The organism is Kitasatospora humi (genome assembly GCF_020907985.1).
GTDB classification, from domain to species: Bacteria; Actinomycetota; Actinomycetes; order Streptomycetales; family Streptomycetaceae; genus Kitasatospora; species Kitasatospora humi.
The window spans coordinates 286,592-343,666 of record NZ_JAJJPA010000003.1 but is presented as its reverse complement, the minus strand read 5'-3'; the positions used below and the strand labels follow the sequence as shown (position 1 = coordinate 343,666).

47 protein-coding genes (1 of these 47 running past the window's edge) are annotated in these 57,075 nt (G+C 72.8%); 20 read left to right on the top strand and 27 right to left on the bottom strand.

Annotated elements, in window-relative coordinates; translation table 11 throughout:
• Window positions 1-47: 47 nt before the first annotated feature.
• Both LN042_RS05635 and LN042_RS05630 read left to right on the top strand, forming a co-directional pair.
• Complete coding sequence (locus LN042_RS05635; protein WP_230048976.1) at window positions 48-590, top strand: AAA family ATPase; 543 nt, start codon at window positions 48-50, stop codon at window positions 588-590.
• Window positions 591-717: 127 nt separating this feature from the next.
• Window positions 718-1,146 (top strand): GNAT family N-acetyltransferase, encoded by a 429-nt coding sequence (locus tag LN042_RS05630; protein ID WP_230048975.1) that lies wholly within the window; start codon window positions 718-720, stop codon window positions 1,144-1,146.
• On the opposite strand, the gene LN042_RS05625 is transcribed toward LN042_RS05630, so the two are convergent.
• Window positions 1,127-1,978 carry a helix-turn-helix transcriptional regulator gene (locus LN042_RS05625; RefSeq protein WP_230048973.1) on the bottom strand — a complete coding sequence of 284 codons (852 nt, stop codon included), beginning with the start codon at window positions 1,976-1,978 and terminating at the stop codon, window positions 1,127-1,129. The genes LN042_RS05630 and LN042_RS05625 overlap by 20 nt on opposite strands.
• A 143-nt stretch (window positions 1,979-2,121) precedes the next feature.
• Here LN042_RS05625 and LN042_RS05620 point away from each other — a divergent pair, with 143 nt between their 5' ends.
• The 3 genes from LN042_RS05620 to LN042_RS05610 all read left to right on the top strand — a co-directional run bounded on the left by LN042_RS05620 (window position 2,122) and on the right by LN042_RS05610 (window position 4,425).
• Window positions 2,122-2,949, top strand: a complete 828-nt coding sequence (locus LN042_RS05620) for an alpha/beta fold hydrolase (protein ID WP_230048971.1) — start codon at window positions 2,122-2,124, stop codon at window positions 2,947-2,949.
• Between the two features lie 470 nt (window positions 2,950-3,419).
• Window positions 3,420-3,704 carry a hypothetical protein gene (locus LN042_RS05615; RefSeq protein ID WP_230048969.1) on the top strand — a complete coding sequence of 95 codons (285 nt, stop codon included), beginning with the start codon at window positions 3,420-3,422 and terminating at the stop codon, window positions 3,702-3,704.
• A 139-nt stretch (window positions 3,705-3,843) separates the two neighbouring features.
• Window positions 3,844-4,425: an HdeD family acid-resistance protein gene (locus LN042_RS05610; RefSeq protein WP_230048968.1), complete on the top strand. Its 582-nt coding sequence runs from the start codon at window positions 3,844-3,846 to the stop codon at window positions 4,423-4,425.
• 93 nt (window positions 4,426-4,518) lie between these two features.
• On the opposite strand, the gene LN042_RS05605 is transcribed toward LN042_RS05610, so the two are convergent.
• Together LN042_RS05605 and LN042_RS05600 are read right to left on the bottom strand one after the other, a co-directional pair.
• A complete protein-coding gene (locus tag LN042_RS05605) occupies window positions 4,519-5,154 on the bottom strand; it encodes a TetR/AcrR family transcriptional regulator (RefSeq protein ID WP_230048966.1) in 636 nt (211 codons plus the stop codon).
• Complete coding sequence (locus LN042_RS05600) at window positions 5,151-6,653, bottom strand: MFS transporter (RefSeq protein ID WP_230048964.1); 1,503 nt, start codon at window positions 6,651-6,653, stop codon at window positions 5,151-5,153. The genes LN042_RS05605 and LN042_RS05600 overlap by 4 nt, the downstream gene beginning before the upstream one ends.
• A gap of 294 nt (window positions 6,654-6,947) precedes the next feature.
• Here LN042_RS05600 and LN042_RS05595 point away from each other — a divergent pair, with 294 nt between their 5' ends.
• The 3 genes from LN042_RS05595 (at window position 6,948) to LN042_RS05585 (ending at window position 9,086) form a co-directional block, all read left to right on the top strand.
• Window positions 6,948-7,841 (top strand): DedA family protein, encoded by an 894-nt coding sequence (locus LN042_RS05595; RefSeq protein WP_230048962.1) that lies wholly within the window; start codon window positions 6,948-6,950, stop codon window positions 7,839-7,841.
• 91 nt (window positions 7,842-7,932) lie between these two features.
• Window positions 7,933-8,898: a DUF5954 family protein gene (locus LN042_RS05590; protein WP_230048960.1), complete on the top strand. Its 966-nt coding sequence runs from the start codon at window positions 7,933-7,935 to the stop codon at window positions 8,896-8,898.
• Between the two features lie 2 nt (window positions 8,899-8,900).
• On the top strand, window positions 8,901-9,086 hold the full coding sequence (locus LN042_RS05585) for a hypothetical protein (RefSeq protein WP_230048959.1): 186 nt from the start codon (window positions 8,901-8,903) through the stop codon (window positions 9,084-9,086).
• A 403-nt stretch (window positions 9,087-9,489) separates the two neighbouring features.
• Here LN042_RS05585 and LN042_RS05580 read toward each other — a convergent pair whose 3' ends face one another.
• Complete coding sequence (locus LN042_RS05580; protein ID WP_230048958.1) at window positions 9,490-10,290, bottom strand: SDR family NAD(P)-dependent oxidoreductase; 801 nt, start codon at window positions 10,288-10,290, stop codon at window positions 9,490-9,492.
• 349 nt (window positions 10,291-10,639) lie between these two features.
• Between LN042_RS05580 and LN042_RS05575 the strand changes: the two genes are divergently transcribed.
• The 3 genes from LN042_RS05575 (at window position 10,640) to LN042_RS05565 (ending at window position 14,658) form a co-directional block, all read left to right on the top strand.
• Entirely contained in the window at window positions 10,640-11,608 is a 969-nt protein-coding gene (locus tag LN042_RS05575; protein WP_230048957.1) for a DUF1259 domain-containing protein, read from the top strand.
• Between the two features lie 168 nt (window positions 11,609-11,776).
• Window positions 11,777-12,856, top strand: coding sequence for an aminopeptidase P family protein (locus tag LN042_RS05570; RefSeq protein ID WP_230049042.1), 1,080 nt, complete (start codon window positions 11,777-11,779; stop codon window positions 12,854-12,856).
• A gap of 170 nt (window positions 12,857-13,026) precedes the next feature.
• Window positions 13,027-14,658, top strand: a complete 1,632-nt coding sequence (locus LN042_RS05565) for a CDP-glycerol glycerophosphotransferase family protein (protein ID WP_230048956.1) — start codon at window positions 13,027-13,029, stop codon at window positions 14,656-14,658.
• Between the two features lie 97 nt (window positions 14,659-14,755).
• Here LN042_RS05565 and LN042_RS05560 read toward each other — a convergent pair whose 3' ends face one another.
• Together LN042_RS05560 and LN042_RS05555 are read right to left on the bottom strand one after the other, a co-directional pair.
• A complete protein-coding gene (locus LN042_RS05560; protein WP_230048955.1) occupies window positions 14,756-16,900 on the bottom strand; it encodes an NB-ARC domain-containing protein in 2,145 nt (714 codons plus the stop codon).
• A gap of 62 nt (window positions 16,901-16,962) precedes the next feature.
• Window positions 16,963-17,457, bottom strand: a complete 495-nt coding sequence (locus tag LN042_RS05555) for a PaaI family thioesterase (RefSeq protein WP_230048954.1) — start codon at window positions 17,455-17,457, stop codon at window positions 16,963-16,965.
• Between the two features lie 85 nt (window positions 17,458-17,542).
• On the opposite strand from LN042_RS05555, the gene LN042_RS05550 reads away from it, so the two are divergent.
• The 3 genes from LN042_RS05550 to LN042_RS05540 all read left to right on the top strand — a co-directional run bounded on the left by LN042_RS05550 (window position 17,543) and on the right by LN042_RS05540 (window position 20,224).
• Window positions 17,543-18,040 carry a winged helix-turn-helix transcriptional regulator gene (locus tag LN042_RS05550; RefSeq protein ID WP_230048953.1) on the top strand — a complete coding sequence of 166 codons (498 nt, stop codon included), beginning with the start codon at window positions 17,543-17,545 and terminating at the stop codon, window positions 18,038-18,040.
• 58 nt (window positions 18,041-18,098) lie between these two features.
• On the top strand, window positions 18,099-18,935 hold the full coding sequence (locus LN042_RS05545) for an SAM-dependent methyltransferase (protein WP_230048951.1): 837 nt from the start codon (window positions 18,099-18,101) through the stop codon (window positions 18,933-18,935).
• A 158-nt stretch (window positions 18,936-19,093) separates the two neighbouring features.
• Window positions 19,094-20,224: a site-2 protease family protein gene (locus LN042_RS05540; protein WP_230048949.1), complete on the top strand. Its 1,131-nt coding sequence runs from the start codon at window positions 19,094-19,096 to the stop codon at window positions 20,222-20,224.
• 171 nt (window positions 20,225-20,395) lie between these two features.
• Here LN042_RS05540 and LN042_RS05535 read toward each other — a convergent pair whose 3' ends face one another.
• From LN042_RS05535 to LN042_RS05500, 8 genes are all read right to left on the bottom strand, one after another.
• Complete coding sequence (locus LN042_RS05535; RefSeq protein ID WP_230048947.1) at window positions 20,396-21,502, bottom strand: hypothetical protein; 1,107 nt, start codon at window positions 21,500-21,502, stop codon at window positions 20,396-20,398.
• A gap of 443 nt (window positions 21,503-21,945) precedes the next feature.
• Window positions 21,946-24,975, bottom strand: a complete 3,030-nt coding sequence (locus tag LN042_RS05530) for an alpha-mannosidase (RefSeq protein ID WP_230048945.1) — start codon at window positions 24,973-24,975, stop codon at window positions 21,946-21,948.
• Window positions 24,976-24,999: 24 nt separating this feature from the next.
• A complete protein-coding gene (locus tag LN042_RS05525; protein WP_230048943.1) occupies window positions 25,000-26,739 on the bottom strand; it encodes a glycoside hydrolase family 35 protein in 1,740 nt (579 codons plus the stop codon).
• Window positions 26,740-26,779: 40 nt separating this feature from the next.
• Window positions 26,780-28,738, bottom strand: a complete 1,959-nt coding sequence (locus tag LN042_RS05520) for a glycoside hydrolase family 5 protein (protein ID WP_230048942.1) — start codon at window positions 28,736-28,738, stop codon at window positions 26,780-26,782.
• A gap of 115 nt (window positions 28,739-28,853) precedes the next feature.
• A complete protein-coding gene (locus LN042_RS05515) occupies window positions 28,854-29,696 on the bottom strand; it encodes a carbohydrate ABC transporter permease (protein WP_230048940.1) in 843 nt (280 codons plus the stop codon).
• A 5-nt stretch (window positions 29,697-29,701) separates the two neighbouring features.
• Window positions 29,702-30,688, bottom strand: a complete 987-nt coding sequence (locus tag LN042_RS05510) for a carbohydrate ABC transporter permease (RefSeq protein ID WP_230048938.1) — start codon at window positions 30,686-30,688, stop codon at window positions 29,702-29,704.
• A complete protein-coding gene (locus LN042_RS05505; protein WP_230048936.1) occupies window positions 30,685-31,902 on the bottom strand; it encodes an ABC transporter substrate-binding protein in 1,218 nt (405 codons plus the stop codon). The genes LN042_RS05510 and LN042_RS05505 overlap by 4 nt, the downstream gene beginning before the upstream one ends.
• A 222-nt stretch (window positions 31,903-32,124) precedes the next feature.
• On the bottom strand, window positions 32,125-33,282 hold the full coding sequence (locus LN042_RS05500; protein WP_230048934.1) for an ROK family transcriptional regulator: 1,158 nt from the start codon (window positions 33,280-33,282) through the stop codon (window positions 32,125-32,127).
• A gap of 166 nt (window positions 33,283-33,448) precedes the next feature.
• Here LN042_RS05500 and LN042_RS05495 point away from each other — a divergent pair, with 166 nt between their 5' ends.
• The gene (locus LN042_RS05495; RefSeq protein ID WP_230048932.1) at window positions 33,449-35,584 is read left to right on the top strand and encodes an alpha-galactosidase; all 2,136 of its coding nucleotides are present in this window, start codon (window positions 33,449-33,451) and stop codon (window positions 35,582-35,584) included.
• Window positions 35,585-35,820: 236 nt separating this feature from the next.
• On the opposite strand, the gene LN042_RS05490 is transcribed toward LN042_RS05495, so the two are convergent.
• Window positions 35,821-37,413, bottom strand: a complete 1,593-nt coding sequence (locus LN042_RS05490; protein WP_230048930.1) for an FAD-binding oxidoreductase — start codon at window positions 37,411-37,413, stop codon at window positions 35,821-35,823.
• 302 nt (window positions 37,414-37,715) lie between these two features.
• Here LN042_RS05490 and LN042_RS05485 point away from each other — a divergent pair, with 302 nt between their 5' ends.
• The 5 genes from LN042_RS05485 (at window position 37,716) to LN042_RS05465 (ending at window position 47,123) form a co-directional block, all read left to right on the top strand.
• Window positions 37,716-38,660 carry a DUF5996 family protein gene (locus LN042_RS05485; RefSeq protein WP_230048928.1) on the top strand — a complete coding sequence of 315 codons (945 nt, stop codon included), beginning with the start codon at window positions 37,716-37,718 and terminating at the stop codon, window positions 38,658-38,660.
• Window positions 38,661-38,741: 81 nt separating this feature from the next.
• Window positions 38,742-39,650, top strand: coding sequence for an NAD(+)/NADH kinase (locus tag LN042_RS05480; RefSeq protein ID WP_230048926.1), 909 nt, complete (start codon window positions 38,742-38,744; stop codon window positions 39,648-39,650).
• 1,491 nt (window positions 39,651-41,141) lie between these two features.
• Window positions 41,142-42,377, top strand: a complete 1,236-nt coding sequence (locus tag LN042_RS05475) for a hypothetical protein (protein WP_230048925.1) — start codon at window positions 41,142-41,144, stop codon at window positions 42,375-42,377.
• An 11-nt stretch (window positions 42,378-42,388) separates the two neighbouring features.
• A complete protein-coding gene (locus tag LN042_RS37625) occupies window positions 42,389-44,614 on the top strand; it encodes a tetratricopeptide repeat protein (protein WP_230048923.1) in 2,226 nt (741 codons plus the stop codon).
• Between the two features lie 415 nt (window positions 44,615-45,029).
• Entirely contained in the window at window positions 45,030-47,123 is a 2,094-nt protein-coding gene (locus LN042_RS05465; RefSeq protein WP_230048921.1) for an NEW3 domain-containing protein, read from the top strand.
• Window positions 47,124-47,231: 108 nt separating this feature from the next.
• Here the strand turns inward: LN042_RS05465 and larE are convergent, their stop codons facing one another.
• From larE to LN042_RS05405, 12 genes are all read right to left on the bottom strand, one after another.
• Window positions 47,232-48,086: an ATP-dependent sacrificial sulfur transferase LarE gene (larE, locus tag LN042_RS05460; RefSeq protein ID WP_230048919.1), complete on the bottom strand. Its 855-nt coding sequence runs from the start codon at window positions 48,084-48,086 to the stop codon at window positions 47,232-47,234.
• The gene (gene larC, locus LN042_RS05455) at window positions 48,083-49,276 is read right to left on the bottom strand and encodes a nickel pincer cofactor biosynthesis protein LarC (RefSeq protein WP_230048917.1); all 1,194 of its coding nucleotides are present in this window, start codon (window positions 49,274-49,276) and stop codon (window positions 48,083-48,085) included. The genes larE and larC overlap by 4 nt, the downstream gene beginning before the upstream one ends.
• Window positions 49,273-49,959 (bottom strand): nickel pincer cofactor biosynthesis protein LarB, encoded by a 687-nt coding sequence (gene larB, locus LN042_RS05450; protein WP_230048915.1) that lies wholly within the window; start codon window positions 49,957-49,959, stop codon window positions 49,273-49,275. Before larB ends, larC begins: the two co-directional genes overlap by 4 nt.
• A gap of 27 nt (window positions 49,960-49,986) precedes the next feature.
• The gene (locus LN042_RS05445; protein WP_230048913.1) at window positions 49,987-51,108 is read right to left on the bottom strand and encodes a glycerate kinase; all 1,122 of its coding nucleotides are present in this window, start codon (window positions 51,106-51,108) and stop codon (window positions 49,987-49,989) included.
• Window positions 51,105-52,394, bottom strand: coding sequence for a nickel-dependent lactate racemase (gene larA, locus LN042_RS05440; RefSeq protein WP_230048911.1), 1,290 nt, complete (start codon window positions 52,392-52,394; stop codon window positions 51,105-51,107). Before larA ends, LN042_RS05445 begins: the two co-directional genes overlap by 4 nt.
• Window positions 52,391-53,257, bottom strand: coding sequence for an amidohydrolase family protein (locus LN042_RS05435; RefSeq protein WP_230048909.1), 867 nt, complete (start codon window positions 53,255-53,257; stop codon window positions 52,391-52,393). The genes larA and LN042_RS05435 overlap by 4 nt, the downstream gene beginning before the upstream one ends.
• The gene (locus LN042_RS05430; RefSeq protein ID WP_308191767.1) at window positions 53,254-53,751 is read right to left on the bottom strand and encodes a GntR family transcriptional regulator; all 498 of its coding nucleotides are present in this window, start codon (window positions 53,749-53,751) and stop codon (window positions 53,254-53,256) included. The genes LN042_RS05435 and LN042_RS05430 overlap by 4 nt, the downstream gene beginning before the upstream one ends.
• A gap of 355 nt (window positions 53,752-54,106) precedes the next feature.
• Window positions 54,107-54,928 (bottom strand): hypothetical protein, encoded by an 822-nt coding sequence (locus tag LN042_RS05425; protein WP_230048907.1) that lies wholly within the window; start codon window positions 54,926-54,928, stop codon window positions 54,107-54,109.
• A complete protein-coding gene (locus LN042_RS05420) occupies window positions 54,925-55,455 on the bottom strand; it encodes a SigE family RNA polymerase sigma factor (protein ID WP_230048906.1) in 531 nt (176 codons plus the stop codon). Before LN042_RS05420 ends, LN042_RS05425 begins: the two co-directional genes overlap by 4 nt.
• A gap of 92 nt (window positions 55,456-55,547) precedes the next feature.
• Window positions 55,548-56,204: an expansin EXLX1 family cellulose-binding protein gene (locus LN042_RS05415; protein ID WP_308191766.1), complete on the bottom strand. Its 657-nt coding sequence runs from the start codon at window positions 56,202-56,204 to the stop codon at window positions 55,548-55,550.
• Between the two features lie 500 nt (window positions 56,205-56,704).
• The gene (locus tag LN042_RS05410; RefSeq protein ID WP_230048904.1) at window positions 56,705-57,016 is read right to left on the bottom strand and encodes an L-rhamnose mutarotase; all 312 of its coding nucleotides are present in this window, start codon (window positions 57,014-57,016) and stop codon (window positions 56,705-56,707) included.
• Window positions 57,013-57,075, bottom strand: partial view of an aldo/keto reductase gene (locus LN042_RS05405; RefSeq protein ID WP_230049038.1) — the 3' portion only. The gene runs 951 nt beyond the window's last position; only the last 63 of its 1,014 coding nucleotides appear in the window; its start codon lies beyond the right edge, outside the window — the gene reads right to left on this strand; it ends in the stop codon at window positions 57,013-57,015. Before LN042_RS05405 ends, LN042_RS05410 begins: the two co-directional genes overlap by 4 nt.

The following is a 57,075-nucleotide window of genomic DNA, read 5'->3' as shown; positions in this document are numbered from 1 at the left end:
GCCTGCCCGGGCAGGCGGCCCGACGTGCAAGCTGAGAGGGGCAGGACATGGTGCGTCGCTTCGTTCTCACCGGAACTCCCGGTTCCGGCAAGACCACTCTGCTGCGCGCACTCGCCGGGCGCGGTCACGAGGTCGTCGAGGAGGCGGCCACCGAGGTGATCGCCCGGGCGCAGGCGACCGGGGTGGCCGAGCCGTGGACGCGGCCGTCGTTCGTCGACGAGGTCGCGGCACTCCAGCGGGAGCGTCAACTGGCGCCCTGCCGGGGGCCCGTGCAGTTCTTCGACCGCTCGCCGGTCTGCACCCACGCGCTGGCCGGCTACCTCGGCCACCCGGTGTCGGCCGGCCTGCGCGCTGAGCTGGACCGGGTCATCTCGGCCGAGGTGTACCAACCGACCGCGTTCTTCGTCCGCAACCTCGGGTTCTGCGAGCCGACACCGGCGCGCCGGATCGGTTTCGCCGAGTCGCTGGAGTTCGAGCGCCGGCACGAGGAGAGCTACCGGGCCTTCGGCTTCACGCTCTTCGAGGTGCCGGCCGGCCCGCTGCCCGAGCGGGTCGCCCTGGTGGAGGCGGCGATCGGCGCACTGTCCTGACATTTTCCGTCGACGCGGCGCGCGCCGCTGCCCCAAAGGACCCGCCGGTTCGACCCGACCGTCCGGCGCCGCAATTGCGTTGACGCCCTCCGGTCGGCACCGGTTGGCTGCCGCCATGGAAGCCCTGATGATCCAGCAGGCAGTCGGCGACGCCGTGCTCGCCGACTGGCAGCACGTCCACAACACCGTCATCCCGACCGATCCGCTCTCCCTGGACCAGGTGCGCGAACGGTCCGGGCGCTACCACCTGGAACTCGCCGTGCTGGACGGGGTCGTGGTCGGTTGCAGCACGGTGCGCCCACCCAGCCCCGAGGAGCCGGCCGCCACCGTGATCGCCCGGATCCTGCCCGAGTACCGCCGCCGCGGCTTCGGAAGCCGGCTGTACCGGAGCGGGCTGGCCCGGGCCCAGGGGTTCGGCGCCCCGGCGATCGAGACCATCGTGCTGGCCTGCAACACCGACGGGCTGCGCTTCGCCGAGGCCCACGGCTTCGTCGAGGTCGAGCGCTACCTGCTGGACGGCGACACCATCCCGTTCGTCACGCTCCGACTGAGCTGACCGCTTCCCGCAGCAGCGCCAGCCGTTCGGCCGTGTCGCTGCCGGGCGGCGGTGTGTAGAGCTCCAGCCGCTGGTCGCTCTCCGGGTCGAGCAGCAACTGGCAGTCCAGCTCGACCGGGCCGAGCAGCTCGTGCCGCACCCGCAGCCGGCCGCGGCGTCGCACCGCCACCTCGTGCAGCTCCCACAGGGCGCGGAACTCCTCGCTGGCCTCGGTCAGCCGCGCCACCAGGCGGGCGGCGGCCGGGTCGTCGGCGCGGCGGGCGGTCGCGGCGCGCAGGTCGGCGACGTGCAGCCGGCTCAGGTAGTCGTGCTCCTCGGGCGGGTAGGCGGCCCGGATCAGCGGCACCGTGAACCAGCGCCAAGCCACGTTCCGGCCGTGCTCGGAGACCGTGCAGACGCCGCCGAGCAGCGCCCTGGCGGCTTCGTTCTGAGCCAGCACGTCACCGAGATCGCTGAGCACCTGGGCCGGGGTGGTGGGCAGTTGCCCGAGCAGGTGCAGCAGGCCGGGGCTCACCTGGTCGCCGCTGCTGCGGCCGGCCGGCGGGCGGTGGCCGGCCAGCAGGTGGAGGTGGTCGCACTCGTCGTCGCTCAGCCGCAGTGCCCGGGCCAGCGCTGCCAGCATCGGCGGGGACGGCTGCGGGCCGCGCGCCTGCTCCAGCCGGATGTAGTAGTCGGCCGACATCGCCGCGAGCTGCGCGACCTCCTCGCGGCGCAGCCCCGGGGTGCGGCGGCGGGGCCCGGCCGGCAGGCCCGCGTCCTGCGGTGTCACCCGGGCCCGGGCCCGTCGTAGGAAGTCGGCCAGTTCCTCCCGGTTGATCGTCATGATCGTCATCATGCCGGATCGGGGAGCGGCGAACCAGGGACCGCCGATCCCAGGGTTCGCGGTGCTCTGCCACCCGCGACGCGCCCTCGGCAGAGTCGTCGGTGCCGGGGCGAACGGCCCCGGCGACCGAACCTTCCCAAGGAGCGTCAGCGATGACCACCTTCACCCCTGCCGTCCACACCGTCCAGGTCGACGACGCCCTCGTCCACTACGACCGCTGCGGCTCCGGCCCGGCCCTCGTCCTGGTGCACGGCACCGGCTCGGGCGGCGCCGAGGTGAACTGGGGGCAGCTGGTGCCGCGGTTCAGCGACCGGCGCACCGTGATCACTCCCGACCTCTCCGGCACCGAGCGCACCACCGACGGCGGCGGGCCGCTGACAATCGAGGGCCTGGCCGCGCAGGTGATCGCGGTGATCGAGGACGCCGGCACCGGCCCGGTCGACCTGCTCGGCTTCTCGATGGGTGCCACGGTGGTCGCGGCCGCCGCCGCGCTCCGCCCGGACCTGGTGCGGCGGCTGGTCCTGGTGGCCGGCTGGGCCCACACCGAGGGCGACGAGTACCTGCGCAACACGTTCACGCTCTGGCAGCAGCTCGGGGCGAGCGACCCCGCGGCGTTCGGCCGGATCATCACCCTCACCGGGTTCAGCCGCGGCTTCCTCAACGCGATCGGCCGGGAGCAGGTGGAACTGCTGGTCCCCAACCTCCCGCCCACCCCGGGCACGCTGCGCCACGTGGCACTGGACCTCGCCGTGGACATCCGGGAGCTGCTGCCGAAGATCGCCTCACCGACCCTGGTGGTCGGCTGCACCCAGGACGCCACCGTTCCGGTGGAGCACAGCCGGGCCCTGCACGCGGCCATCGCCGGCAGCGGCTACGCGGAGCTGGACACCGGGCACGTGGCCTTCTTCGAGCGGCCGGAGGAGTTCGTCACGCTGGTGGACGGCTTCGCACCGGTGAACGGCACCACCTCGGCCGAGTGACCAGCCGTACCGCCGGTTTTCGGCGCCTCCACGGCCGGCCGGGAACGTCCGAAAAATTTTCTTCGAAAAGGTGTGACACTTCTCCCTCCGCCGGCGCTGAAGAGGTGAATGGAGCACCCAAGGGCTCCGGACGGCTGGTGGCTTCCCCGGGCACGCCGGCCGACCGGATCGCCGGCGGCACCGACTGTGCAGAGATCGGCCGCCGGCTCCCGGGTGGGCAGGTTTCCCTGGCCTGCCACACCCAAGACGCCCCCTGGGCCCGGTCCGGCTGGGGTCGGCCGGACCGGGCCCAGGCCGGGCCCGGTACCCCGCGGCACCCCGAACCGGCCGCGGCCGCCTCGATCCGGCGGCCCCCCGACTGCGCGATCGCCGGTCGAGCCAGCTAGCATGTGACGGGTTGTCACACCGTGTAGCGGTACCACACCGCCGCACCTTCCATCGCACGCGATCCCCCGAAGTGGAGACAGCGCATGGCAGACGAACCGGCGACCTGGGCGACCTGGACGACCAAGAACGTATGGGCCGGGCCCGGCGGGGTCCGCACCGTCGAAGGGGCCCAACTCAACGGCGACCTGAGTGTGCACACGACCTGGACGGGCACCGAGGCGATCCTGACGGTGCAGTACACCGATGCGCAGGACTGGTTCACGTTGCAGGGCAGTCCGATCGAGGTCGGCGACGAGCAGGCCGCCCGCTCCTGGCACCAGCACGCGGTCGAGGCGGTGCGCGGCGGCAACGGCGGCGCGCTGACCTGACGCCCGGCTCCGGCCCGACGGGCCCGCCTCCCCGTGCCGGGAGGCGGGCCCGTCGCGCGTCCGGCCCCGGCACGACCGCCATCCCCCGTTCGGTCTACTGCGCGTGCACGCCGGCAGGTCGGCGGCGAGGGTGGGTGGTATGACGCTTCCCCAGAACGGCTCCCCCACCAGTCCGCTCGGCGCGCTCGCGCGGTTCGGCTGGCACAGTGCGCTGACCATCGGCCTGCTCGGCGTCCTGCTCGGCATCATCGTGCTGGCCTGGCCCGAGCGGACGCTGGCGGTGGTCGGCGTGCTGTTCGGGGTCTACCTGCTGATCAGCGGCATCCTGCAGCTGGTCCTGGCCGCGACGGTGCACGCGTCCACCGGGCTCCGGGTGCTCGGCTTCATCAGCGGGGCGCTGTCGGTGCTGGTCGGGCTGCTCTGCTTCCGCGGTCCCTACCAGTCGGTGCTGCTGCTGTCGCTGTGGATCGGGATCGGCTGGCTCTTCCGGGGGATCACGGCCACGGTCGCGGCGCTGGACCTGCCGAGCGGGACGCCCGGCCGGGGCTGGTACACCTTCCTGGGTGTGATCACCGCGCTCGCCGGGACGATCCTGCTGGTCGACCCGTTCAGCTCGATCCTGGCACTGGCCGTGATGGCCGGCATCTGGCTGCTGGTGATCGGGCTGATCGAGATCGGCCATGCGGTCTCGCTGCGCTCCCAGGCCAAGCGCCTGGCCTGAGTGCCCCGGGGCCCCGCCCGGCTGGGCATCGCGGACGGCCGCCGCGCCTGACGCCTGTGGACCGGCTGCCCGGTTTGATCACCCCGAACCGGCTCAGTCCCGCAGGGCCGCCAGCAGGCTGCGCAGCAGCGGCTCCAGCTCGGCCGTCTCGGCGTCGGTCAGCTCGGCGAACGCGCCGCTGGAACGGGCCATCAGCACGCCCACGAAGGCGGCGGTGGCCACCTCGGCCCGGAGCCGGGGGCGCTCCACGCCGTCGGCGGCGAGCCGCTCCCGCAGCGGGTCCACCAGCCGCTCCTGCAGGTGGGCCCGGGCCGCCCGTTGGACCTCGCTGTTGTCGCCGGGGAGCATGACGGCCGCGAAGGACGGGCCGAGACCGCGCCGCTCGAACCGGTTCAGCAGCCCGTGCAGCCGGTCCTCGGCCAGCAGGTCGGCGGGCGGCTGGTCGCCCTGCTCGGCGCGGACCGCCGCGAGGTAGAGCTGCACCTTGCCGCCGAAGTAGCGGGCGATCAGCGCCGGATCGACCCCGGCGCGCTCGCCGATGTCCCGGGTGGTGGTGCGGTCGAAACCGCGGTCGGCGAAGAGCTCGATGGCTGCCTGGAGCAGCAGTTCACGGCTGCGTGCGGCGTCGCGGCGGCGCGGGGCGGGGGTGCCTCCGGACGCTGGCCCGGCCTGGGGCGCCACCTGGGGCCCGGCGTCGCGGCGGGCCCCGGCCGCGGCGGGCTCGGTCATCCGGTCACCCGCAGCGGCACCTCGTCCTCGCCGGGCGCGATGTCCGCCAAGCTCTCCTCCACCATCAGCTCCTCGTCCGCGCTCGCCCGCCGGGCCACCGCGGCGGCGCGCCTCGGCAGCACGATGGTAACCAGTCCGATCACCACCCAGACCACGCACCCGAGCAGCAGCGCCGCGCGGTATCCGGACTCGCTCGGCAGCAGGTGCCCGGCGGCGGTGTGCGCCTGAAGGATCGCACCGCAGAGCGCGCTGCCGGTGGAGTACCCGATGTAGCGAAGCACCTGGTTGAAGCTGACGGCGCTGCCGATCTCCCGGGCCGGCACCGAGCTGACGATCAGTCCGGGCATCACCGCGAAGGTGCAGCCGACGCCCAGTCCGGCGATCCCCATCACCACCAGGACCTGCCACAGGTGCCCGTGCGAGGTCAGGAAGACCACCATCGAGAGCAGCGAGACCGCGCAGCCGACCGGCAGCACCGCGGCGGCGGAGGTGCGCCGGGCGAGCACCGGGACGACCTTGCTGGAGAGCACGCTGGACACCGAGAAGGGCAGCAGCGCCAGGCCCGCCACCACGACGGAGGCGCCGAAGCCGTAGCCCGCCGCGGTGGGCGTCTGCACGAACCTGGTGACCAGTGACATCAGCAGGTACATCGCCACGCCCGCGACCACGGCGGTGACGTTGGCCGTGAGCACCACCGGGTTGCGCAGGGTGCGCAGGTCGACCAGCGGATGCGCGGTGCGCAACTCGTGCCGGACCCACCAGGCGAGCAGCAGCAGCGCGACGGCGCCGAGGACGAGCAGCTTGGGGGCGGTCCACCCCCAGGACTCACCCTCGGTGAGCACCAGCAGCAGGCCGGCGACCGCGAGGCCGAGCAGCGCCGCACCGAGCGCGTCCAGCGGGTGGCTCTCGCGATGGGTGTTGGCGGGCACCACCAGGATGCCGAGCAGCAGACCGAGGGCGCTGATGACCGCGCCGAACCAGAAGCCCGCGTGGATGCCGAAGGACTGGGCGATCAGTCCGGTGAGCGGGTAGCCGAGGCCCACGCCGGCCACCGTGGTGATGGAGAGCAGGGCGACGGCCGAGCGTGAGCGGCCCTCCGGCAGGCTGTCCCGGGCGATGGCGATGGCCAGCGGGGTGAGGCCGAGGCCGACGCCCTGCAGCGCGCGGCCGGCCACCAGGAAGGCGAAGCCGAGCGGCAGCGCGGCCAGCACGCTGCCGACCACCACGACGGTGGCGGCGGTGAGAACCACCGGGCGGCGGCGCGGCCCGTCGCCGAGCCGGCCCATCACGGGGGTGGCTACGGCGCCCACCAGCATGGTGACGGTCAGCGACCACTGGGCCTCGGCCAGCGAGACGTGGTCGACGGACGCGATGGTCGGGATCAGCGGAGCGCCGAGGCTGCTGATCACCGCGACCACGGTGCCGAGGAAGACCAGCACGGGTACCAGGGCGCGCTCGCGTGCCGTGGCGGATCGGGGTTCGGGTGGCACCGTCGTCATGAGTCGTCCCCTCCTGGTGGTGAACCGGTCGGTCACGGGTGCACCGGACTGACCGCCGAGCCGACCGGGACCGGTCGGTGCGGCGATTTGTCATCACCGGATGTCTTCAGCAGATGTCTTCGCCTGATGTCTTCAAATGATGACATATTCTCGCGCCGGTGTGCGCACCGGCAGCCGAGGAATCAATCACTCGTTCGGCGCGTTGTGTTCTCGCAGGCCGTCCCGCCTGGACGGCCCGTCCATCCGTACCCGATCAGCCGTCGCTGCCCGACGCATCCGCCCCTGGGGGCCGCCGTGAATCTCACCGGACTGGTGGCGGCGGCCGGGATGTGGGCATACGCGCTGATCTTCCTGCTGACGGCGGGCGAGACCAGCGCATTCGTCGGACTGGTGCTCCCCAGCGAGACGGTGGTGCTGTTCGCCGCCGCGCTCTCCAGTCGCGGGGTGCTGAACCCGTTCCTGCTCTGCCTGGCGGTGGTCGCGGGCGGCATCGTCGGCGACAGCACGGGCTACTGGCTCGGGCGGCTGTTCGGCAAGCGGATCGACGCTCCGTCCCGACGCCGGCGGATCCGGCCCGGCGGCCGGATCGACCGGGCCGCCGGCTATCTGCGCCGGCGCGGCGGGCCCGCCGTGTTCACCGCGCGGTTCATCGGCTTCGTCCGGTCCTTCGTGCCGTTCACGGCGGGCGCCGCCCGGATGCCGTACCGCTCGTTCCTCGGCTACAGCGCGGCCGCCTCCTTCACCTGGGGGCCGCTGAACGTCGCCGCCGGGTACTTCCTCGGCGCCTCCGCGGCCGGCCTGCTGCGCACCGTGGGCCTGGCCGGCCTGATCGCGGTCGGCGCGGCGGTGCTGCTGCTGGCGGGCGTGCTGGCCTGGCGGCAGCGCCGCCGCCGCACGGCCGCCGCCTCCGAACCGACCGGGCCCGCCCCGCCCACGGCACCGCCCGACGCCCCCGACGACCGAGCGGAGCAGGCTGCCGCACCGGGCGAGGGTCCCACCGGCCGGTCGGAGCGGGTCCTCACACCGCGCGGGGGGCCCGCCGGCCGATCGAGGAACGCCCCCGCACCGACCGGACCGTCGGGTCAACCCACCGCACCGGCCGAGCCCCAGCCGCCGCGCGACCCGCACGACGCCCCCGCCCCCGCCCACCCGCTCGCCGGCCACGGCCCCACCCACCGGCGCACCTGATCCTCGCCGCCCCGGACCGCGCGCTCCCCCGGAAGGCTGAATCCCCGTCGACCGACTGCGTGGAGTGAGCGAGCAACCGCATCCTGTCGCCATGACGGACGACTCACGGCAGCTTCCCGCCCACCGCAACCTCCGGGTGACCACGCCCGATGAGCCGGTCGCCGCCCTCAGGGACATCGAAGCCTGGCGGGCCCGCGACCGCTACCCCGAGCTGCGCGGCTTCAGCGGGCCGGTGTTCGGCATCGCCGCCGAGCGGGCGGACGGCGGCTGGCGGCTCTGCCGCCACCTCGGCAGTCCCGACCCGCAGAGCAGCCGGGACGGCATGGCGCTGCTGTTCCGGCAACTGGCCGCCGAGGCCGGAGCAGCGGGCGAGGCATCGGCGCAGCGGGAGTACCTGTCCGCCGCCGAGCGACTGGACTGGGAGGTCGTCGACGAGCTCGCGGTGCTCAGCAGGCGCTACCGCGTGGTGCGTGCCGAGCTGTTCGTGCGCAGCGGTGCGGACGGCCCGGAGCCGCCGCGCCCCACCGACCCCGATCCACATCCGGTCGGGCATGCGTTCGGGGACGACGACGGGCTGGACGGGCTCGTCCTGGACCCGAGCGCGCCCATCGAGCTGTGCGAGGGCGTCCTGAGACTGCAGTTGCTCCGGCTGGTCCGCCCGGCCGGTGCGCTGGCGCCCGACTCGGTGCGGGAGGCTGAGGCGGCCCGGCGCAGTCACCCGGACGGCGTGCTACTGCCGACCGCCTTCTCGATCGCCGAGCGGTCGGCCTTCGGCTGGCGACCCGAGCCCGCGGTGCTCTGCCGCACCCCGCAGGCAGCCCGCGACTTCTTGTCCATGGACCTGCGGGTGATGTCCCCGGTGCTGCGCGGCTTGAACGCGGCCGAGCGCGCCGTCTACGCCGAAGCCGCGGACCTGCTCGACGACACCAGGTGCGACGAGGTCGAGGTGGCCGGGCGTCTGCTGCGGGTGATCCGGGTGGAGCGACTGCTGCGGATGGGGCCGGACGGCCCGGAGGGTCCGCGCGCCCGTCGGACCGCAGTCCCGAGCCGCCCCTGAAGGTGCACGACCAGCAGCTGCGGGCGCAGGGCCTGGTCGACGACGACGGCCGTCCCGTCGAACCGCCGCTCCCGATCAGCCCCGCCGCCAAGGAGCTGGCCCGGCTGTTCGAGGCGGCGCTGGCCCGGCGGGCCGAGCGCGATGCCAGGCACGGCAAGCAGTACGGGCGCCGCGAACGCCGCCGTTGATCGGCGATCTGCCCACCGCCGGGGGCCGCCTCCGGTCAGCGCGGGCCGCCATGGATTCGACGGCCCGTCAGGAGGTCCGGGCGGGCTGCCCCAGGCAGAGGCCGACGGTGGTGGCCACCAGCAGGTCGAGCTGCCGCAGGGCCTCCTCCTCGGCCTGCTCGCCGGCGCGGCGCATCACCAGTAGCGGGAGGGCGAGCAGCTGCTGGCCCGGCTGGAGCGGGCGGCACCGGCGGAGGTGGCGGAGGTGGCGGAAGCACCCAGGCCGGCCGAGCGGGTCTGACTCGCACCCGGTTCCCGGCGGGTTCGGTTGACTCCGCGTCAGCCGGACCCGCCGCGGCTGTCCGCTCGTGGGCACACCACGCGTAGCCCGCTACTCCTCGCAGGCCGCTACTCCTCTCAGGCGCTACTCGCCCGATCCGGGCTCGGACAGGCGCCGGTGGACGGCGGCCTTGGCGCTGTCGGGCAGGACCTTGTCGGCGGCCTCCTGGGCCTTCGTCTTCAGGGAGCCCGCGACCTTGCGGTTCCGGCCCGCCATCAGCGCCTCGAAGCCCTGCCGGGCCACCTCCGCCGGGTCGTCCTTCGGCTGCCGGCCCAGCCGGGTGTCCTCCATGCCCGCACGGCGGAAGAAATCGGTCTCGGTCGGCCCCGGCATCAGCGAGGTGACGGTCACCCCGGTGTCCTTCAGCTCGTTCTGCAGCGCTTCGGCGAACGACTGCACGAACGACTTGGACGCGTTGTAGACGGCTTGGAACGGCCCGGGTGAGGTCGAGGCGATGGATGACGTGATGAGGATCCGGCCCTCGTCGCGAGCCACCATGTCCGGTAGCAGCCGCTTGGCGAGGTGGACGGTGGAGGCGACGTTGAGCTGGATGATCGCCAGGTCGTCCCGCAGATCGCCCTCGACGAAGGGTCCGCCGGTCCCTATCCCGGCGTTCAGCGCGGCGGCGGCGACCGGAGACCGCTGCGCGGCGATCGCCGCCGCCAGCTGCTCGACGCCTTCGAACCGCCGCAGATCCGCGCGGACGGCGGTGACCTGTGCCCCGTTCGAGGCCAGCCGCTCGGCGGCGGCGTCCAGCGCTCCGTCCTCCGCGTTCACCAGCAGGTCGAACCCGTGCTCGGCGAACTGCTTGGCGAGCTCATAGCCGATGCCACTGGAGGCGCCGGTCACCACGGCGAGCGGCCGCTCTCCGTCCGAGTGGGTCATGGCCGCGTGGTGCTGTGTGTGCTGTGGGTGCTGTTCGGTAGGCATGTCCAGCGCCTGCCCAGAGCGCGCCCGGGCAACCGGAAGCGGACCGCCCGGCACCCCCCGCCGCCCGCCGCCCGCCGCCGGGCGGCTCACCGGCCTCGGCCGCCCGGCGGGCGACAGGTGGCAGGCGCGTCGACGGACAGACGTCGCAGGCGCATCCGGGTCAGCGTTCGGCGCGCCTCGGCAGTCGGACCCGATCGCACACACAGTGTGGATCCGGCGGCTCCACTGGGCGCCGCCCTGGGCGGTGCGGGCCGACGCCTGCGGCGCCCGACCTCAACGTTCCCCTTCGAAAGGAAGCCCTGCCATGCCCGCTACCCGCATTCCACGCCTCCTGGTACGCGCCGTCCTGTGTACCGCGCTGGTCGCCGCGCCGGCCGCGGCCGGCGGCACCCTCGCCGCCGGTGCCGCACCGGCTGCCACCCACCCGGCAGCGGTCCGAACGGAAGACCCCCTGCCGGTGCACGAGATCGAGCAGATCGTGGAGGCCGACGGGAACGTCAGCAACGGTGTGCTCGAAATCGACATCAACCGGTCCGACCTGCATGTGACCGGGCCGCAGGGCGTTCCGTTCGTCCACGGCTTCCAGATCCAGCACGAGCTGTACTTCCAGTGCACCGGCGAGGACCAGGCCATCCTCAACGGCGACCTGGCGCTGACGCAGGACGAGATCCAGCCGGTCATCGACGCGCTCCTGGCCCACCACATCGTGTTCCAGGCCGAGCACCAGCACCTGTACGACCTGGAGCCGAAGATCTGGTTCGTCCACTTCCGCGCCACCGGCAACCCACTGGAGCTGGCGCGGGCGATCCACGACGTCATCAGGACCGCCACCGCGACGCCACTGCCGCAGCACTCACCGCAGCACCCCACCACCCCACTGCCGGTCGACCAGCTGGCGGACATCCTGGGCGGGGACGCGACGGTCGGCGAGAACGGCGTCGTCACGGTCACCGTCCCGCGCACGGACCGGATCGTCCTCGGCGGCGTTCCGATCCACCCCGAGCTGGGAGTCTCCACCCAGATCCAGTTCGAGCCGCGCCCCGACGGCCAGGCCGCGGCCGTTCCCGACTTCTCGATGACCGGCAAGGAGGTGCAGCCCGTGGTGGCGACCATGCGCAAGGAGCAGTGGGAGGTCGGCTGCCTGTACAACCAGGAGACCGAGGAGGAGCCCCAGCTGTACTTCTCCCACATGTTCCGCACCGGCGACCCGGTCACCCTCGCCCATGAGATCCGCGCCGGACTCGACCTGACGGCCGCCCAGCCCGGCCACTGACGGCTGGCGGCGGCATCCGCCGACTGACGGATCCCCGGCGGGCGGCAGCCCGCACTGTTACGCTGCGGCCTGCCGGGCGTCCCCCACGGCATCCCACACGGCGTTCCTCACCCGGAAAGGCAGGCCGCAGTGCCGACCCCCTTCACCACCCAGGACTTCGCCGACCGGATGACCCGGGCCGCCCAGGCCGCCGCCGGCGCCGGGCTGGCCGGGCTGGTCATCACCCCGGGCCCGGACCTGGTCCACCTGACGGGGTACCAGCCCACCGCCGTCACCGAGCGGCTCACCGCCCTGGTGCTCCCCACCGACGGCGTCGCCACCCTGGTGGTGCCCAAGCTGGAGCGGCCCGACGCCGAGCACGCCACCGGCGCCCCGGCGCTCCAACTGGCCGACTGGACCGACGACATGGACCCGTACCAGGTGCTCCGCCCGTTGCTGGACCCGGCCGGCCGCTACGGCATCAGCGACTCCGCCTGGGCGATGCACCTGCTGGGCCTCCAAGCCGCCTTGCCCGGCAGTTCCTTCACCTCGCTGACGAGTTCACTGCCGATGCTGCGCGCGGTGAAGGGCGACGACGAACTCGAGCGGCTGGCCGCTGCCGGCGCGGCCGCCGACGCGACCTACCAGGCGATCCTGACCGTGCCGTTCGCCGGCCGCCGCGAGTGCGACATCGCCGCCGACCTCGCCGCCCGACTGCTCGAATCCGGGCACAGCCAGGTCGACTTCACGGTGGTCGGCTCGGGCCCCAACGGGGCCAACCCGCACCATGAGGCGGGTGACCGGGTGATCCGGCCCGGCGACACCGTGGTGCTGGACTTCGGTGGTCTCAAGGACGGGTACGGCTCCGACACCACCCGGACCGTGCACGTCGGCGCGGACGTCGCCGAGCAGGTGCGCGAGGTCCACGAGGTGGTGCTCCGGGCCCAGCAGGCCGCGTTCGAGGCCGTGCGCCCCGGGGTGGCGTGCCAGGAGATCGACCGGGTGGCCCGGGCGGTGATCACCGAGGCCGGTTACGGCGAGTACTTCATCCACCGGACCGGTCACGGCATCGGCATCACCACCCACGAGCCGCCGTACATGGTCGAGGGCGAGGAACAGCCCCTGGTGCCCGGCATGTGCTTCTCCATCGAGCCCGGCATCTACCTGCCCGGCCGCTTCGGGGTCCGGATCGAGGACATCGTCACCGTCACCGGGAGCGGCGGCCGTCGTCTCAACAACACCCCGCGCGAGCTGGCGATCGTCCAGTAGCACGTGACTGGGTAGGATTGCCGTTCGAACTTTGATTGACGGCGTCGGACGGCTACGATTGACGGTTTCCAGCAGGCAGCAGGCAGCAGGCAGCAGGCAGCAGGCAGCAGGCAGCAGGCAGCAGGCAGCAGGCAGCAGGCAGCGGCGCCACGGCGCTGCGTTGCCGTTCGGTGCTGGTTGCCGTCCGCTCGGCGACGGCGCTGCACCGGCTGCTCGACGTGCTGCCGGTGTTCGACGGTGACGACCGGATAGCCACCCGCTTCACCCTGGTGCCCGGCTCCGACTTCGACGTCGACGCCCTCACCGCCCTGGAACACACCGGCGCCCGGCTGATCCCGTGGAACGAGGCCCGGCACGGCAGCCACGACCTGGTGCTCACCGCCAGCCCCAAGGGCGCGGTGTGGGCGCTCTCCGGCCCGCGCGTGCTGCTGCCGCACGGCGCCGGCTTCAACAAGGCGATCAGCGGCGACGGTTCGCCGGGGATCCCGTCCGGACTCGATCCGCACTACCTGCTCGCCGACGGCGAACCCTGGGCCAGCCTGCACGCGTTGGCCCACGGGGACCAGCTCGCCCGGCTCACCGAGCACTGCCCGCAGGCCTCGGCCCGGGCGGTGGTGGTGGGCGACCCCACCCTGGATCGGATCCTGGCCTCGGCGATCCGCCGGGAGGACTACCGTGCCGCACTGGGCACCGGCGATCGCCGGCTCGTGGCCCTCACCGCGAGCTGGGGTCCGGAGTCCCTGCTGGCCCGCCGCCCCGGACTGCCGGCCGAACTCGTCGGCGCCCTGCCGCACGACGACTACCAGTTCGCCCTGGTGCTGCACCCCAACGAGTACAGCAGGATCGGCGAGTTCGACCTCGCCCGGCAGCTCGCGCCGGCGCTGGCGGCGGGCCTGGTCCTGGCCAGGCCCCACCAGGAGTGGGCCGCGCTGCTGATCGCCGCCGACGCCGTGATCACCGACCACGGCTCGACCGCGTTGTACGCCGCCGCTCTGGGCCGCCCGGTGGTCGGCGCCTACGACGGGGGCGAGGAGTTGGTGCCCGGCAGCCCGATGGCGGACCTGCTGGCCAAGGCGCCCCACCTGGTCGGCCCCGCCGACCTGCCCGAATCCCTGCGCCGCGCCGTCGCCCAGGACAGCCGCACGATCGCCGACGCCGCCTTCGCGCTGCCGGGCGATTCGCTGGCGCGACTGCGCCACGAGCTCTACGGGCTACTGCGGTTGGAGCCGCGCAGCGGCACGCCGACGGCTCGTCAGCTGCCACCGCCGGTTGCCGTTCCCCATCCGCCGTCGGCGTTCGCGGTGCTGGTCCCCCGGCTGACGGGCCATCGCATCACAGTCGAGCGCTACCCCGCCCACCACTCCGGCCCCGTCCACCACCGGGCGGCCGCGCATCCGGACGCCGGCCTGCGGCAGGTGCAGAGCGCGGCGGTGCTGTGGCGCCGTGCCCGGCGAGACTCCGTCCCCACGACTGCCAACGGCGCCTGGACGGCGGCCGGTTGGACGGCCCGCGTCCTGGAGGAGCTGCCCGGGCGACGCACCGCCGCCGCGATCCTCGACGTGGACCGCTGCCTGATCCGGCACCACCGGGCCGGGCTCGTCACCGTCCGCATCGAGCCCAGCCGGGCGGACGGCCGGGTCCGGCGCGCGGACCCGACGGCCGTGGTCTCCGCCGTACACGCCTGGCTCGGGGCCAACTCCGAATGGACGGGGGCGACTTCACTCGACTGCACGGTAGGCGGACTGACCGTGCGGGTGGAGCTGACCACTCCGGATCCCGCCGACCTCGACCACGAACTCTGACAGGGGCCGAGCCGGCTTCCGCCAGGCCCCCGGAACCCCGGCCTCGCCGGCCACCGCCAGCACGCCCGGCCTCCGCCCGAGCCCCCGGAACGCCTGATCAGGCCTCCGCCAGACCGCCGTAGCGCTCGGTCAGCAGGCGCGCCGCTGTCCGGTGCCGCTCGGCCGCCGCCGGGTCACCTGAGGCGTCCGCGAGACGGGCGAGTTCCTCCAGAACGCGCACCTCCTCGCTGCTGGAGCCGCGTTCGCGTGCCGCGACCAGCGCCGCCCGCGCGAGCGCCGACGCCTCGTCGATGCGGCCCAAGCACCGCAGCGCCCGGGCCAGTTCGAAGCCGGTGCGGGCAGTCATCCGCTCCCGTTCCTGGGCACGGGCCGCCTGGTGAGCCGCCTCGAACAGCTCCGCCGCCCGCTCGTGGTCCCCCGCACCGAAGGCGGCCTTGCCGAGCTGATACGTCTGCAGCAGCACACCATAGGCGTTGCCGATCGCCTGGTGTCCGCGCCTGGACTGCTCGAAATCGGCCGCGGCGCCGGCCCAGTCGTGCCGGGCGAGCTTCAGCAGACCGTGGAACTCCACAGCGGAGGCCTTCAGTTTGCGGTCCTGCGGGTCGTCGCCCAGGCCCTCGGCGGTGCTCAACGCCTGGCGCAGTTGCTCGGCTGCGGCATCGAAGAGCTCCTGCTCCCAGAGCGGGCGCGCCAGTTGGCACCGCATGCGCACCATCAGGCGGCGGTCCTCGAGGCGGTCCGCGGCGGCGACACCGGTGCCGAACGCCTCGATGGCGTCCGCGTAGTGCGGGTGGTCGAGGAAGTGCGTCCACAGCGGCTCGCAGAGCGCCGCGGCGTCCTCGTGCCGGCCGGAGTCGTACGCCGAGCGGACGCAGCCGTACAGGGCCAGGCGGTGGGCCTCCAGCCAGCGGAGCGCGTCGTTCTTCCCGTCGAACTCGACGTCGGGCACATCGGGGAGGGCGGATTCGAGCTGCGCGAACGTCATCCGGCGGCCGGCCGCCAGTTGGTCCGCCCGGGCCGCCTGGCGCCGGTACCAGCGGACCAACCGCCCGCGCGCCCCGGCTCGTTCCGTCCCGTCCGGGTCGGCCTGCCGGGAGCGGCGCTCGGCGTGGCCCCGCAGCAGGTCGTGCATGCGGTAGCCCTCGGGTCGGTGCTCCAGGAGTCCGGCCCGCTCCAGTTCCTCCAGCGCCTCCTCGGCCGGGAGCAGGCCGGCGCCGAGCAGCGCGGCGGCGGCCTCGGCGCTGACCGCGGGGGCGGGGAACTGCGGCAGCACCCGGTAGAGCCGGGCCGCCTCCGGGCCGAGACCGTCGTAGGCGGCGTCCCAGACGGCCTCCACGACCGGAACTCCCCTCTCGCGCAGGTCCACCGTGAGGTCGGCGACCAGCTTGCTCAGGCTGCGCCGCCGGTACTTGCGGGCCCACCGCCCGGCGACGTGCAGCGCGGCGGGCAGGCCGCCGCAGCCGCGCGCCAGCTGCAGCGCCGCGTCCGGCTCCGCGGCCAGGCGCTCGTCGTCGACGAGTTGCCGCAGCAGCCGCACCGCGTCCGCCTCAGCCAGTGGCCGCATCGGCACCTCCACCGCGTCGACGCCGGGCGGATCGGGGAGCGCGCCGTGGCCGGCCACGATCGCCATGCTCCCCGCCGATGCCGGGATCAGCAGTTCGACCTCGGTGTCGGAGGCGGCGTTGTCGATCAGCACCAGCAGGCGCTTGCCGTTGGTCCGGCTCCAGTACTGCTTCTGGCGGCCCGCGGGTGACCGCTGGAGCCACTCGGGCGCGACGCCGAGTCCGGTGAGCAGTTCGGCGTGCACGTCGGCGAGCTCCACCGCGCCGTCCCGGCGGAAGTCGTCGAGGTCGACGTACAGCACGCCGTCGGGGAACCGGTCCCCGAGTGCGCGGCCGACCTCGAAACTCAGCGCCGTCTTGCCGATCCCGCCCATTCCGACCAGCGTCACGACCCGCGGCCCGCGGTCCCCCGGTCGGGTCTCGGCCGCGCGCCGGATGCGCTCCTGCTCCGCCTGGCGGGCGACGAAGAGCCGGAGCGCGGGCGGCAGTTGAAAGGGTGGGCCAGCCTCCGGCGGCGCCGCCGCCTGGATGTGCTGGTGCAGCTCCCCGATCTGCTGGGCCTGCACCAGCGCGCCCACCCGCGCCTGCCCGCCCACGGTGTTGTGCGTCCCGCCGGGACCTGCCCCGCCATCGTGCGTCCCGCCGGGTCCTGCCCCGCCATCGTGCGTCTCGTCGGCCACGCCCCAAACCCTACGCCCCAGCAGGTCTCCTGACGTGGCAACAGGCGATTCCCGCTGCCGGTTCAGCGCGGCAGCAGCGGGAAGAGCATGCAGCTGCTGGTGGCGTGCGCCAGCAAGCGGTCGTCGCCGTCGAGGAGTTCGGCCTGGGCCAGGGCGGTGCGGCGCCCGTGGCTGAGCACCGTGCCGACCGCGCGGACCTTGCCGGTGTCCACGGTCATCGGGCGCAGGAACTTCACCGTCAGGTCGAGCGAGGTGTAGCCCGTGCCCTCGGGCACGAGCGAGTGCACCGCGCAGCCCGCGGCCGAGTCGAGGAGCGTGGCGTAGACGCCGCCGTGCACACTGCCGATCGGGTTGTAGTGCTCCTCCCCCGGCTCCATCGCGAACACCGCGCGCCCGGCCGCCACCTCCTCCAGGCCGAAACCGAGCGTCGCCATGATGGGTGGAAGGGGAACGCGGCCGGCGAGCATCTCCTCGAGGAACGCCAGTCCGCTCAACCGACCGGCGGCGGCCGCGGTCTCCCTGGGGTCCTGCCATGCGAACGTGCGCGACCTGCTCATGACCACCTCTCTGCTGACTTCGTATCTCGAAGCTAGCCACTGCCATGACTGGGTGTCAATCATGAAGCCAGCCTAGGATTGGCCCATGGACTGGCTGGAGTTGAGCACGGACAACTGCACCGTGCAGCGCGCACTCGCGCTGATCGGCGAGAAGTGGACGCTGCTGGTGCTGCGCGACGCCATGAACGGCGTGCGCCGATTCGACGACTTCCGCCGGCACGTGGGCCTGTCGGAGGCGGTGCTGGCGGACCGGCTGCGCAAGTTGGTCGCCGCCGGGATCCTGGAGAGCGTCCCCTACCGCGAGCCCGGTCTGCGGACCAGGCACGAGTACAAGCTCACGCCGAAGGGCTGGGACCTGTGGCCCGCGATGATCGCCCTCAAGCAGTGGGGCGACCGCTACACCGCCGACCCGGCCGGCCCGCCCTGGGAGGTCGGCCACCGGGACTGCGGCGCCCCGCTGCAGGTCACGGTCGGCTGTGCGTCCGGCCACGAGGCCTTGACACGGTTCCAGGCCGAGGGCCGGCTGGGAGCATCCGCGCGACGGAGGTCGGAGCATCGAGGTGATGGCGTGTCACCTGCGTGATCATCAGGTTGGCTACACTTCGACGACCAAGGCTTGAGCACAAGGGGAGGGCTCGGGGATGAACGCGGACGATCCGGGGCAGGAGACACCGCCCAGCACGCGGATCCGGCAGGACATACCGCACAGCGCCCGTATGTACGACTACTTCCTCGGCGGCAAGGACCACTTCGCGGTGGACCGGGAAGCCGCCGAACGGGTTCTCACGGTGTTCCCGACCATGAAGACCGCGGTCTGGGCGAACCGCGCGTTCATGCACCGGGCCACCCGGGCGCTGGCGGAGCGCGGCCTGTCCCAGTGGCTGGACATCGGCACCGGCATCCCCACCTCGCCCAACCTGCACGAGGTCGCGCAGTCGGTCGTACCCGGGGCACGGGTCGTCTACGCGGACAACGACCCGATCGTGCTGGCGCACTCCCGAGCACTGATGACCAGTTCGCCCGAGGGCCGGACCGCCTACATCCACGGCGACGTGCGCGACCCGGACACCATCCTGAACGCCGCGCCACTGGCCCGGACCCTCGACCTGGGCCGGCCCGTGGTGCTTTCGCTGATCGCCCTGCTGCACTTCGTCCCCGACCTCGACGAGGCGCGCGACATCGTCGAGCGGCTGCTGAAGCCGCTGCCGCCCGGTTCGGCCCTGGTCCTCTCGCACGCCACGGCGGAGCTGGACCCGGCGGGCGCCTGCCAGGTGCAGCAGATCTACAACCAGGTGGGCACCACGCTCAAGCTTCGCCCCGCCGCCGAGTTCGCGACCTTCTTCGAGGGCCTGGAGCTGCTGGAGCCGGGGATCGTGCCCGCCCACCGCTGGCGTCCCGACGGCGACACCGACCGCCTGCCCGCAGGAGTCACCGACGCGGCCGTCTCGTTCTACGCCGGGGTGGCCATCAAGCGCTGACCAACGCAATCAGCTTCTACCTGCACGGCGACACCGCCGAGAGGAGCACGCCGGTGCGGCGCGCCCGGTGGCGGCCGCGCCGCCCATCGGGGCCGAAGGGTGAAGACTGGAAGCGTGGGCCGAGCCGACCGCTCGGCACGACGGGACCTGGTGTTGAGATGCGCGGTACCGCCTCGCTGGGCAGGATCTTCGGCGTTCCGCTGCGGATCCACTGGAGCGCGCCCGCGCTGATCTTCTTCTTCGGTTACGGCCTGGCCGCGCAGACCCTCCCGGCCTGGGTGCCGGGTCGCTCCGCCACCGCCTACGGCATCGCCGGGGTGATCGGGGCCGGGCTGCTGGCCGTGAGCCTGCTGCTGCACGAGACCGCCCACGCGCTGACCGCCCGGCGGGCCGGCGTCCGGGTCGACGACATGACCGTCTTCGCGCTCGGCGGTGTCACCCGGATGGGTCGGGCACCGAGCCCGCGCGTCCAGTTCACCGTGGCCGGCAGCGGACCACTGACCAGCCTGCTGCTGGGCGGGCTGTTCGTCGGGGCCGGGATCGGCGTCGACACCCTGCACTGGCGGCTGCCGGCCGCGGTGCTGCTGTGGGCCGGCTGGGCCAATCTGCTACTCGGCGTGTTCAACCTGCTGCCCGCCGCGCCGCTGGACGGCGGCCGGCTGCTGCAGGCGCTGGTCTGGCGGCACGGCGGCAACCGGGAGGGCGCCGAGCGCGTCGCCGGTCGCGCCGGCCAGGCCGCGGGCCTGCTGATGGCGGCGGGCGGCTTCGTCGCGGTGCTGCGCGGTGACGCGGCCGGCATCTGGTTCGCGCTGGTCGGCCTGTTCGTCTGGTCCTCGGCGCTGGCCGAGGTCCGCCGCGCCGCCATGGTCACCGCGCTGCGGGGCGTGCGCGTCGCCCAGGTGATGACCGCGCCCGCGGTCGCCGGGCCGGACTGGCTCAGCGTGGACCGCTTCCTCGCCGACCTGAGCACGCGCGCCCGGCAGCGCGTGGTCGCCGTGCTCGACTTCGACGGCCGACCGAGCGGCCTGGTCGACCTGGCCCGGCTGGCCGCGGTTCCGATCGCCCGGCGCCCCGAGGTGCGGGTCCGCGAGCTGGCCCGCCCGCTGCGCGAATGCATCGTCGCCGCGCCCGGCGACGACCTCCTGGACGTGCTGGACCATGCGGCCACCCAGCCGCCGATCCTGGTCCTGGACGACGGCCGTCTGGTCGGGCTCGTCACCATGGACGACATCGCCATGGCGGTCCAGCTGCGCACTCCGGCCGGCCCGGGGGCGCCCAGCGAGCCCTGAGCCGGGCCGGCCACCCGGGCCGGCCCGCGCGCGGCGGGTCGGCGGACGGCGGTCGGCCCGGGCGGCGGGTTGGCCCGGGCGGCGGGTCGGCACGGGCAGCGCGCGGAGCACCCCGGGCGGGCCGAACGGCTCACCCGGGGTGCTCAGGGATCGACGGGTGCTACCCGGTGATCAGGGGACGATCGGGTGCGAGATCTCGCAGCCGCCCGCGCCGCCGTTGTAGTCGTTCGCCCAGGTGCCCTGCATCGCGAAGGAGCCGGTGGCGAAGGTGACGTTCTGGGCGCCGCCGACGCCGCCGGTGCCCTTCCAGGCACACTTGTCGGCGTTCTCCTGGCCGGTCGAGTCGGTCCACCCGCCGGCCGGGTTCTGGTCGGTGACGGTCTCGGCGTACTCGTGGCCGTAGACCATGGTCACGCCGTCCAGGGTGCCCGCGCTGCCGGCGTTGACGTAGTTCTCGCCGCAGGAGGTGCCCATGTCCGTCACGTAGGGGTCGTTGGTGAACGCGACGTCACCGTACGGCGAGGAGGCCGCGCCACCGGAGAGGGTGGTGTCGCCGTTCCAGTCGTGCCAGGCGCAGAACTGGCCGGTGCTGGTGTTGAAGCCGTCCGGGTGGGTGCCGGTGGGCGACAGGATCACGTACTGCACGTCGCGGTTGGCGGCGGCCGTGGTGTTGCCGAAGTGGCCGGCGGCCTTGATGGCCTCGTTGGCGAGCTGGTTGCCGGTGGCCTGGTTCGGCGCGGCGGCCGACTCGTCGACCCAGACGCCGGCCAGCGCGCCACCGGTCGGGTAGGCGACGTGGGCGGCGGTCGACGGGCAGCTGGTGGCGCCGCCGGCGATGCCCTCGCAGTACTGGGTCATGACGCCGGACCATGTCTCACCGTTGGTGCCGAGGCCCTTGAAGAGCTGCTGGGCGCGGACCGCGATGCCCATCGGGTCACCGGAGAGGGTGGTGTAGCCGTTGGCGTCGGTGCCCTGGGTGCCCCATTGAGAGCCCTCGAAGACCAGGTAGACCTTCTGGGCGCCGGTGGTGACACCGATGCCGTCGACGCCGCCGCCGTACTTCAGGTTGGAGGTGCGCTTGCCCGCGGTGCTGCCGGCCGGGGCGCCCTTCGCGGTGATGACACCGTGCCGGTAGGGGTGGCTCGGGCCGGCCAGCTCGCTGCCCGGCTGGTTGGCCTGGGCCGGGGTGGCGGCGAAGGCGGCACCGGCGAGCGCCAGCACACTGAGCGCGGTCAGCGCCTTGGCCCGCGACGAACGGTTCGTGGGGGACATGCCCATGTGGGGGAGCCTCTCTCCTGCTGTCCGCGCCGGGATGGGGGCGCGGCGGCAGCATGTGGGGACGGGGAACAGGTAGCCGTGCGGCGCCCGATCGGACGTCCACACATCGGCACGGGTTTCAGCTGCCCGAAAGTCCTGACGAACTGACGGGCCGCAGTGGGGATTTGACAACCCTGCCGACCACCTGGCACGCGTTAGCAAAGCAGAGGCGGTGAATGGCCGTCAATGACGACCGCGCAGAAAAAGATTGCAGGTCAACGCAACGGAAAACGGATCGGCGGGCCGTCGCCGGTCAATGCGCGTAGCGCGATGTTCAATAACAGTAAAGGCTGTTGCTCCCAACAGTTTTCGAAGGATTCAGACTGTTCCGGCGCGGCATTCGGTTCGCCCTCCGCGCTCCCATTGACGAGTGCGGCGCAGCCGCCCGGGCGGCGCGGCTGCGGTCAGGCCTCGGCGCCGGGCCGCAGCCGGAGCGTGAGGATCTGGAACGGGCGCAGGGCCAGGAGCACTTGGCGACCGCCGACCGGGAGGGGCGCCTGGTCGAGGTCGCGCTCCAGCAGGTCGGTCGGGGTTGCACAGGCCAGTGGGAAACCGGCGGTCAGGACGGCCCTGGCTCGTCCGCCGTGGGCTTCGTACAGGCGGACGACGACGTCGCCGGAGCGGTCGTCGGCGAGCTTGACCGTCTCGACGACGACGGCCGGGTTGTCCGTCGCGACCAGCGGTACGACCCCGGCCGAGCCGGTGACGACGCGTTCTTGCTGGTTGAACGCGTAACCTTCGCGGACAGCGTCGGCGATGTCGGCACCGACGACGAGCCCGTAACGCAGCCGGTGGCGGCCCCGGTCGGCCTCCGGGTCGGGGAAGCGCGGCGCCCGGAGCAGGGAGAGCCGGACCGTGGTGGTGGTCCCGCCGTCGGGGCGGACGTCGCGGGTGACCTCGTGTCCGTAGGTCGAGTCGTTGACCACGGCCGCACCCCAGCCCCGCTCGCCGACGTGCAGGAAGCGGTGGGCGCACACCTCGAACTTGGCGGCGTCCCAGCTGGTGTTGGTGTGGGTGGGGCGCTGGACGTGTCCGAACGGGATCTCCGCGCTGGAGTGGTCGGCCCGCACGTCGAGCGGGAAGGCGGCCTTGAGCAGTTGCTCCGTCTCGTGCCAGTCGATCCGGGTGTCGATGTCCAGCCGCCGGGAGCCCTCGGCCAGCGAGATCAGCTGCTCGACGCGGGAGTCGCGGTGCGTCCGGACGACCCGCACACCACCGTCCTGCGCGGTCACCGACTCGGCGTCGAGCAGGTCGTGGACGGTGTTGCGGTAGAACTCGTCGATGTCCCAGGCGTCGTACTCGTTGGGGAAGTCCTGGTGCAACTGGAGCAGGTTGGCGGCGGTGCCGGGGGCCAGGGCTTCGCGGTCGGCCGCGAGGTCGTGGACGGAGACCACCAGGCCCCGGCCGTCGATCCGGATCCGGACCAGGCCGTTGTCCAGCACGAAGCCGTCCTCGCACGGCACCGGGGCGACGGACCGGCCCGGGGGCCGGGTGCGCAGTGCGGCACCGAGCGCGGGCACGCCGTCGCGGGCGTGGGGGGCGGCGTTGAAGACGACCTGCTGGTCGCCCTCCCCGGCCAGCGCCCGCTGCGCGGCGTCCACGATCCCGCCCAGTTCGGCGAGCACGTCGGCATGGGCCTGCTCGGCCTCCTGGTGCACCCAGCTGATCGAGGAGCCGGGCAGGATGTCATGGAACTGGTGCAGCAGCACCGTCTTCCACAGGCGGTCCAACTCCTGGTACGGGTAAGCGAACCCGGTGCGCAGGGCGGCGGTCGCCGACCACAGCTCGGCCTCCCGCAGCAGGTGCTCGCTGCGCCGGTTGCCCTGCTTGGTCCGCAGCTGGCTGGTCAGCGTGCCCCGGTGGAACTCCAGGTACAGCTCCCCCACCCACACCGGCGCGTCGGGGTACTCGGCGTGGGCCCGTTCGAAGAAGGACGCCGGGCTCTCGATCACGACCCGCGCCGAACCCTCCAGGTCGGCGAGCCGCTCGGCGCGGGCCAGCATCTCCCGGTTGGGACCGCCCCCGCCGTCACCGTAACCGAACGGCATCAGCGAGCGGTTGGCCGCGCCCTTGTCCTGGAAGTTGGCCACCGCGAGGGCGACCTCCGCCCCGGACACCTCGCAGTTGTAGCTGTCCACCGGCGGGAAGTGGCTGAAGACGCGGGTGCCGTCGATGCCCTCCCACCAGAAGGTGTGGTGCGGGAACTTGTTGGTGGTGTTCCAGGAGATCTTCTGGGTGAGGAACCAGCGCACCCCGGCGAGCTCCATCAGCTGCGGCATGGCCGCGTTGTAGCCGAAGGTGTCGGGCAGCCACATCTCCTCGGTCTCGACGCCGAACTCCTCCAGGTAGAAGCGCTTGCCGTGGACCAGTTGCCGGGCCAGCGCCTCACCTCCGGTGATGTTGGTGTCGGGCTCCACCCACAGGCTGCCGACCGGCAGGAACTGCCCGCCGGCGACCTTCTCCCTGACCCGCTGGTAGATCCCGGGCTTGTGCTCCTTCAGCCAAGCCAGTTGCTGCGCCTGGGACATGACGAACCGGAAGCCCGGGTGGTCGTCCATCAGCTGAACCACGTTGGAGACGGTCCTGGACACCTTGCGCACCGTCTCGCGCAGCGGCCACAGCCAGGCGGTGTCGATGTGGGCGTGCCCGACGGCGGACAGCCGGTGCGCGCTGGGCGCGGCGGGCGAGGCGAGCGCGGGCGCCAGCACGGCGCGCGCGGCGGTGGCGCTGCCGGGGATGTCCCGCAGGTGCACCGCGTCCAGTGCCCGCTCGATGGTGGTGAGCAACTGCCAGCGGCGCGGCTCGAGTTCTGGCAGTGATCGCATCAACTCGCCCAGCACATCCAGATCCTGGACCAGCTCCCAGACCTGGCGGTCGAGGACGGCGAGGTCGGCGCGGAGCACCCGGTAGAGCGGCTCCGGGTCGGGGCCGCCGCCGGTCAGCCAGCCGGGGCGGTCGCCGGCCCGGGTCGGGAGGTGGTCGTCGCACAGCACCGGGTTGGCGGCGGCCTCGATGTAGTAGGTGAACTCCTCACCGCCGACGGCGCTTTCGGCGACCGGTACCCAGGCGTTGCGCGGGTGGAGAGCCTTGACCACGGTGCCGTCGGCGCGGTGCACCAGGCCCTCGGCGGAGAAGCCCGGACCGGTCTTGTTGAAGCCGATGTCGAGCACCGCCTCGACCCGCTGCCCGGCCCATTCCTCCGGCACCCGGCCGGTGATCCGGAACCAACTGGTGGACCAGACCGGCCCCCACCGGTGGCCCACCGCGATCGGCCGGTAGGGAGCGGCCAGCGCCTCGGCCACCGGCACCGGCTCGCCGGGGACGTCCCAGACCTCCACCCGGAGCGGTACGGTGCGGCCGTGGACGGCGGGCCGGATGCGCTCGTTCAGCACCCGGTCGAGCCGGTCCTCGGTGAGGCGTCGCTTGCTGTGCACGGTTTCTCCGTCCGGGTAGGTGGATCAGTCCTCGGTGGGCCCGAGTCCCTGCTTGTCCCGCAGTTCCACCCAGCTGGTCGTCGAGGCGTGGAGTTCGAGGACGGTGATGTCGTTGCGGCCGGCCCGGAGGACGGGGGCGGGCACGTAGAGCGTGGTCTGCGGGCCGCGCGACCAGTACCGGCCGAGGGCGAAGCCGTTGACCCAGACGTGGCCCTTGGTCCAGCCGTCGAGGGCGAGGTGGCCGTCGGCGGGCTGCTCGAGCTCGACCTGCCCCCGGTGGAAGGCGGGCCCCACGGCGGGCTCCCCGGCGGAGCTGAACTCCAGGTCGTCCAGGCGGTCCAGCGGCAGCGGACGGCTGGTCCAGGCTGCCGCGGGCTCGCCGTTGAGAGTGACCTCGCCGAGCAGTCCCTTGCGGTCGTGGATCCCGGGCCCGTAGTTGACCCGGCCCTGGTTCTCCACGAGCACCGCCAGCCGGGCACCGGGCCGCGGCGCGGTGAAGGCGAGCGCCTGCTCGTGGCTCTCGCGCTCCAGCACCCCGACCGGCTGCCCGTCCACGAAGACCTGTGCGCGGTCCCGCACCTGGTCGACCCGCAGCACCACCGGGCCGGCCGCCGGCAGGACGGTCTCGTAGAGGACGAACCCGAAGGACTGGCCGAGCTCCTCCATGGTTCGCGGCCGGTCGGCCGTGACCGCCTCACCGAGCAGCTGCGCCTGGTCCAGCAGGCCTGCGCGCTCGGTGAGTTCGACCCGGACGGGGGCGAGCTTCGTGCCGGGCGCCGGCGTCTCCTCGTCGGGCACGGGCGCGTACTTGGCGATGACCCTGCGGAAGGCCTCGTACTTGGGCGTGGGATCGCCGGCTTCGTCGAGCAGCGCGTCGTAGTCGTAGGAGGTGGCGGTGGGCCGGTAGACGCCCTTGTCGTTGGCTCCGTTGGTGAAGCCGAAGTTGGTGCCGCCGTGGAGCATGTAGATGTTGACCGAGGCTCCGGCGGCGAGCAGCCGGTCGAGGTCGGCGGCCGCGTCCTCGGGGTCCCGGGTGACGTGGATGCCGCCCCAGCGGTCGAACCAGCCGATCCAGAACTCCGAGCACATCAGCGGGCCTTCGGGCTGGTGCCGGCGCAGCTCGGTGAGCCCGGCCTCGACCCGGCTGCCGAAGTTGGCGGTGCGCAGCACGCCGTCCAGGCCGCCCCGGGCGAGGTCGGCCGGCTGGTCGCAGGTGAACAGCGGGACGTCGACGCCGTGCCGGCGCAGCAGTGCGGCCGATTCGGCGAGGTATTCGGTGTCGCTGCCGTAGGCGCCGTACTCGTTCTCCAACTGCACGGCGATGACGGTGCTGTCGAGGTGGGGCCGGACCGCCGCCAGCAGCTGCCCGAGGTACTCGTCCAGTGCCGTCATGAAGCGCGGGTCGCGGCTGCGCAGTTCGATGTCCTGGTCGGTGAGCAGCCAGGAGGGCAGGCCGCCGCCCTCCCACTCGGCGCAGATGTAGGGGCCGGGCCGCAGCAGGACGTGCAGGCCCTCGGCGGCGGCCAACTCGAGGAAGTGGGGCAGGTCGAGACCCGCGTCCAGTCGGAACTCGCCGCGGCGCGGGGAGTGCAGGTTCCACGGGACGTAGGTCTCGACCGTGTTGAGCCCCAGCAGCCGTGCCTTGTGGAGCCGGTCGGCCCACTGCTCCGGGTGGACGCGGAAGTAGTGCAGTCCGCCGGAAAGGATGCGGAACGGTCGGTCGTCGAGACGGAAGCCGTCTGCGGCGATCTCCAGTCGTGGCATGGCGTGGGGGCTCCTCAGGGTGTGACTGATCAGAGGTTGGTCAGCTCAGCGGGCGGCAGAGCAGGGCGTCGGGGACTCCGCCGTCGTTCCAGTTCCAGGTGTAGGCGACGCCGGCGACGTACTCGTTGTCGGCGCACTGGCCCTTGTAGTAGCCGGGTGCCCAGTCGCTGGCGTTCGAGCCGCCGCTGGTGGGGCGGTTGTCGGCGTGGTCGAACCAGACGTCGTGCCCGGCGGTCGGCAGGGTGCGGGCGGACGGCGCGCAGAGCAGGGCGGCCATGGCGTTCTTGTTGACGCTGTAGCCGACCGCGTAGGTGTTGTCGGGGCACTGCAGCTTGTTGTAGCCGGCCGCCCAGTCGCCTTCGGTGACGTAGCGCTCGTCGGTGACGGTGGTGAACGGCCCGCCCGTGGTGGCGGGTTCGCCGGCGTCGGTGCACAGGCCGCGACTGTCGCTGCGGCCCAGGCCCACCAGGCGTTGGGTGTCCGGGCAGTTGCCCTTGCGGTTGCCGGCGGACCAGTCGCCCTGGGCGAGCATCCTGCTGGAGACGTCCTGGTCGCCGAAGTCCAGGTCCAGCATGTTCCAGTGGTTCACCTGCGGGATCTGGCCGGTGGTGCTGGGGGCGTCGACCAGCTTGTTCCAGTCGGTGGCCCGCCAGTCGCCCGGGTCCTCCATGCCGAGCCGCTTGCCGGTGGTGTCGTAGGACAGCAGCGCCCAGTTGTCCTGCGGGTTTCCGTTGGCGTCGGTCCAGCCGACCAGCGGCCAGATGGAGAAGTCGGTGTCGTTCTTCACCAGGATGTCGGTGAAGTTGTCGAACCAGGCCTGCTCCTTGGTGTCCGTGGAGCCGCGACCGGCGGCACCGAACTCGCTCACCCACACGGGGGCGGTGAAGTGCTGGCCGGACTGGGTGACGAACAGGGCTTCCTGGTTGACCACCTGGGCGAGCTGGTCGGGGGTGAAGTCCTCGTAGCGCGGGTCGCTGGTGACGCCGAGGCCGCTGGTGGCACCGGAGTTGGCCGGGCCGGTGTAGGCGTAGAAGTGCGCGGAGTACACCAGCTTGCCGGAGTTGATCAGGGTGTTGGAGAGGTTGGCGACCGGGGTGAGCATCGGCCGGCTGTGCGGGGTGATGGCCGTCGGGATGCCCTGCCAGTTGATGCCCTCCATGATGATCAGCATGTCGGGGTCGGCCTGGAGGATCTTGTTGCCGGCCTCCTCGAAGGCGGCGTACTCGTCGTGGCTGTCACCCATGCCCCAGTTGGGGTCGTCCAGGGTGTCGCGCCGGACCTCGTTGCGCAGGTCGGCGCCGACCACGCGCTTGTTGTTCTTGTAGCGGTTCACCATGAACAGCCAGTCGTCCTCCCACTGCTGGGTGGTCTGGCCGCTGTTCCAGCGCTCGTTGCCGTCCAGGCCGCAGCAGAACCGGTAGCTGGTGGTGTGGTTGTTGAGGATCACCGCGAACCCGTCGCCGGTCAGCGCGGCCACCACGGCGTCATAGACCTGGAGCGGGGTCATGCCCTTCAGCTGTGGGTTCGCCGCCACCGCCGAGTCCGGCACGGTGCCGGTGTCGTGGATCAGCGCGTTGGCGAACGGCAGCCGGATGCTGTTGATGCCCAGGGCGTGGAAGTCGGCCAGGATCTGCGCGATCGGCTTGCGGTCGAGCCCGAGCGGGATGTTGTGGGACACCTGGCCGGCCTGGTTGTTCGCCGGGTCGTTGACGTCCCCGCTGCCTTCCCAGGTGCCCTGCGCGCCGGACCAGTTGCCGGCCTGCAGCTTGAACCGGTTGCCGTTCGCGTCGACGATGTACCGGCCGCGGGTGCTGAGCGGGCCGGTCCAGGACGCGGAGAGCTGGGCACCGGTCAGCGCGGTGGGGGCGGTGCTGGTGGCTGCCTGGGTGACCGGCGCGGCGCCGGCGCACGGGGCTCCCGCGAGTACCAGGGCGGTGACCGCGACGGCCGCCGGCAGCAGGCGGGCGACGGGTCTTCTCCCGATGGAAGCGCTTCTCATGGTCTTTCCCTCCTAAGGAGTGGGATTGAGGGAGTGGTGGGGCGGTGCGGACCGGACCGACGATCCGTAGTGGGGGTACGGGTCGGCGGTCCGGGGCAGGTGGGCTCGGGGCGGCTCAGCCCTTGAGACCGCTGGTGGCGATGCCCTCGACGATGTAGCGCTGGGCGATCAGGAACATGACCACGAGCGGGGTGACCGTCACCACCGCGCCGGCGAACAGGCCGGGCAGGTTGATGGTCTGCGAGGTGAGGAAGGTGGACAGCGCGATCTGGGCCGTCCAGGCGGACGGATCCTGCCCGACCACCAGCGGCCACAGGAACGCGTTCCAGCTGTCGATGAAGGAGAGCGCGCCGAGCGAGGCGAGCATGGCGCCGGAGGACGGCAGTGCGATCCGGCGGTAGAGCCCGAACCAGCCGAGGCCGTCCAACCGTCCGGCTTCCTCGATCTCGCTGGGGAACTGCAGGTAGAAGTTGCGGAACAGCAGCACCGCGAACGGGTTGAACAGTCCGGGGGCGATGATGCCCCACAGCGTGTTGATCCCGCCGAGTGATCCGACCACCACGAAGGTGGGCACGAAGGTGACCGAGCCCGGGATCATCAGGGTTGCGACCACCAGGGCGAGCACCACGCCGCGCCCCGGGACCGGGATCCGCGCCAGGGCGTACCCGGCGGCCGAGGCCAGCAGGGTGGAGACCGGCGCGGTGATCCCGGCGATCAGCAGCGAGTTGCCCAGTGCCTGGCCCATGTGCAGGGTCGGGTCGGAGAACAGCGCGGTGAAGTTCCCCCAGTGCATGGTGGACGGCCACCAGGTCCAGTGCGGCGAGGTCAGGCCCTTGGTGTCCATCAGCGCGTTGCGCAGCATCAGGTAGAAGGGCGTCAGGAAGACCACCATCAGCAGCCCGGCCACCAGGCCGCGCACCGGTCGCCGGGCGATCCGCAGCGCCTGTCGAGTCGTCATCCCGCTCATCCTTCGTTCCTGCCGAAGCCGGTGATCCGGCCCTGGATCAGGGTCACGCCGACGATCAGCGCGGTGAGCACGAAGGCTCCGGCCGACCCGAGGCCGTAGTCCTGATCTCCCATCGCGGTGTTGTAGAGGTACACCAGCGGCGTTTGGACCGGGGCCGTCCCGGTGCCGCTGAGCCCGCTGCTGAACAGGTTGTAGAACTCGTCGAACGCCTGGAAGGCGGCGATGAACTGGAGCATCAGGACGGCCACCGAGGTGTTGCGCAGCATCGGCAGGGTGATCCTGCGCAGCAGCCGCAGGCCGGTGGCACCGTCGAGTGCCGCCGCTTCGTAGACGTCGCGCGGGATGCCCTGGAGGCCGGCCAGGAAGAGCACCATGTAGAAGCCGACCTGGAGCCAGAGCCGCATGGTGACCAGGACGATCCAGTACAGCGGCGGGTGCGTGCTCTGGATCCACGGGACGGCGGACATCCCGAACCAGCTGCCGATCATGTTGGCGATGCCCGAGGGCAGGCCGTTGAACAGGCACATCTTCCACAGCAGCGAGGCGGCGACGTAGGAGACCGCGGCCGGGATCAGGAACGCGGTGCGCAGCACTGCCCGGCCGCGCCGGATCCGGTGCACCAGCAGGGCCAGACCCAGGGACCCGGCGAAGGTCACCGGCACGATGAAGAGCGTGAACAGCAGGATCTGCAGCAGCGAGTCGCGGAAGGCGGCGGCGGAGAGCAGCGTCTGGTAGTTCGCCAGTCCCACCCAGTGGCCCAGCGCGATGGTGCCGCGGGCCTCGCTGAGGCTGAGCAGGAAGCTCCAGCCGATGGCGACGTACTTGAAGACGCCCAGGCCGATCAGCATCGGCCCGGCGAGCAGGGCGAACGCCCCCCAGGCGCGGCGGTCCGCACGGGGGCGGCGGGCCTCGGCCGCCTTGTTCGCCGGCCGCCCCGGCGGGCTGGGGAGCCCGCCGGGGCGGGTGGGGGATGCCGTGCTCATCCGGCGAGCTGCTTGTCGATGTCGGCCTGGGCCTGCTTGGCCGCGTCGGTGAGGAGCGCGGCTGCGTCTCCCCCGGTGACGATCTTGGCTGCCGCGTTGTTGAACGCGGTGCTCACCGCGGTGTCCCAGGTACCGGGGTTGGTCCGGCCGTACTTGGTGGCCAGGTCGACGATGTCCTTGGCAGGCCCGCTGGTGAGCTTGTCGGCGGAAGCGGCGACCGAGTTGCGCGGCGGTATGTGGAGGCCGTAGCCCTGGGCCCAGTCCTTCGGCAGGTCGCTCTGCTGGATCCACAGCCACTGCACGTACTTCTTGGCCGCGTCGACGTTCTTGCCCTTGGCGTTCACGACGCTGGTCCAGCCGCCGACCCGCACCACGGGGGTGCCGCCGGCCTTGAAGGCGGGCCACGGCAGCACACCGAAGTCGTCACCGAGCGCGGTCTTGATCGCCGGCAGGGCCCACAGGCCGCAGTACTGCATGGGGACGACGTTCTGGGTGAAGGCGGACGGGTCCCACCAGTCGGTGGTGAAGCCGAGCTGGATCGACTGGTCGTCATGCAGGCGCTTGAGACCGGCCACCGCCTCGATGGCCTGCGGCGTGGCGAAGGCCGCCCGGCCGCTCTTGACCAGGTCGCCGCCGTTGGAGAGGACGGCCAGGACCGGGGTGTCGCCCAGGCCGTCGTTGCCGATGAACAGGCCCTTGCCGCTCTTGGTGGTCAGTGCCTTCGCCGCGGCGACGAGGTCGTCGTAGGTCTGGGGCGGATTGATGCCGGCCTTGGAGAGCACGCTCTTGCGGTAGTAGAGCATGATGACGTCGTCGATCATCTTGACGCCGTAGGGCTTGCCGTCGACCGTGACCTCGTCGAGATCGGCCTTGTTGAAGTCGGACGCGGCGCTGCCGTAGATGTCGTCGAGCGCGGCCAGCTGACCCCGCCGGGCCATGCCCTCGTTGAAGTCGCCGATCTCGAAGACGTCCGGCGCGGCCGCGGTGAGCAGGGAGGAGTTGAGCTTGCTGCTGTAGTCGCCCGGGACCCAGGTGACCTTGACGGCGATGTCCGGGTTGGCCTTGGTGAAGGAGGTGGCGTAGCGCATCGCGGCCTGCTGGGTCCCGGCCTCGCCGTAGGCGTGGTACCAGACGTTCAGGGTGGTCTTGGCGCCGGACGAGGACCCGCCGCCGGGGCTGGTGCTGCAGCCGACCACGGCTCCGGCGACAACCATCAGGGATCCGCCCAGGAATCCTCTGCGGCTAAGATGGGTTCTCTGTGCGCTCATTTCGCATCCTTAATGCTCGGGTGGGTGAGGGTACGGCTCGTCGTCCGGCGTGACCGGTGTCCGACGTTCACAGCTGGCAGGCGGTGACGGACACCGGCCCCCGCCGGAGGCGAGGTCGGTGGTTCAGAAGCCCGGCGGTTCTTCGGGCAGCGGGGGTTTGACGGCTGCTCAGGGAAAGAGCGCCTGGATGGCGGTGACGGCTCCGCCGCGGGCCCATTCCTCCCACGGCAGTGGACGCAGGGTCAATGGGCACTTGGCCGCGGCCTTGAAGCCGTGCGCGGTGTACGCCTCCTTGATGTGGGTGCCGAAGAGGTCGTAGGTGTCGAGCCCCTCTCCGGTGACCACGACGCGTTCGGGGCCGAGCAGGTTCACCAGGGTGGCGATGCCGGTCCCGATCGCCCGGCCGGCCCGGACGAAGGCCCGCTGCGCGACGGGGTTCCCGTCGCGGGCGAGTCGCACGGCGCCGTCGAAGTCCAGGTCCGGATCGCCGACGGCGCTGCGGACGCCGTCGCGGACCGCGTCGGTGGACGCGATGGCCTCGACGCAACCGACCGCGCCGCAGTGGCAGCGCGGGCCGGCGGGATCGACGCAGATGTGGCCCAGCTCACCGGCGACCCCGTAAGCCCCGGCCACCAACTCGCCGTTGACGACGAGTCCGGAGCCGATGCCCGCGCCGATGGTGACCAGCGCGAAGTACTCGGTTCCGATGCCCTCACCGAACCAGTGCTCGGTGACGGTCAGGGCCTTGACGTCGTTCTCGATGCTCACCGCCAGGCCGGTCGCCTCGGCGACCGTCTCGCCGAGCGGCACGTCCTGCCAGCCGGGGAGCACGGAGTAGCGCACCCGGCCGCGGCGGCGGTCCACGTCACCGGAGACGGCGATCCCCAGGTGTCTGCTCCGTTGCCTGAACTCCGGTTTGGCATTGAGCAGTTCGTCCACCATCTCGGCGATCAGCGCGCACACCGAGGCGGGGTCGCGCTGGTCGAGTCGGCGGTGGGCGGTGGTGCGCATCCGGGCCCGCAGGTCGCAGACCGTACCGTACAGGGCGTCGGCGCTGATCTTCACACCGACGAAGAACTCCCGGTCCGGGGTGACCGCCAGCGGGTTGACCGGGCGGCCGGCTCCCGGGGCGGTGCGCTCCGGTGGGAGCTCGTGCAGGTAGCCGTCTTCGATGAGCGGTCGCGCCGCCTTCGTCACCGCGGTTGAGGACAGCCCCGTCCGGCGGGCCAGTTCGACCCTGCTGAGCGGGCCCTCGGCCAGCAGCAGAGCGAGGATGGTCGTCTCGGCCGGCGCGGTGACCAGTGGATGCGCATGGTTCGGAAACACGGCGGCAACGTACTCGTAAATAAATAACTTTGTCCAGTATTGATTTTCCGCTCGGGCCGGACCTACGCTCTGGCGACCTTCGTGTCACCGCCGGAGCCCTCCGTCAAGGTCGCCACCCGTTCCACGACCGATCTTCACCACCCCGTCAAGCCTGTTGGGACAACCTGTGCCTGCCACGCCTCCGCCCGTCTCCTTCGACCCCGCCCGCGGCCTCGCCGTCCTGCGGACGCCGGGCAGCGTCTACGCGCTGCGCGTCGACGCAGACGGCAGCCCCCGGCACCTGTACTGGGGAGCGGTCCTCGATCCCGACGACCTCGCCGCCCTGCCGGCCGCCGTCTCCCCCGCCGCGAGCAGCTTCGAGTCCGAGGCCGCCGCCGACGAGCTCGCCCCGCAGACCGGGGCACGGTTCGGGCCGGCCGGCCTCCAGGTGCGGTTCGCGGACGGCACCCGCGGCGCCCAGTGGACCCTCACCGGGCACACCGTCGAAGGGAACGAGCTGCGACTGCACCTCGCCGACCGCCGCTACCCGTTGGCCGCCGACCTCTGCTACCGGGTCCGCCCCGGCAGCGACGTCATCGAGCGCTGGGTGGAGCTCAGCCACACCGGCCCCGACGGCGCCAACGACTCCGACGTGTCCGGGCCGATCGTCGTCGACCGGCTGGACTCGGCCTCCTGGACGGCACCGGCCCTGCCCGACTACCGGCTCAGCCACCTGGTGGGCGGCTGGAACAGCGAGTTCCGGCTGCACCGCGACAGGCTCCCGGTCGCGGAGACCGTCCTCACCAGCCGGCGCGGCCTGACCAGCCACCACGCCAACCCCTGGCTCGCCCTCGACGACGGCACCGCGACCGAGGAGCACGGCGAGGTCTGGAGCACCGCCCTCGCGTGGAGCGGCAGTTGGCGGATCACCGTGCACCGGGATCCGACCGGGCGGACCACCTGGACCGGCGGCTTCGGCCACGAGGGCCTGAGCTGGACCCTCCAACCCGGCGAGAGCCTGCAGACCCCCGCCTTCGCGGGCCTCTACACCGCGCACGGCTTCGGCGCCGCCAGCCGCGCCTGGCACGACCACGTCCGCCGGCACGTCCTGCCGGAGCCGGAACGGGACCGCCCGGTCGTCTACAACTCCTGGGAGGCCACCGGCTTCGCCGTCGACCACGACGGTCAGCTGGGTCTGGCCCGGCTCGCCGCCCGACTCGGCGCCGAACTCTTCGTCCTCGACGACGGCTGGTTCGGCGCGCGCACCAGCGACCGGGCCGGCCTCGGTGACTGGACGCCCCGACCGGCGGCGTTCCCCGACGGGCTGCGGCCGCTGGCCGACGAGGTGCACCGCCTCGGCATGTCCTTCGGCCTCTGGGTGGAGCCGGAGATGGTCAACGCGGACAGCGACCTCCACCGCGCCCACCCCGACTGGGTGGTCCACACCCCGACCCGCGACGCGACCGAGCTGCGCAACCAGCTGATGCTGAACTTCGGCCGCCCCGAGGTGGAGGCCTGGGCCCACCGCACCCTGGACCAGGTGGTGCGCGAGCACGACGTCGACTGGCTGAAGTGGGACGCGAACCGGGTCGTCACCGAGGCCGGGTGGCCCGGCCATCCGGATCCCGACCGGCTCTGGATCGACCACGTCCGTGCCGTCCACCGGATCATGGACCGGCTGCGGGCCGACCACCCGGGCCTGCGGATCGAGGCCTGCGCGGGCGGCGGCGGCCGGGTCGACCTGGCCGTGCTCGCCCGCACCGACCAGGCGTGGACCTCGGACAACACCGACCCCGTCGACCGCCTCGGCATCCAGCACGGCTTCAGCCAGCTCTACCCCGCGCAGACCATGGCCGCCTGGGTCACCGACAGCCCCAACGCAGCCACCGGCCGCAGCACACCGCTGCGCTTCCGCTTCCACGTCGCCATGGCCGGCGCGCTCGGCCTCGGCGGCGACCTGACCCGGTGGACGGCGGAGGAACTCGACGAGGCCGCCGCACTGGTCGCCCGCTACAAGGAGATCCGCCCGTTGGTGCAGCGCGGCCGCCAGCACCGCCTCAGCGCGCCCGGCGGCGTGACGGCCGTCCACTACGCGGCCGAGGACGGCACCGAGCACGCGGTGCTCGTCTGCCGCCCGGCCACCCGCTTCGGCCACCGCGCACCCGCGCTCCCCCTGCCGGCCCTGGACCCGGCCGCCCACTACCTGGACCTCGACGAGGGAGCGACCTACAGCGGCGCCCTGCTGGCCCGGCAGGGCATCGACCCCCGGCTGCCCGCCGGCGACTACGCCAGCTCCCTGATCCGCCTGCGCCGCGTCGACTGACGCCAGTCGGCCGGGCCGGCCCCCGGCTCACCCCGCTCCGTGGCGGGAGCGGACCGAAAGGTCCACTCCCGCCACGGAGTGCTCGTGGGGCGTCACCGCGACGTGGTCAGTGGGACGGACCGCGCGCCCGGTAACCCCCCGGACGGCCGGACGGTCCCGGACAGGGTCCCCCGCCGGTCGTCCTCGGAACGACGCATTGCCGACCACCTCGGGGGGTCCCGTTCGCGCACGGGTTGTCAGGTGCCGATCGCCTGCGGATAGTCGAAGAAGCCCGTCGGGTCGTACGCCCGCTTCACCCGGACCAAGCGGTCGTAGTTCGCGCCGTAGTAGGCCCGTCGCCAGTCCTCCAGCGTCGGGTCGGGGAAGTTCTGGTACGAGTGCCGCGGTGGCCCGCCGGGGAAGATGCCGCCGTAGAACTCCTCGAGCCAGTGCACGTTGGCGTCGGCGAGGCCAGGGGGGTCGTAGTCCGCCCAGGAGGTCTCGGCGGCGAACACGAACAGGTCGTCGCGGTGCACGAACGCGGTCGCGTCCGGCGGTACCCGGTTGATCTCGCCGCCGAGGGCGAACATCGCGAAGCCGGCTCCGTCCTCGTTGCCGCTGCCCGGCCAGTCCAGCAGGCGCTCGGCCGCCGCGCCGATCTGGCGATCCGTCAGGAGCGTGCGGGAGTCCAGGACCGCTGACTTGGCGGCGAACCGCTGCGCCGGCGTGGTGGCGCTCAGCAGCGCGCCGGCCTCGCCCGGAGTGACGGTTCGGATCGACGCGCGGTTGCCGGTGCGCTCCTCGGCGGTGCCGATGTCGAGCAGCGGGGCGAGGATGGCACGCAGTTCCTCGACGGTGCCGTAGTACTGGCCGATGGCGTTGACGTCGGCGTTCTGCTGGATCTGCGGCCTGGTCCGTCCGTGGGTCCCGATGCCGAGGCGCAGATGGAACCGCTTGTCGTTCACGGTGCTCCGGGCGATCTGCTGCGCGGTGGTGATCACCGGCTGGGCGGAGTCCAGGCTCCAGCGGAGCCGGTAGACGCCCACGGTGCCCTCGAACTGCTCGTACCGGAACGTAAACGAGGTGTTGACACCGAAGTTGTTGCCGGCGCCGCCGCGGCAGGCCCAGAACAGGTCGGGGTGCGAGTCCTCGGCGGCCTCGACCACTCGTCCGTCAGCGAGCACGACGGTCGTGGCGGTGAGCCGGTCGCAGGTCAGGCCGAACATCTTGTCGCTGAAGCCGATGCCGCCGCCCAGTACCAGTCCGGCGACCCCGACGGTGGGGCAGCGGCCGGTCGGCACGAAGATGCCCTGGTCCTCCAGCAGCGGGTGCAGATCGCCGTTGGTGACTCCGGCCCCGACGGTGACGGTGCCGGCGTCGTGCACCACCTTCATGGGCCCGTACCCGCGGGAGCGGGAGCTGCCCGGCCGCGGGGCGGTGGCGATGCTCCTCAGCCGGGCCATGTTCAGCAGCAGGCCGGTGGTGGTGGAGTACCCGGCGTAGTTGTGTCCCAGCCCGGAGCGGGGCACGGCCGGCAGCCCCACCGTGCGGGCCCAGCGGATCGCCTCGCCGACGTCCCCGGTGGTGCCGCAGGCGACGATCCCGGCCGGCTGGACCGCGTCGTACCGGTGGTTGAACGGGAGGGCCAACGAGGGGTAGCCGGAGCCGCACGGCCGGTAGAGGGTGGAACGCGGGGAGAGTGCGCCGGCCAGGCGTTCCCAGTCCCGAGGGCTGACCTGCTCGGCCGCGTCGGGCACCGCGGCCGCGCTCGCCGGCGCCTGCGGGGCCACCGCCCGGGCGCCGATGGCACCGGCCACGCCCGTGCGCAAAGCGTCTCGCCTGTTGATCACCGTGGCCTACTCCCGTGCGTCGCGGGCTCGCCTGCCGTCTCATCGACCGGCCCCATCGACCATTGGTCCGTGGCGCACCGCCGATTCCTGTTCGCCGGACCCGCCACCCGGATGGGGGTAGCGATGCCTACCGAACAGCTCAGGCGTCCGGCCCCGCGCCACCGGCCGCCCGGCCACCCGGTCGGCGATCAGCCGGCGCTCGCGCTGCCGTCCCGGGCCCGCCGCGGAGCCGACCCGCATCTGCGCGTCCGGACCACCGCGGTCATCATGGAGACGCGGCCGACGGACAGGAGGGGTACGCGATGGAGCTGTTCCCACCGATGCCGCTCGCCGAGTGGCGGGACACGAAGGAGACGCTGCACCGCTTCACGCAGGTCGTGGGCAAGGTCCGCCTCGCGGCGAGCGTGCGGCGCAACCACTGGTGGAACGTCCCCTTCCACCTCACCGGGCGCGGGCTCACCACCCGGCCCATGGGACAGGTCGACGGCAACCCGGTCTTCACCATCGACTTCGACTTCGTCGAGCACCGACTGGTCGTCGCGACGGCGGACGGCAGGACGGAGTCGTTCCCGCTCCTGGGCCAGTCCGTGGCCTCGTTCTACGGGCAGACCCTGGAGGCACTTGCCACGTTGGGCATCCGGATGGAGATCCGGGTTCCCCGGCCCTACCGCCTGCCCGACACCGACCGGCCGTTCGCCCAGGACTTCGAGCACGCCGCCTACGACCCCGCCTGGGCGAACCGCTACTGGCAGGTGCTCAGCCAGGTCGGACTCGTGTTGGAGGAGTTCGCGGCGCGCTTCTCGGGCAAGGTCAGCCCCGTCCACCACTTCTGGCACTCGTTCGACATCGCCCACACCCGGTTCGCCGACCGCCACCTGGACCAACCGCCGCAGGTGGACGCGGTGACCCGCGAGGCGTACTCCCGGGAGTTGATCAGCTTCGGGTTCTGGTTCGGGGACGGCGACCTGGGCACACCGGCCTTCTACTCCTACACGGCCCCCGAGCCCGCGCGCCTGGCCGAAGCCCCGCTCACGCCCGGGTCCGCGCAGTGGACCGTGCTCAACGGCAGCCACCTGGCGGTGCTGCCCTACGACGCGGCCCGCGGCGAGGCCGATCCGAGAGCGGCCGTACTCGCCTTCTACGAGAGCGCCTACCAGGCCGGAGCCGTCCGTGCCGGCTGGGACGTCGGCCGCCTGGCCTGCCCGGGTGGCATCACCGACCCGCTGCTACCGGCCCCGCCGAGCTGAGGTTCGAGCCGCGCCGACGCGGGCGGTGCGGCCCGACCCCGGGGGCCCGGTGGTGCCCTTGAAGGTGGCGACCGGCTGTGCGTGACTGGAGGGAGCAACAGCGGCCCGGCCGACATCGAGGTGGCCCGGATGGGATACATCGGCACGGTGGGGGTGGTGCTCCACCCCGAACGCACCTGCGCGCCCACTGTGGACGCCGTGGCCCGTTGGAGCCGGGCCCGGGGGACCAAGGTCCTGGGGCTCGCGGCGGAGGTGGCCCGGATCGGCTGCGAGGCCATTCCGGTCGGGGCCGAGGAGATGGCCGCGAGTGCCGACCTGATGATCAGCCTCGGTGGGGACGGCACCATGCTGCGCGCCATGCGGCTCGCGACCGGGGGCCACGCGCCGGTGCTCGGCGTCAACGTCGGACGCCTGGGCTTCCTCGCCGAGGTCGACGTACCGGAACTCCCCGCCGCCCTGGATGCCATCGACGCCCACCGTTTCACCGTGGAAGCCCGTTCCGGCGTCCATGCCCGCTTCGGGGCCGCCCAGGAGGCGGCACTCAATGACGTCGTGCTCCTGCGCAGCCCGGGACACAAGTCCGCGGCGGTCGCCGTACGCGTCCAGGGCGAGCCCTTCGTGGCCTACACCGCCGACGCGGTCGTCGTCGCCACGCCCACCGGCTCCACCGCGTACAGCTTCTCCGCCGGCGGCCCGATCGTCTCCCCCAACGCAGAGGGGCTGCTGATCACCCCCGTGGCCCCCCACGCCGCGTTCAACCGCTCGGTGTTCCTGTCCAGCGGCGAGCGGCTCGATCTGGAAGTCCTGCCGCACAGCGGCGACCTCGCCGTCGAGGCGGACGGCCTCCTGGTCGGCCACCTCTCACCGGGCGCCGTCGTCGCGGTGACCATGCTGCCGGCCGCCGCACGCGTCGTGCGACTCGGTCGCACCACGTTCTACCAGCGGGCCCAGCGCAAACTCCGGCTCACCGGCTCGGTGGAACGCATCTGACGTTCGCGGGCCCGCGGGGAGGTCGCGCCCGGGACCGCATCCCAGCGGCAAGCGCCGGCACGCCGCCGAGCTCCTCAAGCCGTCCGCAGCCGTGCCCCGCGCACCCGCGCGCCTCGCCGCACGCTACCCCCCTGGCAGCCGGTCCACGCATGGTGGCAGCACGATCAATGATCATCAGCGACTACGACAGTTGAGGTACGACAGCGACCACCCCGCTACCGCAAAGATCAGCAGGAGCCGCGAGTTTGGCGGGTCGCGGGATGGCGCGTCGGACGTATTCGCGACCACCGACCGATGCCGGCTCAGGTGGCCCGCAGCAGGGCGTTCCGTTCGCCCGTGACCCCGCCGCCACAGCCCCTTCACTTGTCCGTGACCTTAGCCAGCAGCAACGGTCACACTTTCGACATCAGCCTCGAGGGCGACTCGTGGGCCCGGAGCGGCCGCGGGGAAGGCGCCGGTCGCCGCCGTTCCCCGGGCGGAATCCCTCATGCCACATCCGTTGACACGGTCGCGAGGCATCAGCATGCTGACTGGGCAGCTGAGCCGTCGTCAGCTGCAGTTCGAGTCCAACGGTGCGATCCGCACCGGGAGTTGTTCGGCATGAAGGTCGTCGTGCGCAGGCCCGGTCCGGTCCGCCTGACCAGCGCCGCGCGCCCGCTCCACCTCGGGGCCTTCCGCCGGCTCGACCCCTCCCAAGCGCGAGCAGCCCTGCCCGGGGCCGCTCCGGCCCGAGACCTGGTGAGGAGGTGAACACCATGAAGAAGATCGTCGTGCGCAAGCCCGGCTCGGTCCGCCTGACCAGTGCCGCCCAGGCGCTCTACGGCTGCACCTGCGTCGCCGCCTGACCGGACGCCTCCGCGCGTCCGACCCACCACACCCGACAGGGAGATGAACACCATGAAGAAGATCATCGTGCGCAAGCCCGGCGCCGTCCGCCTGACCAGCGCCGCGCAGCCGCTCTACGGCCCCACCTGCGTCGCCGCCGCCTGACCTGCACCCCTCGCACGTCCAACCGACCACACCCCATGGGGAGATGAACACCATGAAGAAGATCATCGTGCGCAAGCCCGGCTCGGTCCGCCTGACCAGCGCCGCCCAGGCGCTCTACGGCTGTACCTGCGTCGCCGCCTGACCGGACGCCTGCGCGCATCCGACCCGTCAGCCTCGGCGAGGAGCAGCCAGTGCCGCGCAACTCCGCTGTGCACCACCGGCGGTGGCGCCGGCGGCATCCTCCCCGGTGTCTGACCGGCACCGTCACGGTGCCCCGAGTCCCAGGCCGGGAGAGTAGGTGACCAGCCTGACGAAGACCGTCCTGCGCGAGCCCGGCTCGGTCCACCCGACCAGCGCCGCGCAGGCGTTCTGCGGCGCCACCTGCCACTTCCCGGACTGAGGCAGCCGGTCCGCCGGTCGGTGGATGGGCTACCCGGGCAAGGCAGCCCGTCCACCATCCCCGGAACGAAACCCGACGGCTCCACCCCCAGAGGAGCGTACGTGCAATCCACAGCCGGCAGCAGCCTGCCCGAGACCGACCTGGACCATCCCCGGGCGCTCCACCCGCTGGTGTTCCTCCCCGACGGGGACGACGTGGTGGTCGGTCGGGCCGACATCGACGAGTACGTCGTGCTCCCCGCCGACGGTGCGGCGCTGGTGCGCTTCCTCGCCGACGGGCTGACGCCCCGCCAGGCTGCCGACCGGTACTCCGAGGAGTTCGGTGAGAGCGTCGACATCACCGACTTCCTGGCGACGCTGGAGGAGTTGGGCTTCCTCGCCGCGCCGGGTGAGGCCGCGCCACCGCCTGCCGCCCCGACGCCGGTGCGCTGGCAGCGGCTGGGCCGGGCCATGTTCAGTCTCCCCGCGTGGCTCTGCTACGCGGCCATCGTCGCGGCCTGCGTGGTCGAGATGATCCGCGTGCCGGAACTCGCCCCCAGCAACCACCACCTGTTCTTCACCAGTTACTTCACGGTCATCGAACTCACCTTGTTCCTCGGCCAGTTCCCGCTCCTGCTGATCCACGAAGGCTTCCACACGCTGGCCGGCCGGCGGCTGGGCCTGCGTTCGCGGCTGGGGATCGGCCACCGGATGATGTACATCGTCCTGGAGACCTCGATGGACGGCCTGGTCGCCGTCCCCCGACGCAAGCGCTACCTGCCCATCCTGGCGGGCATGTTGGCCGACGTCCTGGTGATCGCCCTGCTCACGCTGGGCGCCGACGCCACCCGGACGCCGAGCGGTGCCTTTCCGCTGATCAGCCGGCTCTGCCTGGCACTGGCCTACTCAACGCTGCTGCGGCTGGCCTGGCAGTTCTTCCTGCACCTGCGCACCGACCTCTACGTGCTGGCCACCACCCTGCTCGGCTGCGTGGACCTGCACACGGCCGCCCGCGGCACGCTGCGCAACGCCGTGCGCCGCTGGACCGGCCGGCCCCTGGAGGACCCGGAGCTCTGGCACCCGACCGACCGCAAGGTGGCCCGCTGGTACGCCTGGCTCATGGCGGGCGGCTACGCCCTCACCGCCGTCACCTTCGTCGTGGTCGTCCTGCCGATCGGCCTGACCTTCGTGCTCGGCGTCCTCAAGCGCTACGACGGCCACGGCTCGACCGCCGGACTGATCGACTCCACCGTCCTCGTCGCCCTCAACGCCGCCCAGCTGATCGCCGTCGGCTGGCTGGCCCACCGAGACCGCCGGCGTGCCCGCGCAGCCGGCCCCAAGCCCGTCAGCGTCGGATGAAAGGCAGCACCGTGACCGGCACCAGCACCGCCAGCACCCCGCAGCACCTCTGGCTCCGGAGCGCCGATCCGGCCGGGCGCCGCACGGCCGCCTCCGCCCTGGCGGTGCCGGCGGTGCTCGCCGAGGTCAGCGCCCACCGCCGCCTGCGCGGCCCGTACACCGCCGCCGGGAACCTGCTGCGGGAGATCGTGCCGGACGCGCTGGTGCGCTGCCCCGACTCGGTGGCCCGGCACGACGTGGAGATCCTCTCCATCTCGCCCGAGCTGCGCGCGATCGTGCCCGCCGGCCGGGAGACCCTCACCTCGCTGGCCGTACCCGCCGAGCGCACCCGCTTCTACTCGCGGCTGCGCACCCTGCGGATCGCCCACGGCCTGACGGAGTTCCTCACCGACTACCTCAAGGCGCTCGGCGACGGCCCCCGCACCCTGGTGGTCCAGGACCTGCACCACGGCGACCCGACCGACCGCGAGCTGATCGCCGTACTGCTGCGCCGGATGGACCCGGCGCTGCTCACCCTCGTGGTGACCACCGGCGCCGAAGAGGTGACCGAGCCGGACACGCCCGTCGCCGCCCCGCTGTCCGAGGCGCTCGAGGCCTACTGCCGCCGCCTGGACCACGACGCCGAGCCGGCGCCGCTGTCCCCCGAACCGGCGCGTCGGTTCGTCGAGGAGGACGGCACCTCGGACGACCCGCGCGTGCTGGCCGCCTACCGGTCGCTCCCCCCGGAGGAACGCGCCCTGCTGCACGACACCCGGCGCCAGGTGCTGGAACTGCGCGGCGAGCCCTCACTCGCGCTGGGCGCGGTCGCCTGGCACGCGGAGCACGGCAGCGACCCGGCCGGCGCCGGCCGCAAGGCCCTGGCGCACGCCCTGAACTACTGCATGGACATGGGCTTCTACCACGCGGTGGTGGACTACGGCATCCGCGGTCGCGCGCTGACCGGCTTCGCCGACGACCCGGACGCCTGGTGGGTCTTCAGCACCAAGATGACCACCTCCTACGCCGCGCTCGGGGTGCCCGAGCAGGCGCTCCCGATCTACGCCGAGGCCCGCGCCGCCAGCGACAGCCCCAGCATCCACATGCAGGCCGCGTACGCCACCGCCATGCTCTACACCCGCCACCTGGACGAGGACCACCGCGACCACGTGCTGGCCCGCGGCTGGATCAACCAGGCCATCGCCTTCGCCCGGCTGCACGGCGCGCCCAAGGAGCGCGCCATGCAGACCGCCTTCAACCGCAACGGGCTCGCCCTGATCGAGGTGCACGACAAGCGCCCGTTGGAGGCGCTCAAGTTGCTGGACGAGTCGATGGCGCTCCTCGACGAGACCCTCGACCCGGACGAGCAGGGCCTGCACCGCTCGGTGCTGCGCTACAACCGCGCCCAGGTCTACAACTCGGTCGGCCGCTACGAGGAGGCGCTGGCCGACTACGCGGCCGTGATCGAACTCGATCCCAACTACGCGGAGTACTGGTTCGACCGCGGCATGATCCGCCGCAAGGCGGACCAACTCGACTTGGCGCTCGCCGACTTCGAGCAGGCCATCAAGCTGTCCCCGCCGTTCCCGGAGGCGTACTACAACCGCGCCGACGTCCGGGCCGCCCTGGGCGACCTGGCCGGCGCGGTGGCGGACTTCGGCTACGTGCTGGAGCTGGAACCGAAGTTCACCGACGCCTATGTCAACCGAGCTTCGCTGCTCTGCGAGTTGGGCGACCAGGCCGGCGCGTGGCGGGATGTCGAGGCCGGCCTTCGGATCGAGCCGAAGAATACCCAACTTCTTTGTCTCAAGGGGCAGTTCCACGCCGCGGAGGAGGACTTCGAGGCGGCCGAACTGGCGCTGTCGGCTGCCCTGGAGGGCGACCCGGCGAACGCCGAGGCGTGGGCGCTGCGCGGCGGGCTGGCCCACCAGCGGGGCGAACTGGCCCAGGCCCTGGCCGACCTGGAGAGGGCTCGCACGCACTCGACCGACCCCGGCATCGCCTTCAACCTCGCGGTGGCCCGGCACGATTCGGGGCAGCTGCCGGAGGCACTCGACCTGCTGGACGAGGTGGTGGAGGGGACCGGCGACGTCGATGCCCGGCTGCGCCGCGCGCAGGTACTGATCGCCCTCGGGCGCGGCGACGACGCCCGGGCGGACCTCCGGGCCTGTGTCGAGGCCGGACAGGACCCCGAGCTCGGCCTCGACCCCGACCTCGCCACCGAGGCCGCCGCCCTGCTCGCGACCCTCACGGCGCACTGACGCGACCCTCACGGCGCACTGACCTGCCGCACCGGCCCCGGCGCGGCGCCGGCCGGGCCCACCCCCTCGCACTCGTGCACCGCAGCGAAGCCCTTCGGCTCCGGCCGTCGACTGCGAGGGGCGGGCCGCTGCCCCGGCTGCATCCTTCTCGACCGTGACTGCGGGCGCGTCAACCGCCGGTGCGACAAGTGGACATCCGGGACGGGCGCGAGCTCCGGGCAGGTGACGGAGGTTCAGGCCATCGAATGCGCCTGATCATTGTGACAAGTGTAGGAGAGTGGGAGTCTACGAATCTGTTGGATTTTGAGCCATCGTGCGCTTGTTATTGACTGCTTGAGTTCGCTTCTGGTTCTCTGTGGACGCCTGCGCAGGCATCGCTCCTCCGTCCCTCATCCCCAACGGAACCGGAGTAGGTATGCGCAAGACCTGGGCGGTCCTCACCGCCGTCGCGTTGGCCACGGGCTCGCTGGTCGCGATCCCGCTGGTCGCCACCCCCGCGACCGCACTCGACAACAACTTGGCACTCACCCCGCCGATGGGCTGGAACGACTGGAACGCGTTCGGCTGCGACGTCAGTGCACAGCTGGTCGAGCAGACCGCCGACAAGATCGTCTCCTCGGGGCTGCAGGCCGCCGGCTACCAGTACGTCAACATCGACGACTGCTGGATGACCCACGCTCGGGACGCCGCCGGGAACCTCGTCCCGGACCCGGTCAAGTTTCCGGACGGCATCAGCGGCGTCGCCGACTACGTCCACCGCAAGGGCCTCAAGCTCGGCATCTACGAGAGTGCCGGCACCCTCACCTGCGCCGGCTACCCGGGCAGCCTCGGTCACGAGAAGCAGGACGCGGCCTCCTTCGCCTCCTGGGGAGTGGACTACCTCAAGTACGACAACTGCTACAACCAGGGCATCCCCGGCCTCCAGCGCTACTCCGTCATGCGCGACGCACTGGCCGCCACCGGCCGCCCGATCATCTACAGCATCTGCAGCTGGGGCACGGACGGCGTGGCCGGCTGGGGCAGTGGCGTGGGCAACCTGTGGCGCACCACCGGCGACATCAATGCCTCCTACGGCTCCATGCTTTGGAACTTCCACCAGAACGTGCAGCTCGCCGGCGGCGCCGGACCCGACGCCTGGAACGACCCCGACATGCTCGAGGTCGGCGATGGGATGACCACGGCCGAGGACCGCAGCGAGTTCTCGCTCTGGGCCGAGATGGCCGCACCGCTGATCTCCGGCGCCGACCTGCGCACCGCGAGCGCCGACACCATGGCGATCTACGGCAACCGCGAGGTCATCGCCGTGGACCAGGACCGGCTCGGCAAGCAGGGCAAGCCGGTCAGCCTGTCCGGTGGTCTGGACGTGCTGGCCAAGCCGCTGGCCGACGGCAGCGTCGCGGTCACGCTCTTCAATGAGAACGCCACCCCGGCCACCATCTCCACCACGGCCGCCGCCGTCGGTCTGCCAGGGGCCGAGGGCTACCTGCTGCGCGACCTGTGGGCGCACACCACCACCAGCAGCGGCGGCTCGATCAGCGCCACCGTTCCGGGGCACGCCACCGTGATGTACCGGGTGACGCCCACCGGCAAGGCCCGCGACTACCCGCCCGCGCTGGACCTGGCAACCACCACCGCCGCCTTCACCGCCGGCAGCTCCGCCACCCTGACCTCCACCTTCACCAACAACGGCGTCGCTTCCGCCGAGGACGTCCGGCTCGGCATCACCGCTCCCGCCGGCTGGACCGTCACCCCGCTGACCACCGACCACTTCGACCACGTCGCCCCGGGCAAGGCGGCCCTGGCCGAGTTCCGGGTCACCGCACCGGCCGCCCTCACCGACCCGATCACCCGGGCGAGTGTGGGCGGCACCGCCACAGCCCACTGGCACGGCAAGGACCAGAAGCTCGGCACGGCCCAGAGCGTGACCGTGCCGGCGCCGGTGCAGGCACCGTTCAAGACGTACACCGACACCACCGCGGTCTTCGGCCAGCAGGGCGACCGGACCGCGATCGACGGTGCCGGCGACGACCTGTGGGGTGGCACCGACCAGTACAGCACCATCTACCGACCCGGGGCGGAGCACGACGGGTCGACCACCATCGTCCAGCTCACCTCCCAGGACCGCACCAGTGACTGGGCCAAGGCCGGAATCATGGTCCGCGACGACATCACCGGCGCCGGCAGCTCGCCCGGGTACCTGGTGCTGGCCGAGGCCCCGGGCAAGGGCTACGTCATGCAGTGGGACGCCAACGGCGACGGGCAGCTGGACAGCAACAGCGCCGCCGCCAACCAGGGTTCGGGCACCGCGGCCTACCCGTCCTGGCTGAAGCTGGTCCGCAGCGGCTCGGTCTTCACCGGCTCGTACTCCACCGACGGCACGACCTGGACGCAGATCGCCACCGTCACCCTGCCCCAGGTGAACACCACCCAGGACGTCGGCGTCTTCACCAGCTCACACAGCAGCGGCACCAGCGGCGAGGCGAACTTCACGGGCTTCCAGCAGAACTGACGGCTCCGCCCCCGGGCGCCCGACGACGAGGGTCTGCGGCGCACACCGCAGGCCCTCCGAGCCCTTCACTCTAATCGTCAGGGGAACAGGGGGACCGACGGCCGCGGTTCAGCGCCCGCCGTCCGCGGCTTCCCGTTCGTGGTTGAGCCGGCCGGAGGCGAACGCGTCCACGACGAGTGGCAGCGCGCCGAAACCCGCACCGGCGACGGCCTCCGCCAGTGCGGCGAGCCCGACCGCCTCGCCCGCCGCCGCGTTGTCGAGCTCGACCCGGACCGCGTCGCCGAGGTCGCGCACCCGCAACTGCTCGGAGCGCAGCCCGGCCCGCTCGAGCGCCTCGCGCACCGCCTTCTCGGCCCGGTCGATCCGGGTCAGCCGGTGGCTGGTGACCGGGATGCCGTAGCGGATCCGGCTGGCCAGGCAGGGCGTGGCGGGCTTGTCCCAGGTCGGCAGCGTCCAGAGCCGACTGACGGCCCGTACGTCCGCCTTGGTGAGGCCGGTGTCGAGGAGCGGGGTGCGGATGCCGCGCTCGCGCCCGGCGCGGATGCCGGGGCGGAACGGGTCGGCCGCGTCGTCGGCGTTGGTGCCGGTGGCGACCTGCTCGAAGCCGTGCTCGCGGGCCACCGCGGCGATGGTGTCCAGCACCTCGGACTTGCAGAAGTAGCACCGGTCGCGGCCGTTCGCCTGGTAGCCGGGCACGCTCAACTCCTCGGTGCGGGCGGTCAGGTGGACCGCCCCGAGGCTTTCGGCCAGGGCCCGGGCGCCGGCCAGCTCGCCGGCGGCCAGGCTCTCGGAGTCCGCCGTCAGGGCCAGCACGCCGGCCGGTCCCAGCGCCCGGACACCGGCCGCGAGCACCAGCGCGGAGTCGGCCCCGCCGGAGTAGGCGACCGCGAACGGCCCGGTCTCGCGCACGGTCGCCAGCAGCGCCGTCGCCTTCCCCTGGACCTCATCGGATCGGCTGTTCACCGTGGATCGCCTTCCCCTCGCCGAACCGCGTTGTCCTCCGCTTCGGCCAGGCGCCGGGCACGGTCGGCGACCGTGCGCAGCGGCAGGCCCAGGTGCGCGGCCGCGGCCGCGACGTCGTCGTGCTCGGCTTTGACCCCGAACGGCCCCTGCTTGACCCGGATCGGCAGGCCGTCCAGCTCGACGGAGCGGATCCGGCGGGGCGCCGCGACCCGGGTCTGACGGGTCTGCCGGACGCCGAGCGTGCCGGTCTCGGCGAGCACCAGATTCCGCAGCCGCTCGGTGTCCGCCGGCCGGGCGAGGACGTGCAGCACCTGCGCCGGCCGACCCTTCTTCATCACGGCCGGCGTCGTCCAGGCGTCGAGCGCACCCTCCGCGAGCGCCCGCGCCATGGTGTGGGCGAGTGTCTCGCCCGTGACGTCGTCGAGGTTGGTCTCCAGGGTCACCACGTCCTCGGCCTTCGGGTCCGCGTCCGATGACGCGAGGGGATGGCCCACCGTGACGGCCACGACATTGGGACGGTCCGTCAGGGTCCGCGTGCCGACGCCGTAGCCGGTCGCCACCGCCGTCATCGGCGGCAGCGGGCCGAACCGGGCACCGGCCGCGCGCAGCAGGGCGGCACCGGTCGGCGTGACGGTCTCGCCGGGCAGGTCGGTGCCGGCCACGGCGGCGCCGGCGAGCAGTTCCATGGTGGCCGGGGCAGGGCAGGGCAACACCCCGTGCGCGGAGCTGACCCGGCCCGTGGCCAGCGGCAGCGGGGCGCAGACCACCTCCGTGATGCCGAGGGCGTGCAGTGCGGCGGCGACCCCGACGATGTCCACCAGGGCGTCGTGGCCGCCGAGTTCGTGCAGGTGAACCCCGGCGGGATCGGCGCCGTGCAGCCGGCCCTCGGCGCGGGCGATCGCGGTGAGCGCCGCCACGGCCAGCGCGGCCACCGGCTCCGGGCGCGCGGCGGCGGCCAGCTCGATCAGTTCGGCCGCCCGCCGCTCGGTCGCGTGGTCGGTCACCCGTACCCGGGCGCTGGTCGCCGTGAGGCCGTGCGAGCGGACCCGCACGGAGTCCAGTTCCCAGCCGGTCAGGCCGGTCCCGGCGATCGAGGCCCGCACCTGCCCCAGCGGTGCCCCGGCATCGAGCAGCGCACCCAGCAGCATGTCGCCGGCCAGACCGGTGAACGGGTTGATCCAGCAGATCACGCGCGCCGCCTCCCCGCCCAGGCGAGCCGGTGCGCGGCCATCGCGGCGCCGAATCCGGAGTCGATGTTGACGACGGTGATGCCGGCGGCGCAGGAGGCGTGCATGGCCAGCAGGGCGGTCACCCCGGCGAACGACGCTCCGTAGCCCGTCGAGACCGGGACGGCGATCACCGGGCAGCCGACCAGGCCGCCGACCACGCTGGCCAGGGCGCCCTCCATGCCGGCGACCACGACGACCGCGTCGCTCTCCCGCAGCCGTTCCTCGACCCGCAGCACCCGTTGCAGGCCCGCGACGCCCACGTCCTGCACGGTGGTGACGGCCAGGCCCACGGCCGCGGCCACGGCGGCGGCCTCGGCGGCCACCGGCAGGTCGGAGGTGCCGGCCGAAACGACGGTCAGGGTGAAGCCGTGCGTCGCGGCCGGGCGCCAGACCAGCAGTCCGGCCGAGGAGTCGTACGAACCTCCCGGCAGCTGGTCGAGGACCTCGGTGGCCGTCCCGGCGTCGACCCGGGTGACCAGCACCGGACCGGAGTTGTGGCGCAGCAGCTCTCCCGCGATCACGCGGATCTGGCCAGGGGTCTTGCCAGGGCCGTAGACGACCTCGGGCAGCCCCTGGCGCCGCTCGCGGCCGATGTCCAGCTGGGCGAAGTCGAGATCGTGGACGTGGGTGTGGGTGTGGGGCATGGGATCCGTTCCTTGCTGGTGCTGTGGTCAGCCGAACCGGCGGGCCAGCTCGGCGCCGGTCTCGTGGAGCAGGCGGCGGGTCTCGGCCATCGCGATCCGGTCGCTCCCGGCACGTTCGGCGAGCGAGTGCGCGGACTCGATGCCGTGCGCGGCCAGTTCGGCGAGCCGGACTTCCAGGCGGCCGGCCACGGCAGCGACCGGGACGCCGACGCGGTGAGCCCGGTCCGCGATGCCGATCGGTGCCTTGCCGCGCAGGCTCTGGGCGTCCAGGCAGCCCTCGCCCACCACGACCAGGCCGGCCTCGGCCAGCGCGGTGTCCAGGCCGAGCTCGGTCAGCAGCACCTGCGCCCCCGCTTCCCGGCGGGCGCCCAGGACCAGGGCCGCGAGGCCTGCCCCGCCCGCGGCGCCGGCCCCGGGCCGGTCGGACAGGTCGGTGCCCGACCGCCGTGCCAGGACCCGGGCGAACCGGGTCAGCGCGTGCTCCAACAGCGCGACCTGGTCCGCGTCGGCGCCCTTCTGCGGCCCGAAGACGACGGCCGCGCCGTCGGGTCCGAGCAGCGGGTTGTCGACGTCGGAGGCGAGCACCAGGCGGGTGTCCCGCAGCCGGGGGTCGAGGCCGGTCAGGTCGATGGCGTTCAGGTCGGCCAGGGCGGCACCGCCGGGCGGGAGTTCGCCGCCCCGAGCGTCCAGGAGGCGAGCACCGAGGGCACGCAGCAGTCCCGCCCCGCCGTCGGTGGTCGCGCTGCCGCCGACCGCCAGGACGATCTCCCGGCAGCCCAGGTCCAGTGCGGCGCGCAGCAGTTCGCCCGTGCCGTGGGTGGAGGCGGTGAGCGGTTCGGTCCGGCCGCCCGGCAGTAGGTGCAGCCCGCTGGCCTGGGCCAGCTCGACGACCGCCCGGTTGCCGAGCACGGCCAGTTCGGCGGCGACCGGCTCGCCCGTGGGGCCGCTGACCCGGACCGGCACGGTGCGGTAGCCGGCCGCGCGGAACGCCGCCACCGTGCCCTCGCCGCCGTCGGCGACCGGCGCCTCGCGGACCGGCAGTGCGGGCACCGCCTGCCGGATGCCCTCGGCGAGCCAGCGGCAGGCCTGCACGGCTGTTGCCGAGCCGCGGAACTTGTCGAGGCAGACCAGGATCTGACGCCGCGTCATGTGGTTGTCTCCTGGCCGTGGCGCAGGTAGGGAATGGTCATCGGCCCCTCCGGGAGGACGCACAGGCGGGCATCCGGACCGGCGGCGGCGAGCGCCTCGGCGACGGTCGCCGAGATGTCGGTGGTCTGCTCCAGGTGCGCGGTCGCCAGTTCGGCGTCGCCGAGGTGGGAGGTGTGCATCACCACCCGGCAGGAGGACTGGATGCGTGCCTGGACCTGCACCTGCCACTGGTCGGGCACGGTCCGCTGCCTGGCCGCGATGTCGGCGAGCAGGGCCTGTGGGGAGGCTGCCGAGGCGAGCACCTCGCGGTACGAGCCGTGGTCCGGGAAGCCGTCGCGGCACTCGGCAGCGCAGACGATCAGGCCGCCGGGCCGCACCACCGTGTGGGCGGCCGACATGCCCTTGACGGACTGGTAGAGGTTCTGGTCCAGCGGGTGGCCCGCATTGGTGGTGACGACCACGTCGTAGCGCCGGTCCACCGGGCGCATGGCCAGCCGTCGGGCGGCGGCGGTGGCGGCGGCGTGCATGGGCAGCAGGTCCCCGCCGAAGGCCTCGACGATGCGCTGGCCCCGGTTGAGCACGACGTCGAGGGCGAAGTCGACGCCGGTGCCCTCGGCGATGGCTCGCACGTCGTCGTGCACGGGGTTGCCATGGGTGACGCCCCAGGTCGCCCGCGGGTCGCCGATGCGCTTCGCGTCGTGCAGCACGAGCACGGTCTCCAGCCCGGCCAGGCCGGGCGCGACCAGCTTGGGGCCGCCGGAGAAGCCGGCGAAGAAGTGCGGCTCGACGAAACCGGTGGTGATGCGGACGTCGGCACCGACCCATGCGCGGTTGAGCCAGACCGGCACGTCGTCGCCCCAGCGGCCCATCCAGCGCAGCTGCGCGTCGTCGCGGGCGTCGTGGTTGACGATCCGGATCCGGTCGACCACCTCGTCGCCGAACATCCGCCGCAGTTCGTCCGGGCCGTTGCCCCGGTGGGTGCCGGTGGCGACCAGGATCACCACGTCCTCGGGCCGGACGATGCCGTCGAGTTCGGCGAGGACGGCCGGGATCATCAGGTGGCGCGGCTGCGGGCGGGTGCCGTCGCAGGCAGAGATGGCCACGGTCTGCCCCGGCCGGACCCGTTGGCGCAGCGGCGGGCCGGCCACCGGGCGGCGCAGCGCCGCGCGGAGCACCGCGGTCTCGTCGGCGGCGCCGGGGTGGTGCAGCGGTTCCACCACCGTGGTGACTGCCGGGTCGACCTCGAGGTCGAGGCCGGTGGTGCCGTAGGCGAGTCGGACCTTCACGCCGGCCCTTCCTCGGACGACTCCGCCAGCTGGTACACCCTGGCCGCCGTGCCACCGAAGACGTGCGCGCGCTCGTGCGGATCGAGACCGCCCGCCAGAACCTCTGCGACGCCGACCACTTGGTCGTACGAGGCGGCGAGCAGACAGACCGGCCAGTCGGAGCCGAACATGACGCGTTCCGGACCGAAGGCGTCCAGCGCGACCTCGGCGTAGGGCCGCAGGTCGGCGACGGTCCAGTGGTCCCGGTCGGCCTCCGTCACCAGACCGGAGAGCTTGCAGGAGACGTTGGGCTCGCGTGCCAGCTCGCGCAACGGACCGGCCCAGGGCGCGAGCTCGCCACGGGCGATCGGCGGCTTGGCGAGGTGGTCGAGGACGAAGGGCTGGTCCGGCAGGGCGCGCACCGTGTCGATCGCGGCCCGGAGTTGGTGCGGCAGGATGAGCAGGTCGTAGCAGAGCCCGGCCTCGCCCACCGCGCGCAGCCCGCTCCGGACGCGGGGGCGGGAGAGCCAGGCCGGGTCGGCCTCGCCCTGCACCAGGTGCCGCACGCCGACCAGCAGGTCGCCACCCGGCCCCTGCCGCAGTTCGGCGAGGGTGTCGGCGATCCCGGGGTCGGTGAGGTCCGCCCAGCCGACGACACCCGCGACCAGCGGTTCGGCGGCGGCCAGCGCGAGGAACTCCCTGGTTTCCGCGAGGTGGGGCAGCACCTGCACCAGCACGGTGCGTGCGATGCCCGCGGCCTTCGCCAGGGGAGCCAGGTCAGCCAACCCGAAGTCGCGCCGGATCTCGGCCAACTCCGGTGCGTCCAGCCATGGTTGCCGGCGCCTGGACAAGTCCCAGACGTGCTGGTGGGCGTCGATCCTCATGCGCGGTCACTCCTCGGTCGACAGTCGGACCCGGGCGGGCCGGCGGGTATCCGCTCGCCATCGGCCAGGGGCCAGGGGCTCGCGCAGCGAGCGCTCGGTGGCGCCGGCGTGCAGCAGCGCGGTGATCCCGGCGAGTTCAGCGTCCCGGGCGAGCAGGGCCTGGTGGATCGCCTCGTGCTCGGCGACGGGCCGGTCCGCCGCGGCGACGTCGGCCGGCCCACGCCGGATCCGGGCCCGCAGGGTGCGCCCGCAGATGTGCTCCGGCAGCGCGCCCAGGGGCCGGGCGCCAGGCTGGTCACACAGCTGCCGTCATCGCGCCGGTTCCTCAACGCCCGTGCGGAGAACAGCCTTTCGGCCCCCTCGCGCATGGTGTCGCGGGAGAGCCCGAGCGGGGCCGCGAGCTGTGGTTCGGGCGGCAGCCTGTCCCCGGGGAGCAGCTCCCCGTCCCGGATCAGCCGGCGGATACACCCGATGGCCTGGTCGGTCAGTGACACGGCGACAACCTAACAGGTGGTCCTATGTCTGGGAAAGGGCCGGAATTGATCCCGGCCACGAGCCGATGCCGATCCTCCGCCAACTCGGGCCGGTGAACTGCGACTTCGCAAACGTTTTGGCTCAGCACCCCTGGATCTCGAAGGTTTCACACCTATGCATACATCCAATGTATATGGCCGGCGCGAGAGAGAAGCCATGGTTGAAACGATCAAGGCCTCCGGTCGCCCCGAGCGCCACCCCGGCCTCGAACCCGCTCCTCCTTGATGCCGAGCAGGTCTTACCCCGCCGCGGAATCGAGCGGCGTGGGGCCCCGCAGGCTCCCACGCCGCTCGGTTCCGGCGGCCGGCGTGGGCCTCAGCGCACCGGACCGAACCCTCCCCAGACCGAGGCCGACCCGCCCGGTCCTTGCGCGTCGACCCGGTAGCCGTCACCCGCGGTGCTGCGCAGTCCGCTGGTGTGGTTGAACTGGCCGGCGAACTCGTGCTGCCCGGCCGGCACCGTGCGGCCGGCCTTGAGGACCCAGCGGTATACCAGCGTGCCACCGCTCTGCTGCACCGTGACCGTGAAGTCGTCGGGCGGCAGGGTCCGCCAGTTGCCGGTGTCCTGCACGCCGCCGGTCTGCGCGAAGCGCAGTTCGACGGTGAGCGAGCTGAGCGGCTGGCTGGTCCGCAGCACCAGGTTCTCCTGGGTCCAGTACACGTTGCTGTGCGGATCCACCGAACCGGCCGACCACAGCGGCCCGTTCTGCGCCTGGACGGCGGCCGAGGCGCTCGGCTGCGGGCTGCCGGCCGGGCTGCCCGGCGTGGTGACCGGGGCCGGGACCGCGGGGGTGGGCCGGGACGACGGCGTACCGGGCGAACCGGTGGCCGGGGGCGATGCGGCCGGGGACGATGCCGTCGGGGCCGGGGGCGAGGACGGGGTGGCCGGAACGCTCACGGTGCCCGAGGACGACGACGTCACGGCGATGCCGGCGACCGCGAGGCCACCCGTCGCCAGGAGGCCGCCGGCGACGAGGCCGGCGAGCGCGGCACTGGGCAGGGACCGGAGGCGCGACGGCGCGCGGTGGCGTACGACAGGGTCGGTGACGCCGCGCTGAACCCGGGCCAGCATCCTGGCGCGGTCGGGCTGGTGGGCCCGGGCGGCCTCGCGCAGCCGCCGGGCGATCTCCTCGTTCACCGGTTCCTCCTCCCTGCCACCAGCTCGCCGACCGCTCGTGCGCCGAGCATCCCTTCCAGCTCGGCCATTCCCTTCGAGGTCTGGCTCTTCACCGTGCCGACCGATATGCCGAGCGCCAGCGCGGTCTCCTGCTCCGACAGGTCGAAGGCGTGGCGCAGCACCACGCAGGCCCGCTTGCGGAACGGCAGGCGGGCGAGCGCCGAGCGCACGTCCAGCACGGCCGCCACGTCCGGCCCGTCCGTCCGCTCCGGGGTGCGGGACCAGAACAGCGTGATCCGCCGTCGCTCGCGGACCGCGCTGCGGATCCGCTCCCGCGCCATGTTGGCCACCACCCCGCGAGCGTAGGCCACTGGGTGGTCGGCCGCGCGGAGCCGGTCCCAGCGCTGCCACAGGGCGACCAGCGCGTCGGCGGCGAGATCGTCGGCCGCGTCGCTCCGGCCGGTCAACATGTGGGCCAGGCGGGACAGTTCGGCGTAGTGGCGTTCGAAGAAATCGTGGAACTCCGCGGACGCGTCATCGAGGAGCATTCCTCGGTCGCCCTCTCTTCAGTACAGGTCAAAGCCATGTGCGCGCTAACAAAGGGGTGGGAGCATAACAGCCCCCGGCGACTGACAGGGGCTCAGTGCCGGGCGAACTGCAGTCCGGTGGGTTGCGCCACGTCCGGCTGCACGGGGATTCCGTCGACGGTCAGCTGCTGGCCGTAGATGTCGGTGATCCTGATCGCGCCGCCGCAGCCCGTGCCGTCGGTGGAGAGGAAGTAGTTGTAGTCGGTCCGCGGCAGCTGCTGCCAGCCGCCGGGCCCGCGCACCTCCAGCGCCGCCAGCGGGTTCCGGTGGCCGAGCGCCTGGATGCCGCACCACCACTTGCTGGAACCGGACTTGTACCGGATCGAGACGGTGCCCGCGGTGTCGGGGCTCAGCAGCGTCCAGCTGATCGGGAGCCGGCCGACCGACAGGTCGGCGAGCTTGGCGAAGGCCTGCCGGCTGAGGTCGAGTTGACCGGGTGCGCAGGGCGCCGGGCACTCGTTGACGATCCGCACCGTGATGGCGGCACCGCTCGCGGCGCGCACCGACACGTAGGCGCCGCAGGCCTTGGCCGACTCGTAGTCGGTGTGGTTCATCGCCGCGATCATCAGGTCGTCGGAAGGCCCGTACAGGCAGGAGCCGTTGCCGTCACCCGCGGCGTAGGCGGTGGCGACGCCCTGGTTGGTGACACCCGGCTTGATCCGTCCCGCCAGGCCGGCCGTCGCCGGGGCCGTGCCCGCGGTGCCGTTCACGGGGGCCGTCGGGGCGGCCGAAGCCGTGGGCCTTGCCGGCGGTGTCGCCGCGACCGTGTCCGTGGGCGTCGGTGGGGCCGACGGCCGACCGGAGCCCGTGACCGTGGCGGGGGCGTCCGCGCTCGCGCCGGCGGCCGGCGTCGGGGCCCCGGCAGTGGGCGGGACGCTCGCTCGCGGCGCCGCCGCGGAGGTGGCGGACGCCGCAGCGGGGCGCCCGGCACCGGCTCCGCCGCCGCCGGGGACAGCCAGGAGAGCCAGGACCCCGCAGGCCGGCACACCGGCGGTCAGCAGCAGCACCAGGAGCATGCCCCCGGTCGGCCGGAGCCTGCGCCAGGCTCCTGGAGCGGCGTGCTTCGTTGCCTTCATGGCCATCCATTCGGTCGGTCGAGTCGGTGTTCCACCGCTCGGTTGCCGCCGGCCCCGGAAAGGTTGCCGCCCCGCGCCGATTTCTTCGCAGTCCGCCCGAGCCGGCCCCGGTCAGGCCGGGCCCGGGCGGACCGTCACAGTTCCCACACCACCGGGAGGCCGGCCGCCGCGCCCTCGGCGGAGTAGTCGTGGACGACGTCCAGCAGCTCCGCCATCCTGGCCTGCCAGGAGATGTTGACCGGGAGGCCCGCCAACTCGGCGAGCAGGCGGGCGTAGTCCTCGCAGTCCAGCAGGTGGAACAGTTCGGTGCCGCTGCGCCAGATGGTCCAGTCGCGCACCCCGGCGGCGCGGATGGCGGCGGTGAGCGCGGCCGGCACCTCACGGTGGGCCGCCTCGTACTCGGCGATCCGGTCCGGGCGGACGCGGGTGTGCAGGGCGATCCTCAAGACGGCTCCTCCGTTCCGTTCCGCGGGTCCAGGGGCGTCGGCACGCCGGCCGGGAGCAG

Excerpts from the sequence above, each read along its gene's own strand:
- LN042_RS05525 (WP_230048943.1), bottom strand. The coding sequence starts at position 26,739 with ATGCCACGACTGGAGATCGCCGCAGACGGCTTCCGTCTCGACGACCGA.
- larB (WP_230048915.1), bottom strand. The coding sequence starts at position 49,959 with ATGCCCCACACCCACACCCACGTCCACGATCTCGACTTCGCCCAGCTG.
- LN042_RS05535 (WP_230048947.1), bottom strand. The coding sequence starts at position 21,502 with ATGGGCATGTCCCCCACGAACCGTTCGTCGCGGGCCAAGGCGCTGACC.
- LN042_RS05435 (WP_230048909.1), bottom strand. The coding sequence starts at position 53,257 with ATGAGGATCGACGCCCACCAGCACGTCTGGGACTTGTCCAGGCGCCGG.
- LN042_RS05580 (WP_230048958.1), bottom strand. The coding sequence starts at position 10,290 with ATGACCCACTCGGACGGAGAGCGGCCGCTCGCCGTGGTGACCGGCGCC.
- LN042_RS05505 (WP_230048936.1), bottom strand. The coding sequence starts at position 31,902 with ATGGTTGTCGCCGGAGCCGTGGTCGGCTGCAGCACCAGCCCCGGCGGC.
- LN042_RS05630 (WP_230048975.1), top strand. The coding sequence starts at position 718 with ATGATCCAGCAGGCAGTCGGCGACGCCGTGCTCGCCGACTGGCAGCAC.
- LN042_RS05590 (WP_230048960.1), top strand. The coding sequence starts at position 7,933 with ATGACGGACGACTCACGGCAGCTTCCCGCCCACCGCAACCTCCGGGTG.
- LN042_RS05570 (WP_230049042.1), top strand. The coding sequence starts at position 11,777 with ATGACCCGGGCCGCCCAGGCCGCCGCCGGCGCCGGGCTGGCCGGGCTG.
- LN042_RS05635 (WP_230048976.1), top strand. The coding sequence starts at position 48 with ATGGTGCGTCGCTTCGTTCTCACCGGAACTCCCGGTTCCGGCAAGACC.
- LN042_RS05520 (WP_230048942.1), bottom strand. The coding sequence starts at position 28,738 with ATGAGAAGCGCTTCCATCGGGAGAAGACCCGTCGCCCGCCTGCTGCCG.
- LN042_RS05605 (WP_230048966.1), bottom strand. The coding sequence starts at position 5,154 with ATGACCGAGCCCGCCGCGGCCGGGGCCCGCCGCGACGCCGGGCCCCAG.
- LN042_RS05610 (WP_230048968.1), top strand. The coding sequence starts at position 3,844 with ATGACGCTTCCCCAGAACGGCTCCCCCACCAGTCCGCTCGGCGCGCTC.
- LN042_RS05555 (WP_230048954.1), bottom strand. The coding sequence starts at position 17,457 with ATGAGCAGGTCGCGCACGTTCGCATGGCAGGACCCCAGGGAGACCGCG.
- LN042_RS05600 (WP_230048964.1), bottom strand. The coding sequence starts at position 6,653 with ATGACGACGGTGCCACCCGAACCCCGATCCGCCACGGCACGCGAGCGC.
- LN042_RS05550 (WP_230048953.1), top strand. The coding sequence starts at position 17,543 with ATGGACTGGCTGGAGTTGAGCACGGACAACTGCACCGTGCAGCGCGCA.
- LN042_RS05515 (WP_230048940.1), bottom strand. The coding sequence starts at position 29,696 with ATGACGACTCGACAGGCGCTGCGGATCGCCCGGCGACCGGTGCGCGGC.
- LN042_RS05485 (WP_230048928.1), top strand. The coding sequence starts at position 37,716 with ATGGAGCTGTTCCCACCGATGCCGCTCGCCGAGTGGCGGGACACGAAG.
- LN042_RS05465 (WP_230048921.1), top strand. The coding sequence starts at position 45,030 with ATGCGCAAGACCTGGGCGGTCCTCACCGCCGTCGCGTTGGCCACGGGC.
- LN042_RS05620 (WP_230048971.1), top strand. The coding sequence starts at position 2,122 with ATGACCACCTTCACCCCTGCCGTCCACACCGTCCAGGTCGACGACGCC.
- LN042_RS05625 (WP_230048973.1), bottom strand. The coding sequence starts at position 1,978 with ATGACGATCATGACGATCAACCGGGAGGAACTGGCCGACTTCCTACGA.
- LN042_RS05510 (WP_230048938.1), bottom strand. The coding sequence starts at position 30,688 with ATGAGCACGGCATCCCCCACCCGCCCCGGCGGGCTCCCCAGCCCGCCG.
- LN042_RS05420 (WP_230048906.1), bottom strand. The coding sequence starts at position 55,455 with ATGCTCCTCGATGACGCGTCCGCGGAGTTCCACGATTTCTTCGAACGC.
- LN042_RS05545 (WP_230048951.1), top strand. The coding sequence starts at position 18,099 with ATGAACGCGGACGATCCGGGGCAGGAGACACCGCCCAGCACGCGGATC.
- LN042_RS05445 (WP_230048913.1), bottom strand. The coding sequence starts at position 51,108 with ATGACGCGGCGTCAGATCCTGGTCTGCCTCGACAAGTTCCGCGGCTCG.
- LN042_RS05540 (WP_230048949.1), top strand. The coding sequence starts at position 19,094 with ATGCGCGGTACCGCCTCGCTGGGCAGGATCTTCGGCGTTCCGCTGCGG.
- LN042_RS05575 (WP_230048957.1), top strand. The coding sequence starts at position 10,640 with ATGCCCGCTACCCGCATTCCACGCCTCCTGGTACGCGCCGTCCTGTGT.
- LN042_RS05615 (WP_230048969.1), top strand. The coding sequence starts at position 3,420 with ATGGCAGACGAACCGGCGACCTGGGCGACCTGGACGACCAAGAACGTA.